Below are 57048 nucleotides of genomic sequence, written 5' to 3'. Positions count from 1 at the left end.
GCATTATCCTGCGCGCCGAGGAACGTCAGCGCCGCAAGGAGAAAAAGGAAACCAAACGTCAGTCGGCGACCCGTCGCCTGCGCCTTCCGGGCAAGCTTGCTGACTGTTCGCGTTCAATCGCGGCTGGCACCGAAATCTTCCTGGTGGAGGGTGACTCTGCAGGTGGCTCTGCCAAACAGGCCCGTGACCGCGAAACGCAGGCCGTCCTGCCGCTGCGCGGTAAGATCCTGAACGTTGCGTCGGCGACCTATGAAAAGATGATGGCCAACCAGGAAATCAAGGACATGATCGAAGCCTTTGGCTGCGGTTCGGGATCCGATTTCCGGCTGGGTGATCTGCGCTATGAACGCATCATCATCATGACCGATGCTGACGTCGATGGCGCACATATCGCATCCCTTCTGATGACCTTCTTCTATCAGGAAATGCCTGGCCTGATCGAAAACGGCCATCTGTATCTGGCGATGCCGCCACTTTACCGCCTGACCCAAGGTGGCAAGTCGATCTACGCCATGGATGACGCCGAAAAGGAAGTCATCCTCGAAACCGAGTTCAAGAACCCGAACAAGGTCGAGATTTCCCGATTTAAGGGTCTGGGTGAAATGCCGCCGCAACAGCTGCGCGAAACCACCATGGCACACAAGAAACGTACACTTCTGCGTGTTACCCTGCCCGATGCAGCCGAACCGGATGCCCGCGGACAGACCAAGGATCTTGTGACCCGCCTTATGGGCAAAAAGCCGGAGCTGCGCTTCCAGTTCATTCAGGAACACGCCCGCTTCGTCGAGGATATCGACGTCTGATCGGCATCTCGAAATACCAACAAAACCCGGCCTTTGTGCCGGTTTTTTTGTTTTCTACCCTTAAAAATCGGCGCAACCGCGTGACTTTGGCAATTTCCCGACAATATCTAGGGATAGGTTCTTTGGTCTCAGCAAGCCTGAAAGGATGAAAGTCATGTCCGCGCCCGCATCGCGACTGTCAAAATTGACACGCCCGTTTTCAATCGCTGTTGCTGCAAGTGGTCTGCTTGCGCTTGCCGGTTGCAACATCGCCGTGATCGAACGTGCCCATTATGAGGTCACCGAAGTCGACAGCTTCCGGACAGCCGGCGCGCCAAGCCGTGTGATGATGCTTGAAATCGTTGATGCCAATAACACCTTCACCGATGATTTCTGGAGTGCGGCCATGTCAAACCATGGCTACCCGCCGCGTCTGCGCTTTGTCACTGATCCGGCCGACATTGCAGATGGGGAAACCATCAAGCAGGAAAACCGTATGGTTGCCGTCGTCAATCCGGAACAATCCACCATGCGGGGCAAGCTCTGCACTGACCCAAAATCTCTTCCCATGGATGATACAAGTGATCGCGTTACGGTCCGTTTCGGCTTCTGTGTCGGGGATAAAATCATTTCGGAAACCCGCGCACACTTCAATACGGCCCAGTTTGCCGAACAGGTCGAAAACAACGCTGACACGGTCAACTATCAGCTCTTCCCGCGTCATATGCGCAACAATGACGATCGTTATTGCAGCCCGTTCTTGCCAAGCTGCTAACGCACCAAAAGCCCTGCTAGTGACCGGGCAAACTCGACGGGCTGCTCAAGTGGCACATAATGCCCCGCACCTGCAAATTCCTGGTAGGTCGCACCAGGGATGGCATCGGCCATTTCCCGCTGGCTTTCAGGGCTTATAATCCGGTCATGCGTACCGACAACAACGCTGCATGGCACGGCAATATTGCCAAGATCCGTCATGCTGTCCGGACGGGTCGCAACCGCATGATTCTGTCGTTCAAACACACCTACCCCGCATGCGTCGCCCATTGCAGTCAACAGGGAAACCAACCCGGCATTATTGCGGTTATCGGGGTGAAGCATCTCATCAAGCATGCCGTCATTGACCGCAACAAACGGCGTCTTGCCCGCGACAATGCGCGACAGCAACAAACGACGACGTCGCACCGCCTCACTGTCGGCCGTTGCCCTTGTATTGACCAGCATCAGGTGACTGACGCGTTCCGGGGCCTGACGCAGGATTTCAAAGGCGGCATAGCCACCCATCGACATAGCGACCAGCGCAAAGCGATCCGGAGTGGTTTCCAGGACCGCACGCGCCATATCCGCAACCGTATCCTGATCAAACAATTCACAGAATACCGGCATAAGTGCGGGCTTGGTCGGATCGTCAATATCGCCATATGCGGTAATCGCAGGATGCCACATACGCTGATCGGCCAGCATGCCTGACAAAAACACAACGGGCACGCCATCGCCTTCGGCGTGCCCGGTAGCCTTCTTTGAGGTCGAGCTCATTTAATCAGCGCGCTCAGTTCCTTGAACTCCGGCGTGCCTGCCACCCGAAGCCATTCAAACATCACGCTTTCGCGGGTCACGATTTTGGCGCCAGCATCGCGCATGCGCTCAAGACCGAAAATCTTGTCATGCTGGCTGCGCGATGTCACCGCATCAGAGACGACATAAACTTCCCGACCGCGTTCGATCAGGTCCATCACCGTTTGCAGCACACAGACATGGGTTTCCATGCCGGCAACCACCACCTGATCACGCCCCTGATTTTCTTCCATTTTTTCGATGAATCCGTCGGCCGGAACGGCGGAAAATGCCACCTTGGAAACGACATTGCCGCCATCAGCAGCATCACCCGGCTTTTCCAGAAGGTCGACAATCGGCTTGGCCGTATGACCAAGCCCCTTGGGATACTGTTCGGTGACGATCACCGGCACCTCAAGGCGATTGGCGCATTTGACCAGAAAACAGCAATTGGCGATGATCTGATCCGGTTCCAGACAGGCCGGATAGAGTTTTTCCTGAACGTCGATTATCAGCAAACTTGAACGGGTTGCGTCCATCAGCACTGTTTTTCTCCCCGAGTATGAGCTGTTGTGGCAGATTACGCTGTCAAATTGTTGCAAACAAGCCTCTCAAAGCCCGCCGAATGGGTTTTCCAAGGCAATTAAGCGGCGTTTTTCTTGACTTAATTAAGGGTTGGCTTTACGACGCAATCAGATTTCTAGCGATCCGCTTAACCTTAACGCATTTCTTTGCGGGAAAACGAACCATATGAATTTCGCCGATCTCGGTCTGAGCGAAGATATCCTCAAAGCCGTCGCAGACGCCGGCTACGACACCCCAACCCCGATCCAGGCCCAAGCTATTCCGTCGGTGCTGATGGCACGCGACATTCTGGGCTGTGCGCAAACGGGTACGGGCAAAACGGCCAGCTTCACCCTGCCGATGCTTGATATTCTCCATCATGGTCGGGCCCGCATGCGGATGCCGCGTTCCATCATTCTGGAGCCGACCCGCGAACTGGCCACCCAGGTTGCTGCAAACTTTGACACCTATGGCAAATATATCTCGCTGTCCAAGGCGTTGATTATTGGCGGCGAATCTGCTGCCGAGCAAGGCAAGGTCCTTGAAAAAGGTGCCGATGTCATCATCGCGACCCCGGGCCGCCTGATTGATACGTTTGAGCGCGGAAAGCTGCTACTGTCTGATTGCAAACTGCTTGTGATTGACGAAGCCGACCGCATGCTCGACATGGGCTTCATTCCCGACATCGAAAAGATCGTCAACATGCTGCCCAAGCAGCGCCAGACGCTTTTCTTCTCGGCGACCATGCCCAAGGAAATCAAACGCCTTGCCGACAAGTTCCTGTCCAATCCCAAGGAAATCACCGTATCGCCGCCTTCAACGATGGCAACAACGGTCGAACACAAGCTCCTTGTCCTGGACGACTTCGACAAGCGCGAAGCCCTGCGCCGCCTGATCCGCGCCGAAGATGTTCGCAACGCTTTTGTGTTCTGTAACCGCAAAAAAGACGTCGACATTCTCTATAAATCGCTGACCAAGCACGGCTTCAATGCCGGTCGCATGCATGGCGATCTGGCGCAAAGCGAACGTACTGAAACGCTGGCAAAGTTCAAAACCGGCGAGATCACCCTTCTGGTCTGCTCGGACGTGGCCGCACGCGGCATTGACGTCGCCGATGTTTCGCACGTCTTTAACTTTGACGTACCGTTCAACGCCGAAGATTACGTCCACCGTACCGGTCGTACCGGTCGCGCAGGCCGCGATGGCAAGGCCTTTACCCTGGCCGTGCCAGAGGATGGCAAACTTGTTGCTGCGATCAACAAGTCCATCAACATGGACATCCCGCTGACCGAACTTGAAGGCATCGAGACGCTGGAGCTGGACTTTACCGGCAAGAAGCGTCGCAACAAGAAAAGCCGCAAGCCCACCAATACGCGTGACGACAAACCCGCCCGTCCGGCAAGATCGGATAAAAAGGAAGCGGCTACTGACGCTCCGTCACCGGCCAAATCCGAGGCGCAACCGCAAAAAGACGCCGATGCCCCAAAGGCACCAGCACGCGACGCGCGTAATAACGCGGGCAACACTGATCGCAACCGCACCGAGCGTCCGGATCGGACCGAGCGTAATGATCGCAACGATCGGAATGACCGTAACAACCGCAACAATCGCCGTGATCGTGACGACCGCGATGACAAAACAGTCATCGGCTTTGGCGATCACGTTCCAAGCTTCCTTCTGACCGAAGTGCCGGCCTCAAGCCTTGGCAAAAAGCCTTCTGACGACGAAGAAGAAGCACCGAAAAAGACCACCACAGCCAAGCGCAAGCCTGCTGCTGAAAAGTCGAAATCAACGTCGGCCAGAAAGCCGCGCCGTTCGACCAAAAAGGCCAGCGACGAAGCACCGGCAGAGGATGCTGCACCAGTAGCAACCGAGGCACCGGCTGAGACCGCAAGCGACGCAAAGTCTGACGCAGCACCGGCCAAGGAAGTCAAAAAACGCGCACCGCGCCGTCCGCGTAAGAAAGCTGCCCCAAAGGCAGAAACGGCTGACAAGGCTGCGGATACCGCCCAGACATCAGCAGAACCGGCCCCGGCAGAAAGCGAGAGCTAAGCCCGCCGCGCGTTCGCAAATCAAAAAGGCCGTCAGAGTAATCTGGCGGCCTTTTGTCTATCTGGTGGGTATCTGTGCTTGGTTTAGGCGTTAAACCGCGCGGAACAATCCGGTGGATGTCGGTTTTTCCGGGCGACGTTTGCGCATCAGTTTCAGCATCGTCTCGATCGTGATCGACAGCAATGTGGCATGGGTGATCTCTTCGATCTCGTCCATCACCATCGAAAGCGCCGCACCGGCATTGGTGTTCTGCACGATGCTGTTGGACGGGCTTGTGCCGACCTCTTCAAACAACTGCACAACATCCAAAAGTGTGGTGCGCTTGGCATTGCCACAGAAACGATAACCGCCACCGGCCCCACGAACCGATTCAACCAGCCCCGCCCGACCCAGATCACGCAGGACCTTTGCCAGATGGTTGGTCGAAATATTGTAACGCTCGGCAATTTCCGATGCCGAAAGCTGGCGGTCGGTATCTTCGGCCAGTTCCAGCACGGCATAGAGGGCAAACAGCGTCGCCTTTTGCAAGGACATCATCGGCTTATTCCCCCTCTTCCATATCTGTTTCCAGCTGGATGAACGGCCCCGCCATCATGCCCTGCGCGCGGAAGAACGACATCAAATCGGTCGCATCGCGCGGGATCATGGTGCGGATTTTGGTCACCCCGGCCTTGCGGAAACAGCGGCAGATTTCGTTATAAAGGATGGTACCGATCCCGCCCATGCGCAGGTCCGGTTCGACACTAACGGTGCCAACCCAGCCACACGGCACGGAATTGAATTCCCACGACCGGACTTCACCGAAAATGCAGCCCAGAAGCGTTCCGTTTTCTTCGGCAATCAGGAAGAAACGGGAATCCTTGCGGTTGCCATAACGGGTAAACAGATCGTCCCAGTAATCCGGCTTGCGCAGTCCCGTGGTCCGGTCATCAAGATCGACAACATTGGCGAGATCTGCCTGAACCGCCGGACGAATATTGATTTTATGCTCGCCAATTGTAACCAGGTTATATCCCGGCGTGTTTTGCGCAGCGTCCACCATACGTGCCTTTCAGTATATCGGCTGCCAATGTCAGACCAGTGTCAGACAGTGCCAACCTCCCCCGGGCTCCCGGCAGGAGAATAATCACAATCGAAATAAGTAAATTGGTACGATTATACTACACTGCCCGGATGGCACACGGCAACGATAACTTCCGCTGCAGATGCTCACAACTGCAGGCATTCCAAGGAATTGAAGGTCATACTTGCATTGCTTGCCTGTTGCAAGTCTTAGGCATGCACGATGCGGCTATGATCTGTTGCACCGCATTGCGATCATATACAGGATTTCGACGTAAAAATTGCACCGTTTGGCGACGCAAAGATTGACAGAAACGCGAAGTCATGGCTTATCGCGCAGCAGAAATTATGTACGCCCGGTCGGGAATTTGGCAAAATCCACCCTTCCGAAAATACGGTTCTCCGGGCGAATTTCGGCCCGTTATCTTATCGTCCAAAGGAGTGTGGCACGCTATGGCGCGCAACGGTTTCGACGCAATTGATCGCAAAATTCTTCGTGAAATTCAGGAAGACGGTCGAATCTCCATGGTCGAACTGGCTGACAAGGTCGGCCTGTCCGTTTCCCCCTGCCTGCGGCGTCTGCGCAAGCTCGAGGAAAGTGGCGTCATCCGCAAATATGTCGCCCTGCTGGACCCGGCCCATCTTCGCCTTGGTGTGAATGTCTTTGTCACCGTATCGCTGACCCAGCATGACGAACCGTCGCTCCGCCGCTTTGAAACGGCAGTGCAGGAACACCCGGAAATCGTTGATTGCTATGCCATGGTCGGCAATCAGGACTACATGATGCGCATCGTTGTGCCCGATCCCGCCGCCTATCAGCGCTTCCTGTCCGAAGTCATGATGAAGCTGCCCGGCGTCGCCAACATGAAATCAAGCTTCACGCTCCACGAAGTCAAAAACAGCACCACCCTGCCGGTCGCCGACGCCGACTAACATTGGATCGATCCCCGCCATCACCGACGTGATAGCGAAATAACCAAATCTGCCACCGTCATCCCCGCGAAGGCGGGGACCTTGATCAGCAAGTACCGAACCTTACAAGCGCTCTACGCCACAGCCTGACGCTGCTTGGGAATGATCGTCGGGAACAGCACCGCCAGTGTCAGCCCGCGCAGCAGGAAGAACCCGTTAAACGCGGCCCACAGAAAATGGTTGCTGCCCATCACCACGGCCCACCAGGCAAACCCGGCATAAATCGCGACTGACAGCAACATCATGTTGCGCCAATGCTTGGTCTGCATCGCGCCCAGAAACACCCCGTCAAACTGAAAGCCCAATACCCCGGTAATCGGCAATACCACCGCCCACATCAGATATTCATAGGATGCGCTGCGGACTTCCGGAATGCTTGTAAGGGCATCAATGATCCAAGGCCCCGATGCGGCAAACAGGGCTGCCATCACCACGGCTGAAACAATCCCCCAAACGGTCGTCTTGCGCACCGCCCACAGGAACTGCTTGCGCTTTTCCGCGCCATAGGCCTGCCCGACAAGGGTTTCTGCCGCATGGGCAAAACCATCAAGGGCAAATGACCCGAACATCAGGAAGTTTTGCAAAACCGCATTGGCGGCAAGCGTCACCTCGCCAAACCGGGCGGAGAAAGTGGTAAACAGTGCAAAGGCCGATGTCAGCGCCATGGTGCGGATAAAGATATCGCCATTAATCTTCATCAGCCGGGCCAGTTGCGCGCGATCAAAAAGACCAATCCCGCGCCAGGTCCCACCCAATCTTTTCAGATGCGGCTGCATCAAAAACCAGCCCAACACCACACCGGAATAATCGGCAATCACCGTGGCACCCGCCACTCCGCGCACATCCCAGCCGAACCCTTGCACAAACAGGATATCAAGGATGATGTTCAGCGAATTAAGGACCACCTGAAAAATAAACACTGCCCGGCTGTCACGCATCGCCAACAACCAGCCCAGCATGCAATATTGCATCAGCGTTGCCGGCGACGCCCAGATCCGGACATGGAAATAATCGCGTGCGGCGGCCTCGACCGCCGGTGTCGGCGCAATCAGGCTCATAGCCAGTTCAATGATCGGCCATTGCAACACCATCACCGCCAAGCCGGCAACCACCGCAATCAGGGCCGCGCGGGCAAATACTGCCCGCACACCATTCGGGTCACGCCGCCCATAAGCTTGGGCCGCAAGGCCCGTGGTGGCCATGCGCAAGAAGCCAAAGCTCCAGAACACATAGGAAAAAATAAGCGCGCCAACCGCAACCGCCCCGATATAATGCGGGCTATCGAGATGTCCGACCACAGCCGTATCGACCGCGCCAAGCAACGGAACAGTCGCATTGGAAAGAATAATCGGCAGGGTCAACGCCAGAACGCGTCGATCACCCTTGCCGAACCAGCGGCGCGTGCGGTTCATTTGGACCTCGGTCTATGGATCATGCTGTGGGGCATCCGGGCGAACCGGAAGAATTCTTGTGGCACAGATTACCAGGCGGCAAAAGGCACCTTTTAATGACCGGCTGTCCAAAAAATCCACATCGTTAACTTTTTGTCCCGCCTCATGCAGCTTGTGCGCGAATTGTCTTCGCAAATCGGACTCCGTAATCGGCTGCCTGCCACAGGACGTCCAAACATCAAAAACAGGAAAATCAAATAACTATTTGTTTTTATTTACTAAAATTAACCACAGAACATCTGCATCTTTTAAATTAGAAAACTCAAAAAATCTATACTGAGGAATAAGCACCCAAGACCAAAACTGATGTTTTTGACATTTTACAGGATAATTTTCCCCAAACCTGCTTTTCCATCCACAAAGTTATCCACAGGCCATGACGGTTTGTGGGTTTCCTGCAATCACGGCCGTCCGGGAACCTTTGGTTTTGTGACAAAAAATGCTGGTGGTCAGTCGACTGCATTGCTAAGCAGGTGCAAAGGGAAATTCAGGAAAGCACGCATGAGCACCGACACATTGTTATCTGGTCCGGCCAAACCGGCTGCCTCGGGCACCACCAAAAGCGTTGTCATCTTTCTGCATGGCTATGGTGCGGATGGAAATGACCTGATCGGTTTGGCGCCGCATCTGGCACGCGCCCTGCCCGACACCACCTTTTATTCACCAAACGCGCCCTTCCCGTGCGAAATGTCGCCGTTCGGACGCCAGTGGTTCAGTCTGGCCGAATATGATCCCGAATTCCTGCGTCGCGCGCCGGAAACCATGTCTGGCGCCCTTGCTGCCATGGCCGAAGGTGCACGCAAAAGTGCTGCCTATGTCGATGACTTCATCGATCACGTCATGGAAACGCATGGCGTGTCTGCGGACAAAGTCGCACTGGTTGGCTTTTCGCAAGGAACGATGATGTCCCTGCAAACCGCCCCCCGGCGCGATCATGAAATCGCCGGCGTTGTCGGCTTTTCCGGTGCATTGCTTGGCGAACAGACTTTTGGTGCTGAAATCAAATCCCGTCCGCCGATAGTGCTTGTGCATGGCACTGCCGACCCGGTGGTACCGATCGAGGCATCGCGTCTTGCCAAGGATACGCTTGCTGCCAATGGCATTGAAGTCAGCCTTCATGAACGCCCTGGCCTGCAACATGGCATTGACGAAGAAGGCCTTCGCATTGCCATCGACTTCCTCGGCAAACGGCTTCACTGATCAGATACCTCTTCCCCACCGGATTGGCAAAAAGCACCTTTCTTAAACGTCAGGTGCTTTTTTTCTGCCTGATCGCTCCAACATAAGAGCAGCAAAGCTGCGATTTCCGACGCACGCTGTCTACACCACAACCCACAAATTCTTTTTGTGCCAGTGTGTTACGAACATTCGGCTTGCAAAAAGTTGATGCAATCAACCACGATAAAACCTATACTTTTCAACATTATATAGTTTTAAACTATACCAAAGAACATATCTGAGAATAACTTCGCGCGCCTTCGCGCCACGAATAGCAAGAAAACGGGAACCGATCATGCTTCAGAACATAAGAATTGGTCAGAAAGTCGCCAGTTTGTCGCTACTGTCCTTGATCGCCTTGCTGGCGATTGCAGCTCTTGAACTTCAAACTTTGCGCAGCGGGTTGCTTGAAGACCGCAAAGACAAAATTCAGGCAACTGTTTCAATGCTGGTAACCGCCGCCCAGTCCTATCAGGACCGCGTAAGCAGCGGCGAACTTACCCAGGAAGAAGCCACGACCGATTTTTACCGCTGGAGCACAGCGGCAAGGTTTGACGAAGGCACTGGCTATTTCTTTGCCTATGATGAAAACGGTATCAACAAGTTGCATGGCGCCAAACCGTCACTTAACGGCACGGATATGAGTCAGGTAAAAGACCCGACCGGCAACTTTATTGTGCAGGATCTTCTCGCCGCAGCTCAAAACCCCGAAGGCGGTTTCTTCTCTTACTACTGGCCAAAACCCGGCGAGCCCGAAGACAAACTGTTCGAGAAATTGTCCTATTCCGCCATGCTCCCCTGGGGCCACGCAATCGGAACCGGTATCTATATTGACGATGTTGATGCCGCGTTCTGGGAACAGGCCATCTTTTTGATGGTCATCATCGCCATCGTTGTTGCCCTGATGATTGTATTCTCACTTGCGATCGGGCGTAATATTACCGGTGGACTGAATAAACTGTCGGCCCGCATGACCGAAATCGCCAGTGGCAAACTTGAAGGCGAAATCGAAGGACAGGACCGTGGTGACGAAGTTGGTGACATGGCCCGCACCGTGGTCGCCTTCCGCCAGCAGGCACTTGAAAACCAGAAGCTGCAAACCCGCCAGCAAGAGCTTGAGGCACAGGCCGACAAGCAACGCCGTCAGGACATCACCGATATGGCCGACAGCCTTGAATCGCGTGTCAAAGGCTTGATCCGTTCGATCTCGGGCTCGATCACCGAGATGAAAAAAGCCACATCTTCGATGGAAGAAGCCAGCAACACCAACAGTTCTCTCTCTGCGGCTGTGGCATCTGCAACCACCCAGACCTCGACCAACGTTCAGACTGTCTCTGCCGCGACCGAGGAACTCACAGCCTCAAGCGATGAAATCGCTCACCAGATTTCCCAATCGGCCGAAATCGCCAATCAGGCCAACGAACAGGCCACCCGCACCAACCAGACCGTTACTGGTTTGGCCGATGCGGCGCAGAAGATTGGCGATGTTGCCAAGCTGATCGGGGACATCGCCGAACAGACCAACCTGCTGGCCCTTAACGCCACCATCGAGGCGGCACGTGCCGGGGACGCTGGCAAGGGCTTTGCCGTTGTGGCAAGCGAGGTCAAAAACCTTGCCAACCAGACCGCCAAGGCGACCGAGGAAATCAATCAGCAGATCCTCTCGGTTCAGAATGAAACCGGCGAAGCGGTTGAGGCGATCCGTCTGATTTCCGAAACCATCGCACAGGTCGCCGATAGCTCAACCGCGATTGCAGCAGCAGTCGAAGAACAGCACGCCGCCATTGGCGAGATTTCGCGCAACGTTCAGCAGGCCGCTGATGGCACCAGCGAAGTCTCCCAGCGGATCGAGACCGTCAATGAAAATGCCGGTCGCGTATCGTCTGGCACCAGCCAGTTGGCCCAGTCGGCCGAAAAACTGGTCGACGAAGCAAAATCGCTTGATGAGGCGGTTGAACACTTCCTTGCCGATCTGCGCAAACGCGCAACCGACTGATCCGCATCAACACGCAAACCATCCGAAAGGCTAGGGCAGAAATGCCCTGGCCTTTTTTGATGGCTCCAAAACTTATAAATGACATTCAGTCAATATCTTAAACCGATACTGCAAGCCCATCGGTAAGTGCTACTTCGACGTTTGACTATGCATAAACCTACACTTTAGGTTAATCTCTCTTGCATATGATCTGAAACTACACCAATATATTCGTATATTTTGATTAACAAGCCCTCGTCTGGCGGAGAAACCATATGCTTGGCAATCTAAAGATTGGTTACAAAATCGTCATCTTGTCAGTCATCGCGCTCATGGGCGTCATCGTCGTTGGCGGGCTTCAGCTCTCCACCCTGCGAGATGCACTGCTTGAAGATCGCAAGGACAAGATCCGGTCCACCACCAACTACATCACTTCAATCGCGCAGTCCTATCAGGACAAGGTTGATGCTGGCGTTCTCAGTCAGGAAGACGCAATCAGCCAATTCTACGAGTTGGCCGGTGCCGGCAAATATGACGGCAAGATCGGATATTTCTTTGTCTTTGCGACCAACGGTATAACCGAAATGCATGGCGCCAATCCAGCACTTGTCGGTAAAAGCCTGAACGATGCGCAAGATTCCCAGGGCAATTATTTCATCCGCAATCTGATCGCGTCCGGTAACAAGGCTGGCGGCGGCTTCTCGTCCTATCACTGGCCCAAACCCGGTGAAGATGAAAAACTGACCTTCGAAAAGCTGTCCTTTGCTGAACCCCTGCCATGGGGCTCAATCATCGGTACGGGCATCTATATTGATGACGTCGATGCGGCTTTCCGTGAACAGGCAACATTTGTTGTCATCATTGGCGGTGTCATTCTGTTGATCCTGACGCTGGCCGGGCTGGCCATTGGTCGTGATATTACAGGCGGACTTAAAACCCTTTCGGCCCGGATGCGGATTATCTCGTCTGGTGATCTCGAAGGCGAAATCGAAGGCCAGGGCCGCAAGGACGAAGTCGGCGACATGGCACGCACCGTGGTTTCTTTCCGCGAGCAGGCGCTTGAAAACCGCAAGCTTCAGGAAAATCAGCGTGCGCTTGATGAACAAGCCGAAGAAAATCAGCGTAAAGCTGTGATGGAAATGGCCGATTCTCTTGACGTCAAGGTCAAGGGCCTGATCAGTTCGATCTCCAGATCGATCAAGGACATGCAATCAGCCACCGATGAAATGCGCAGCGCAACCAACATGAACAGCGAATTGTCAGCCGCTGTTGCCTCGGCAACCACCCAGACATCAAGCAACGTTCAGACAGTCTCCGCCGCGACCGAGGAACTGTCCGCATCCTCCGATGAAATCGCCCAGCAGATTGCAACCTCGGCAAATATCGCAAATCAGGCCAATGAACAGGCGACCCGCACCAACCAGACCGTAACCGGCCTGTCCGAGGCCGCCCAGCGGATTGGCGACGTCGCAAGTCTGATTGGTGACATTGCCGAACAAACCAACCTGCTGGCCCTGAACGCCACCATCGAGGCCGCCCGTGCCGGTGATGCCGGCAAGGGCTTTGCCGTTGTAGCAAGCGAAGTCAAAAACCTTGCCAACCAGACCGCCAAGGCGACCGAGGAAATCAACCAGCAGATCCTGGCTGTTCAGAACGAAACCACCGAGGCGGTTGATGCCATCCGTCTGATTTCTGAAACCATCGCCCAGGTCGCTGACAGCTCAACCGCGATTGCGGCTGCGGTCGAAGAACAGCACGCCGCCATCGGCGAGATTTCACGCAGCGTTCAGCAGGCAGCTGACGGCACGCGCGAAGTATCCGAACGCATCGAGACGGTTAACAGCAACGCCGGCAAAGTATCTTCGGGTACCAACCAGCTTGCCAGTACGGCCGAAAAACTGGTCTCGGAGGCAGTCGCCCTTGATGACGCTGTTGAGGCCTTCCTCGATAACTTGCGCAAAAGCGCAACCAAATAAACGCACGCACCAAGTAATTCAGGACACGTGCAAAAAGCCGCCCCGGATCGTCTCCCGGGCGGCTTTCTTTTCGGGTGGTCAGGCTTGTGCCAGCTTACGGACGCATGGCCTCGATCTCGATTTTGATGGTCACAGCGTCACCAACCTGTGACGTGTCCTGCCATTGGCCCTGCCCGACACCAAAGTCCGTGCGGTTAATCGTCACCGTTCCTTCGGCTTCGGCTTTGTTGCCTTCGATCTCAAGATCAAACGGCAAGGTCACTTCGCGGGTGACATCACGGATCGTCAAATCAGCAACCGCTTCGTATTTGCCCGGCGCAACTTCGCTAAAGGACTTGGTGGCAAACTTCGCGGTCGGCCATTGCGCCGCATCAAACCAGTCTGGCGAGACGATCTGACTGTCGCGGTCGCCATTACTGGTATTCACCGATGCAATATCAATCAGAACCTCGACCGAGGACCCGGCAAGGTCATCGGGTGAAAAGACGATATCGGCTTCAAAGGATTCGAACTTGCCTTCAAACGCCGCACCAAGCTGGGTGCCGGTAAATTCAATTTCGCTTTCGTTGGCGTCCACCACCCATTCGTCTGCGGCAAGTGCTGCCCCGGAAAAACCGGCGATGGTCGTGGCAATTGCCAATGCAGGCAGCATTTTGCGTTTCATCTGAAACATGTCAGTTTTCCTCGAGTTTGCCGGGCAACATACGCCGCAATGTCGCGTCGCGATCCCAAAAATGATGTTTGAGTGCAGCCAGAAAGTGAATACCGACCAGTCCGGCAACCGCCCAGGACAATGCCCAATGCACCGTGCGCAAGGTTTCAAACAGTTCCTGCTTGGGCGACACAAGATTGGGCAAGGTAAACAGGCCAAAGACGCTGACAGGGAAGTTCGCAGCCGACGACATGGTCCAACCGGTCAACGGCATGGCAAACATCAACAAATACAATCCCAGATGCCCGGCCTTTGCCGCCAGACGTTCGATCTGAAGTTTGCCAAGCTCGTGCGGGCTTGGTTCACTTACGCGCCAGATAACGCGCAGGATCACCAACGCCAGTACCGTTATGCCAAGTGACTTGTGGCGCGATATCCATTCCAGCTTTTCCATCCCCAACGGCAGGAAATCCATGTACCAGCCAATCGAAAAAACGCTGATGACAAGAAGCGCCATCACCCAGTGAAAGGTCTTGGTCACCGCGCCAAAGGCGTGCTTCGTACTGCGAATTGTCATAACCAGCTTTCCTTGCTGCCTGCCCATGTCTTGCCCGGGTCTGAAATGTGATGTGCGCCGCAGCAAATTTGCCACAGCGCACACCCGAAATCCAATAAAGCCGGATTACTTCTGCTTCAGGAATTCCGAAGAAATCTGAAGCGTTACTTCGTCACCAACGCCGGGCACGAGGAAGTCCATGCCGTAATCCGTACGGGTCACAACACCGTCAGCCGAGAAACCGACAACTTCGTCACCGGTCATCGGATGGGTGCCTTCACCGCTAAGGCTAACGTCAAGAACCAGCGGCTTGGTTTCGCCAAGAAGGGTCAGGTCGCCCGTGACGGTTGCCGCATTTTCACCAACCAGCTCAACCGAGGTGCTGGTGAAGGTCGCGGTCGGGAACTCTTCAACATTGAAGAAATCGGCAGTTTTCATATGGTTATCAAGCGCCTCGACACCACTGTCGATCTGGTTGAGATCAATCGTGATGGTAGCAGATGATGCCGACGGATTTTCGCGATCAAGGGTCAGCTCGCCGGTAACACCGTTAAAACGGCCCTGATAATCGGAGAAACCAAGATGGTTCACGATGAACAGAACACTGGTGTGGGTCGGATCCAGTTTATAGGTGTCGGCCGCCTGGGCCGAGAAAGCTGCACCAGAAAGACCGGCAACGACTGCCAGCGTTACGCCAGCTTTTTTAATTGAGTTAAACATTTTGAATTCCCTCATTTTCACAAGGTGCAAAGGCTCATTGCACCGCAATAAATCGTGAGGTGAGGATGACAGGCCTACCCGGCGCTCTCAAGCCAACGAAACCGCAACACATATTTTCGGTTTTGGAAACAATGGCAAAAACATTCGCCATATTCTTGACAATATAGCCCCAATCCCGTCGAAACGGCCGACCACGACACCATTGGTTTTTCGCCAATCCTGCAAAATTGCGCAGCGGCACCACAAAAAAAGCTGACCACATTTGCGGTCAGCTTGTTGCCAATCTGGATATGATCGGATTTATGGCTGCTCCGGGGCGGCCTGGCCTTGCGGGGCGGATTCGCCGCCGTTGGCATCGCCTTCGGCCGGATCAAGACATTCTTTCAGCCACACATCATAGACCGGATGTTCAAGGGCCGACAAACCGGGACTTGATGCGAACATCCAACCGGAAAACAGGTCTTTGCGGGGTGTGTTGCCATCTTCGCGAATGTCAGCAATATCAAGGAAAGTCGCACTTTCAGGGAGCTCTTCCGGGGGTGTTCGATAACATGCGTCCACCCGGATTTCGAGTGTCCCGAAACGCGCAACCTGCCCCACTGGCACCTCAAAGGTCGAAATGCGGGCAGTAATTTTATCCAGTCCCTGCAACTGGGCAACCGGGGCCGGGCGATAATCAAGCGCCGAAGACGCCGTTCCGATCATTGCACATGTCGAACAAATCGCGGCAATCGCAAAGGATCGTTTCATTGTGGTCTTCAGTCCTGTTCGTCGCTTTTGTTATAGGGATTGTGCAGTTCGGCAACCAGATCGCGCATCACATTACGGAACTGTTCTTCGTCACAGCCCATCAGAAGCGCATCTTCAAGCGCATCCTGCATGATCTCGCGCAGTTCGCCGAAATTGTCATTGAGAACCTTGATCTTTTCCACGCATGAAAGCGGCGAGCCATCGCTGGCCTGCCAGGTGGGAAAGTGATCAACATTTCCGGTCTTTTTCATCAACCGCTCCGACATTTGGGGCAAGGCAGGTCTCTGTTTGACTTTGACCGACACCTTGCTGCGTTCTCTGCGCCGCACCTTGCTGTGCAATCCCGGCAAAATCATGGCCGCTTTTCGCCGGCCCTCTGATCAATCAATTATCGCTGTTGGTCGAAGAATAGATAACCTGACCAATAAGATCTTCAAGGTTTACCGACCCTTGGGTGAACTCAATTTCGCCACCGGCCTCGATCATGTCGATATCCCCGCCCGGCTCAAGAGAAACAAATTTGCCACCCAGCAATCCGTCAGACGCAATCTTGGCAGAACTGTCCATCGGCAATGCCAGATCGGACCGCACCGACATTTTGACGACTGCCATATATGTATCAGGATCAAGTTCCTGGGCGGTCACCGTTCCGACGGTAACACCTGAAACACGAACGTCATTGCCAACAACAAGACCATCTATGCGATTGAAGCTGGCCATGATTTCATAGCCTTCCACCGTACTGATCCCGGCGCGTGAATAGGAATAGGCCGCAAATCCGACCGCAACAGCGATCACGGCAGCACCGGCAATGGTTTCAATCAGTCTGTTGCTCATCGACCTTATCCGTTCTGTATCTCTTTGAGACGTATATTGTATTGCCCCGCCCCGAAAAACAACCACCCAAAAGACAACCGCCGCAAACGGGCCATCGGGAAACAGAATTCAGGCAAAACACATCCAAAACACAAACGGGCGCGAGTTGCCCCGCGCCCGCCTGTTAATCGGTATTCTTTCGGATCAATCAGCCTTCCGGCGACCAAGCCTGATAGTCACCGGTCGCCGGTGCACGCTTGCCACCACTATATTCATGGCCCTTCGGACGATAGGCATGCTTGGTGCCCGTCAGGTTCGGCTGGTGTTCTTTCTGCCAGTCATAACGGTCTTCGGCCTTTTCAGACAGCGGCGCATCAAGGGTGTAATGCAGCCAGGCATGCCATTCGGCCGGGACCTTGGATCCCTCGACGACACCTTTGTAAACAACCCAACGCTTGGTGCGACGACCCTTTGCCGGAGTCTTTTCGGTGTAATAGGTATTGCCGAAACGGTCTTCGCCAACGCGCTTGCCAAACAGCGCAGTATAAATACGGGTGCCGACGGTGGCCATGTTGGGTCTCTCTCCAGATCTGGTTTGTCCGCCTGCTTTACGCGATGGCGGCAAAAGGCAGTACAGCGTGTTTGGTGATACACCCTGTCAATCAAGTGACTTATATGTCGTGATGTTCGTGGAAAGTCAATGTTTCAGGCCCCCCGGCCTCAACAATCCCAAGACAATTTATATCTGTTCGTAAACCGCCTCCTCGCCCTGCGCCGCGCACGAATAAATCAGCGCCGGCCTTTGATGGAAATTTCCGTCTGAAAACAACCCACAACTGCTTGTAGGGCGACGACTCTTTGATCCATCTACATCTGGGGGCTTTGTCCACCTCCTTATCCACAATGCGCCCCATATATGTAGTAGGCCGTAACGCTTGATACCCTTGCCTTTTCACACAGATCCGAAACAAGACTTTCATATAAATATCAAACTGTTATCATTGGTTTCCATGCTACGAAAAACCATGCAGTGCCTAATTTTCAGCTTGGCACTGGAAATGGAATGAAAACGGCGTTAGCTTGATCAAACGTTGAGTGGGTTTAACGTGTTCCCACACAATATGTAGTCCGAGTCTTAGGACCGACACACAATCGCGCTGCGAAACAAATCGCAGTTTTCCGGGCCTCCCGGACCGATTCAGAGATTGTTAACGAGAATCCCACCAGCATCGAATCAACAAGACAGCAATCGACCCACTACATGTTGTGGTAAAAATTACTGTCAACCACAAAGATTAGTGGACTGTGGCGAAATTTTGCCATTATAGTCTTTCCCACGGACCGGATGGTTCCAAGGGGGGACCAAACCACCGAATACCCATACCTGCGGGCTCTGGAAATGCTGGAAAATATCGGCATCAGGGGCAGCGCAAGAGCATTGAGCAAACTATATAAAGTCAGGCGATGTTGGCGCATCACCAGATAGCGCCCTGTTACGTCTGATCAGAACCGGAGCAGACCATGCGGATTACCAGAAAATTCACTCAGGAAGGTGTCAGCCCTTACGCCGACATCGAATTTCGTAAGTTATCATCTGTCATCAAAAACCCGGATGGTTCCGTCGTTTTTGAGATGAATGACATCGACATGCCCGCCTCCTGGTCACAGGTCGCGAGTGACGTTCTGGCACAGAAATATTTCCGCAAGGCCGGTGTTCCGGTTGCCCTTAAACCGGTCAAGGAAAAGGACGTCCCGTCCTGGCTGTGGCGCAAGACCGCTGACACCGCCAAGCTTGACAAAATGCCGGCTGAAAAACGCTACATCAGCGAAACCAGCTCGACCCAGGTCTTTGACCGTCTGGCAGGCACCTGGACCTATTGGGGCTGGAAAGGCGGCTATTTTGACGCCGAATCCGATGCGCAGGCTTTCTTTGATGAAATGCGCTATCAGCTCTCCCACCAGATGGGTGCGCCGAACTCGCCGCAGTGGTTCAACACTGGTCTGCACTGGGCGTACGGCATTGATGGCCCGGCACAGGGTCACTCCTATGTTGATTTTAAAACCGGCGAACTGACCAAATCGGCCAGCTCGTATGAGCATCCGCAGCCGCATGCCTGCTTCATTCAGTCCGTTGCCGATGATCTGGTCAACGAAGGCGGCATCATGGACCTGTGGTCACGTGAAGCCCGTCTGTTCAAATTCGGTTCCGGTACCGGTTCTAACTTCTCCAACGTACGTGGTGGCGGTGAAAGCCTATCGGGCGGCGGTCGCTCTTCCGGCCTGATGAGCTTCCTGAAAATTGGTGACCGTGCTGCTGGCGCGATCAAATCGGGTGGCACCACCCGTCGTGCTGCCAAAATGGTTGTCGTTGATATCGACCACCCGGACATCGAAGAATATATTGATTGGAAAGTCGTCGAAGAGCAGAAAGTTGCTGCCCTCGTCGCCGGTTCCAAACTGGCTGAAAAGCACCTGACCGCTGTTCTTGCTGCTTGCACCAACTGGGACGGTGCTGCTGACTCCGAAGATCGCTTTGTACCGCGCGCCAACCCGCAGCTCAAAGAAGCTGTCTTGGCTGCCCGCGCTGTGATGATCCCGGATTCCTATATCAACAAGATCATCGAATTCGCCCGTCAGGGCTTCACCGAAATCAGCTTCAAGACCTATGACACCGATTGGGACTCCGAGGCATACCTGACCGTTTCGGGTCAGAACTCGAACAACTCTGTTCGTGTGTCGAACGACTTCCTTCAGGCTGTTCTTGATAACGGTGACTGGGAACTGATCCGCCGTACCGATGGCAAAGTTGCCAAAACCATCTCTGCCCGCGATTTGTGGGACAAGGTCGGTGAAGCTGCCTGGGCGTGCGCAGATCCGGGCATCCAGTACGACACCACGATTAACGAATGGCACACCTGCCCGAACTCGGGTCGCATCAATGCGTCCAACCCGTGCTCGGAATACATGTTCCTTGATGACACCGCATGTAACCTCGCATCGCTCAACCTGATGAACTTCCGTTCTGATGACGGCGGCGTCGATATCGAGGCCTATGAACATGCTGTCCGTCTGTGGACTGTTGTTCTCGAAATCTCGGTTCTGATGGCACAGTTCCCGTCTGACCGTATCGCAGAACTCTCCTATCGGTACCGTACCCTTGGTCTTGGCTATGCCAACATTGGTGGCCTTTTGATGAGCATGGGCATCCCGTATGACAGCGACGAAGGCCGTGCGATTGGCGCGTCCCTTACCGCGATCATGTGTGGTGTTTCCTATGCAACCTCGGCTGAAATGGCCAGCGAACAGGGTGCGTTCCCGGGTTATGCCGACAACGCGGCTGAAATGCTGCGTGTCATGCGCAACCATCGCCGTGCCGCTTATGGCGAACAGGAAGGCTACGAAGGCCTGTCGATCAATCCGGTTCCGCTGGTTGCGGCTGACAGCCCCTATGCCGATCTTCCGGTTGCTGCCCGTGCAGCCTGGGACAAGGCGGTCGAGCTTGGCGAAAAGCATGGCTACCGCAACGCCCAGACCACCGTTATTGCGCCGACCGGCACGATCGGTCTGGTTATGGATTGCGACACCACCGGTATCGAGCCTGACTTTGCCCTCGTGAAGTTCAAAAAGCTTGCTGGCGGCGGTTACTTCAAAATCATCAACCGCACCGTTCCGGTTGCGCTTGCAACGCTCGGCTATACCGAAAACCAGATCCGCGACATTGAAAAATACGCGGTTGGTCATGGCACCCTGGTTGGCTCGCCGTCCATCACCCATGATGACCTCAAAGCCAAGGGCTTTGACGACGACGCCATTGCCAAGGTTGAAGGTGCACTGAAGAACGCATTTGATGTCAAATTCGTCTTCAACAAATACACCTTTGGCGATGATTTCTGCGTCAACCAGCTCGGTCTGGATGCCAAGGCAATCAACAGCATGGACTTCGACATGCTAGCCGCCCTCGGTTTCGATAAAAAACAGATCGAACAGGCAAACACCTATGTTTGCGGTGCGATGACCCTTGAAGGTGCCCCGCATCTGCGTGACGAAGACCTTGCTGTCTTTGATTGTGCAAACCCGTGCGGCCGTATCGGCAAGCGTTACCTCTCGGCTGAAAGCCACATCCGCATGATGGCCGCGGCTCAGCCGTTCATCTCGGGTGCGATTTCCAAAACCATCAACATGCCAAGCAGTGCAAACATCCAGGATTGCAAAGACGCTTACATGCTGTCCTGGCGTCTCGGCCTCAAAGCCAACGCGCTGTACCGTGATGGTTCGAAACTCAGCCAGCCGCTGAACTCTGCCCTGGTCGAAGAAGACGATTACGCCGATCAGCCGACCGCTGCCAAGGCAGCCCACGCGTCAGAGCAGATCGTTGAAAAAATCATCGAACGCGTCATTCGTGGCGACCGTCGCTCCCTTCCGGGCCGCCGCAAAGGCTACACCCAGAAGGCGACCGTTGGCGGGCATAAGGTTTACCTGCGTACCGGTGAATACGAAGACGGCAAGCTTGGTGAAATCTTCATCGACATGCACAAGGAAGGCGCGGCCTTCCGCTCGCTGATGAACAACTTCGCAATCGCGGTGTCCATCGGCCTGCAGTATGGCGTGCCGCTCGAAGAATATGTCGAAGCCTTCACCTTCACCCGCTTCGAGCCGTCCGGCATGGTTTCCGGCAACGATGCGATCAAGATGGCAACTTCCATCCTTGATTACATGTTCCGCGAACTGGCGATCTCCTATCTTGGCCGTAACGACCTCGCCCACGTTCAGCCGTCCGACATCCTGCCGGATGCGGTTGGCGAAGGTGTCAGCGAAGGTGATCTTGGTGAAGAAGCCAAGAAAACCGGCGATCAGGCGATTGAAACCATCCGCAAGGTGGCATCAAGCGGCTTCGTGCGTCGCAACCTCTATGTGGTTGATGGCGGTGTTCAGACCGAAGAACGCGTCGTGGAAGTCAAATCCACCGGCACCGACGGTCATGGCCACAGCCACGAAACCACCGCAAGCGCGACCACCGCTGCACCGTCAGCACCGCAGAACAATGCGATCCTGACCACCAGCGAAGAAGTCATCGCCAAAACCGATGCCAAAATGGAACAGATCCGCGAAGCCCGCATGAAAGGCTACGAAGGTGATGGTTGCCCGGATTGCGGTAACTTCACCCTGGTGCGCAACGGCACCTGCCTGAAATGTGACTCTTGTGGCGCGACCACCGGTTGCTCCTAACACGTACAACAAAAAGCCCCTCTCAAATGAGAGGGGCTTTTTACGTTTTCGTATCATCCAACTAGCAACAGTTGCCTAATACGAAAAAAGCCGAAGCTAACAGCTCCGGCTTTACCCATGAAGTTCCAACCAAGGTACTTATGGGGACAAACTCACCGAGTTGGCTTGTTTGTACGTGAGAAATACGACCATTACTGATTCGAGATTGTTTGTCGAGCGGAACCTTGGTGCATCGGTATAAGGGGCTACCCAGCCGATTAAAAAGGTGAAAGCAATGCAACTTAAATACCACGACCTAAGTTACTGTTATGCTAATGACAATGTAGAAGTGTGTCTATCTGCTGCTGCAAATGTGCGATTGCTGGATAGCAACAACTTCTCCAAATATCGCCGCGGACAACGTTACCAATTCCACGGCGGACTTGCACGGCAATCTCCAGTGGTGTTATCGATCCCGAACTCCGGCCACTGGTATGTAGTTGTTGACATGCAAGGACTACGAGGTAGCGCGCGATACAGTGTAAGGAAACTCTGATCAGCAAACCGGCCGGGGATTTCCCGGCCGGTTTTGTTTTTGGCCCATTTATTGACGGAGTATTCCCATGTCCCTGCCCGTCCTCGACAACAACACCGCCCTCATCGTCCTTGATGTGCAAAAGGCCATTGATGATCCGCGCTGGAATTCCAAAAACAATCCCGGCTATGCCGATGTGATTGCAAAACTGCTGGCAGACTTTCGCGCAAGAAACCTGCCCGTCATTCACGTGCGCCACGAAGAAGCCAACCCGGCCTCAAGCTTCTATGTCGATGGCCCCGGCCAGCCGTTCAAGGACGAAGCCCAGCCCATCGACGGCGAAACCGTCATTGCCAAACAGCAAAACTGTGCCTTTGTCGGAACGTCGCTTGAAAAACATCTGCATGACCGCGGGATCAAACGCCTGATCTTTACCGGTGTGGTTATCCATAATTCCATGGATGTCACCATCCGCATGGCCCATTGCCTTGGTTTTGAAAACTGGCTTGTGCTTGATGCCACCACGGCGATTGATGTGACGGACGCCAGCGGCAAGACCTTCGCGGCACAGGACGTGTTTGATCTTTATGCCGCTGTACTGGCCTCGGAATATTGTTCGCTGACCCAGAGTTCTGATGTGATTTCCGCATTGTCCTGATCGAACATGCCCCGTCGGGAACAAGCTTGGGGATCGTGCGTTATCTTTTCTGTTCAATATGTTGGCGCCTGCCATGCCCCCTTGCACAGGGCGGTGCTAACCAAAACAGATAAAGACAGGAGCAAACATCATGTCCCTTGGCCGTATTCTGGGCGTTGTCGCCCTTGTAGTCGGTGTTGCCCTTTTGGTGACGGGCTATAACGCATCCGAAAGTGCTGTTGATCAGCTTTCGGAAACTTTCCTTGGCCGCTATACCGACGAAACGGTCTGGTATCTGATAGGCGGTGTTGCCAGCGCGATCGGTGGCTTGCTGTTGCTCATCATGGGTGGCAAACGATAAGATTTCCGCCACTGTCCACGGCACAGGCCCGTGGGCAGTGGCATCAATTCCCCGACTATCTTCTCTATCCTCATCAGACCGCCGCATTACGCCAGCGTATGCAGCCAGTGCTCATAGCGCTTATCAACACCATCACCAGCATGGTGCGCATGCGGCCGATGTCCGGCCCTGATATCACCTGGCGTGACACCGTATTTCGCGCGGAACGCCCGGATAAACCCGGCATCGGTTTCATAACCACATTCCAGCGCAATGTCATACAGTGACCGCCGCCGTTCTTTGGGATCGCCCAGCAGTTTCAAGGCATGGCGCAGCCGCATCTCACGCAGATAGTTTTTAACCCCGCCATGTTTTTCAAACAGCTGATACAGGCTTGATCGTGACAGGCCAAGGTCATTGGCGGCCTTATCCGCGGTCAATTCCGCCGTGAACAGATTTTGCCGAAAATATCGCCGGATCATCACACCTTTTTCGATATCACGGCGCATTGCATCGGTGGAACGGGTCCCTCCGTCTGCGGCATTCAGGCAGGCCGACAGCATCATGACGATCGTTTTCTGCAACACCGATATTTCGTGATCGGCAAGCTCGTTGATATAGCGATTAAGCGCCAGAATTTGCTGAAACAGGATGCTGACCAGCGGGTCACGCTCGGACAGAAAACGCAGATTGTGATCATCAGGATGAGTCAGGTGATCCTCGACCAGATGCCGTGGCAAAAACAGATGCATCGATTTAAAGCCATCGCTGGTCTGCGCCTCGGTCCGCTGTGAAAGATCAAGCAGCAGCAACCCACCGGGTTGAAGAACATCTCCGCCAATGCCGATCTCGGATTTTACCCCGCCATCGGTGTAAAGCTGGATGTTGTAATGATCCATGCCGTCGGCGGCGATCATTTGCGATGTGCGCGAAAAACTTTGTGAACAGCTTTGCGCCTCGATCATCAGAAGGTCGCGATGCCGCCATGAATTAAGGTTCGCCACAAAACCTGCCTTGCGGGTTTTGCGATCCATTTCGACACTGTAAATACAGTTGATGCTTTCTTTCCAGATCTCGAACTGTTTTGCTCTTGGCAGCTCGCCAAGCGAAAAACGCGACCTTTCAAGCAGCGCAGACTTGGGGTTTGTTTGATGCGTCATACCTTGACAGCCATATGTGGAAAACTCTTCCTGTTTTTACCCTGCGCCTATTTCTCCCGCTTTTCAATGGGCTTCTTATGCCAACGCATAGGGTCACCCTACTTTGCACCCCACCCAGAACTTCCCATTTTTGCGACGCGAACCCGCAGAAAATCTGGCTTCAAGGCCCCTTTCAGTGTTTCCCTGAGACAAACAAAACCGGAAAATGGCAACAGACTGTTGACGAACGGTGACTGGTCAAGGCCAGATGCGACACGCATATTCAATTCAAATGGTTGAATAGCCCGATGAGGTATTCCAATGACTGATCCATCAGCAAACACCGACAGCACTGCACAAAGCCTGGCGCCAATGTTTATTTCTCATGGCTCGCCAATGCTGGTGGCGCGTCAAAGCACCCCGGCTTTCCATTTCTTTGTCGATGAGCTTTCAAAACTGACCGATGGCGTGCGTGCCATTGTCATGATCTCGGCCCACTGGCAGACCGAACGACCGACCATCTCCACCGCGCAACGCCAGGAAACCATTCATGACTTCTATGGTTTTCCGCAGCCGCTTTATCAGTTGCATTACGATGTGGCCGGTGACCCGGAACTGGCAGCGCAAATCGCTGCACAAATCGGCAGTGAGACCGATGCCAAACGCGGCCTTGATCACGGGGCATGGATGCCAATGATCCTTGCCCGCCCGAATGCCGATATTCCGGTCTTTCAGCTTTCCATGCTGGGTCACGGTGGCCCGCGCGAACATTTCGAACTTGGCAAAAAGCTGCGCGGTTTGCGCGATCTGGGTGTTCTGGTGGTCGCAAGCGGTGCGATGACACACAATCTGCGTGCGCTTGATCGCAACGAAGGCGCGATTGACCCGTGGGCTAAGGAATTCACCAACTGGATGGTAGAAAAGATCAAGGCACGCGATATAAACGCCCTGCTTGATTACAGAAGCCTCGCCCCCCACGCCGCCATGGCCCATCCGGACGATGATCACCTGATGCCCTTCTATGTTGCGCTGGGTGCTGCATCAGATGATTTCGAACCCGATCTGCTTCATGACAGTTACGAGTTCGGCAACCTTGCCATGACCGCCCTTCGCTTCTACGATCAGGGTGAGCTCAAAACTGCGGCCTGACGGAATTCGATATTGATCCCGTCCGGCTGCCAAGCCGGACGGATGTCATGCTTTCGCAAGATCAGATCACTCTTGAAATCACCACCAGCGGTCAGGGATTGTACGAAGTCACCGAACCGATCCAGTCATGGGTGGCCGGGACCGGTCTGGCGCGCGGGCAACTGACCATCTTTGTCCGTCACACCTCGGCCAGCCTGACCATTCAGGAAAATGCCGATCCGGATGTCCGGTTTGATCTTGAAACCTTCTTTGGCCAACTGGTGCAGGAAAATCCCAGCCTCTATCGCCATACCTGCGAAGGTCCTGATGACATGCCCGCCCACATCAAGTCGGCCCTGACCGATGTGTCGCTGACCATCCCGGTATCCAATGGCCGGGCCGTGCTTGGAACGTGGCAGGGGATCTATCTGTTCGAACATCGCCGTGCGCCCCATCATCGCAAGGTCACCCTGCATCTGATCGGCGAATAGGCTTAGGCGATTATGTCGTTATGCCGCCAAGTGCGGCTCGGCCGCCCAAAGCCCTTTGACCTGTACTTCAAGCAATTCACGCAGGGTCCCGCACATATCCTCGCAGTCAAAATTCTGCGTGCTGAAATGCTCGTGAATGGTGAATAAAAACAGCGACATCAGGGTTTTCTGGATCAAAACCGGCGGCAAATCACGGTTGAGCTCGCCTGAAAGCTGCGCTTCCTCGATCAGGGCCTGAATGGCTGCAATCAATCCGCTGCTTTCCATAACGGCATGCACCGCCCCCTTTCTTGGTGAAAAGACAATCTGCTGCATGATCACCTGCCACAGGCCGGGATTAAGCCCCACCTGCGTGAAGCGATAGGACGCAACATGCATCATCTTGTCCACAAAGCACCATTCCGGGTCCATCGTATAAAGACCCTTTTCAATCGCCTCTGCCATCTGTTGCCCAACGCAGCAGATCAGAAGATCTTCCTTGGTCGGGAAGTGATTGAATATTGTTCCTTCGGCAACGCCGGCACGTTTTGCAATCTCTCGCGTGCTGACAGTGTCAAATTCCCCGGCACAGAAACAGTCACGCGCGGCATCAAGGACCTTCTGGCGCGTTTCTTCACGTCGCGCAGCTCGAATATTCATCAACGCCTCCGATTTAAATGAGCGCACTCACTGAGTGCACTCATTTAAATTACCGGATCGTGCATGTCAATTCCTGCCCAACGTCCTCATCGGCGTGCGGCGTGTATTACCGGCGCCCGACAGGTAGCAAAGATGTCTGTTTCCGGGCGATATAGTCCGGTCGCAACATGCATCGCGCCCAGCACGGTCGAAAACAGATTGTCATGCGAAAAGCGGCCCGTTTGTGCCTGCGCTCTCAGGCAATCGGTCTCGATCCGGTTGGCATCGACATAGCCGTCCGACATCCAGATCATCATCGGCACCTTGGTTTGTTCCGAGGGCGCGAGCATGTAGGGCGCACCGTGCAGATACAACCCGCCCTCGCCCAAGGACTCCCCATGGTCCGACACATAAAGCAACACCACGTTGTAATCATCCTGATAGGCTTTCAGCCGTTCGGTCAATTGGGCGACGACATAGTCGGTATAGCGGATCGTATTGTCATAGGTGTTGATCAGCTCTTCCGCGCTGCAATTTTCAATGTCACTGCGCGGGCAATCGGGGACAAACGCCCGATGCTCATCGGGATAACGCTTGTAATAGGTCGGCCCGTGACTGCCCATCAGGTGAAAGGTAATCAGTTGATCATGCGGTTCACCGGATGCGACTTCGTCGTCAAGGCCGCGCAGCATCACCTCATCAAAGCACGTCCCCAATGCGCAATCTTCGGGGAAATCATCGGGTGATATGTCGATATGGCGCACCCGGTCACACACCCCTTTGCAGCCCTCGTCATTTTCTTTCCACAGAACGTCGACACCGGCATGTGCCAGCACATCCATCAGGCTTTCACTATGGCGTGCGACGTCGCCGTCATACCCGGCATGATCCATCGGCGAAAACATGCAGGGCACCGAAACTGCGGTTGCCGTGCCGCACGATGACACATCCTGAAACGCCAGCATGCCGTCAATCTGGCTGGTAAAGGGCGATGTCGGGCGCGTGTAACCATTGGCGGCAACACTTTGGGCGCGTGCGGTTTCACCGATCACCAGAAACATCAAAGTCGGCTTGTCATCGCCGTCCTGCGCGACCCTGCGGGCATCCTGCCCGATGGTTTGAAAAGGCATGTCGGCATAAAGATATCGCCGCTTTACCAACTGGATTGTGCCGGCAATGTAGTTCGACGGCACAAGCTCCTTGCCCAGAACCTTGTGATTGCGCCCGACCGATGCATAATCCTTGAAATAAAGCGATCCGATCCCGCCCAACACCAAAAGCGGCAAGATCATCAAAACCAGCCGCTGCCCGATCCCGCGCAAAACGGTCTTCGGGAATTTAAGCGGCACAAGGATCAGTATCGCGGCTGGCAGAAGTCCGGTCACGGTAAACCACAATCCAGCCTGCAAATTGAAATACGAAAGCGCCTCACCCTGATTGGTCTCGACCACGTTTTCGATCATGCCGCGATCAAACACGATGCCGTATTTCAACATCGCATAATGCGCCAGCGCACCCGTGATTATCAGGAAAACAAAGAACGGCTTGAACAGATAGCGCCAGGAAAACGGCGTGAAAACAACAAGTGACGCACAGATCAGAACAAACGGCGCACTGATCGCAAAGCCCGCGTCATAATCGCCAAGGCCTGCCAGAATGCCGTAAAAGTGGCTTAGCACCTTCCAGTTCAGAACCAGCGTGAAATAGACCGCGAGTGTTAAAAGGCCAAATCGATAATCAATCGGTGAAAAGTGCAAAAAGGAACGAAGTCGACGCATCCGGGCATCCTTGGGGCAATGAACCATGCCCCTCGCATACCGTGCGAAGCTGACAACAAGCTGAAGTCACCCGGATTGCTTGCAGATCCGTCCGTCAGGCCGCCGCCCTTGCTTGTTTGTTGGCCCTCTTGCTGGCGCGCAGCCCCAAAAGGCTGTGAATGACAAGCGTGGTGATCACCACCGTCCCGCTGATCAGTGTCATTTCGTCGGGCACTTCATTGACAAACACCCAGACCAGAAACGATCCAAGGATCGCTTCATTAAGCATGATCAGGCTGACCTCGGCGGCCGGAATTTTCCGCGATGCATAGGCAATCAGCAGGAAGGACACCGGCAACACCCAAAAGCCCAGCATCAAAAGCCACACCCAGTCCAGACCAACTGGCGATAACGGTTCGGCACCGGGCAGAAGGATCAGGGTGACGACAAACGCGCCAAACAACATGCCCTTAAGCGCATCAACTTCGGGCTTGGCACCCAGCACATTGAAATAACCCGCCATACAGATCGCCGCCCCAAGGGCCAGCATGTCCCCCAGCGCGTTTTTCCCGCCAAACCCGGCACTGAACAGGCCAAGCAAGGCCACAAACACCACGACCGAGGCCACCCATGTCCGGATCGGCTGGGAACGCTTAAAGATAAACACGCCAATCAACCCGGCCAGAAGCGGTGTCGCGGCAATAATGATCAGGGTATTGGCGGCATCGGTATTGCGGACCGAAAACATGAAAAGCGTACAGGTCCCGCCGTAAAACAGACCGGTCAGCATCTCGAACCCGTTGGGCCGGATCGATTGCACGATGCCTTCACCCCGCTTGGCCCCGTTCCAAAGGGCCACCAGCAAAAGCGCCACGGTCAAGAAGCCCAGCCGCCAGAAAGCGGTTGTAAAATCATCGGCCGCAATCAGACGCAGCAAAAGCGCATCGGGCGACAGGATCACAACCCCCAAAAGGGCAATCCAGCCACCATGAACACTTCCGAACCGATCCCGCAACGTCATCTCACCCAACCCCTACGCGGTTTGCACCGCTTCAAAATCCCAAAAACAAGGCAGCAGGTTTTCGCCGTGCTGCCAATAGCCCATTGTTACGGGCCTTTCCCCTTATGGCAATTTGATTTTATGCGACTGTTTGAAAGGATCGCGCAAACACTTGCAGCAACGCCCCTGCGCCCGATTGCATCGATACAAAGAAACTGTTTTGTTTGCCCCGCAACCCCGATAAGTTGGGGGCAAATTTGAACATCTGCCAAGCAAAAGGATGGATCATCATGGCTGGTAAAATTGACGCTCATCTTGCCGATCTCGGCATCACCCTGCCGACTGCGACCGCACCGGTTGCGAACTATGTGCCCTATGTCATCTCGGGCAAACTGGTTCATATTTCCGGTCAGATCACCATGGAAAATGGCGAGTTGAAATTTATCGGCAAACTCGGTGCCGACTATGACGTCGAAACCGGTCAGAAGGCCGCCCGTCTTTGCGCGCTTAACCTTGTTGCGCAACTGAAAGCCGCCATCGGCGATCTTGATAAGGTCACCCGCGTTGTCAAACTGAATGCGTTTGTTAATTCCGCCCCCGACTTCACCGATCAGCCAAAAGTCGTCAATGGCGCGTCTGACACCATGGTGGAAATCTTTGGCGATGCTGGCAAACACGCCCGCTCGGCTGTTGGCGTTGCCGCCCTGCCGCTCGGTGTTGCGGTTGAAATTGATGGCATCTTCGAAATCGCCTGATCTTTAAATCAGCCGCCTGAATGCAACACCGATCAGCATCGCTGGTCGGTGTTTTCTTTTGCGCGATTACAACTGATGGAAATGGGTGCGCACCATCTCGGCAAACACGTCGCGCACTTCGTTATGTGCACCGGCCTTTTCCATCAGGCTGATCGCGAACTTTGGCAATTCCGGCAATGCATCATCGCGGCCCAGTGCTTCAAGATCATCGGGGATCGTGCCGACCAGAAACGCCGTGATCGACAAATCCGATCGCACCGTTGCCGCCGTTGCTTCGATATTGCCGCTTTCAAATACGCTGCGCCAGGCAATCCCCGCCTGATCAAGCGCATCAATCACCGCCGGTCGAAACGCACATTCACGACTGACGAGCGACACCGGCAGCGGGCGCTTTGTTTGGGCCTTGCCTGATTTCGCCCCGACCCAGACCAGCGGCGCAATTTTCAGGAAATCACCCGTCATCTGCCCGACCGGCTCCTCAACGAGCGCAATATCAATCTCGCCACTATTGACCATGCTCCGCAATTCTTGGGAGCTATGACACCGCAGCGAAAGCTCGATCCCCGGATAGTGGTCGCAAAATTTGCGAAGTGGCGTGCGCATAAACGTGCCGACAAGATCATAAGGGATACCGACGGTAAGCTTGCCGACATGCCCTGCCCCGGTCATGTCCTGCCAAATCTCGTCATTGAGCAAAAGCATCCTTTGCGCCTTGCGCAGCAATTGCTCCCCATTCTGGGTCAGGCGCAATCCCTTGCGCGCGCGTTCAAACAACCCGCACCCGAATGCGGTTTCAAGCCGCTTGATCTGCTGGCTGACCGCCCCTTGCGTCAGGTTAAGCACTTCTGCCGCACCGGTCATGCTGCCGGTTTCCGCCACGGTCACAAAGGCGCGCAACACCGCCACATCAAGGTTTCGCATGATATCCCCACCGATCCGGCCACAACATGATCAACACCAACAGCATTATCAAATGTAATGCCATCCATAATGAACATTCGCTTTTCTGATGCAAAGAATTGTTTTCTGATGTCCTCTGCCGCCTGGGCAAAGCGCCACCACAGGACGATAGAATGATCGAAACACTGCTGCCCGTTTTATCCTTTACCCTGGCCGCGGCTCTGTCGCCCGGCGGGGCAACGACGCTTGCCACCGCATCAGGTGCGCAGTTCGGCTTTCGCCGTTCGGTGCCGTTCATCATGGGTATTTCAATCGGCATGCTGACACTCGCAGCCGCGGGCGCGCTTGGGCTGGCGAATTTGCTGCGCGCCTTTCCGGCAATTGAGCTCATCACCAAACTGATCGGCACCAGCTATCTGGTGTGGCTGGCTTTCAAAATTGCCATGGCCACGCCACCACCCACCTCGACGATTGCGCGCAACATTGATCAGGACACCCCGACAGACAGCAAACCGATCCCGTTTCTTGGCGCCTTTGGCCTGCTGTGGCTGAACCCTAAAGGCTGGGCTGTCACCATCGGCGCGGCGGCATCCTTTTCTGCCATCGCACAGGACCCGACCGAACTTGCGATTATTCTGGGCAGTGCCTTTGCCTTTTCCGGTCTTTTGTCGATGGCGCTTTGGTGCGCACTGGGCTTAAGCCTGTCGCTGTTACTCACATCGGATTGGCAATGGCGCACAGTCAATGTCGCGCTTGGCGCGCTTCTGATCGCCTCGATCATTCCAATGTGGCTCTAAAATCGCCTTGACCTCAACCCCGGTTGAGGTCGGACAAGGATCGCATCACATCCATTTGGGGAAATAGAATGCGCGTCTTTGTCACCGGCGGAACCGGCCTGATCGGATCGGCCATCGTTGAAAAACTGATCCGTCATCAACATGATGTCCTGGCACTTGCCCGATCACGCACCAGCCACAAAATGCTGGCCGACCTCGGTGCAACGCCAATCCGGGGCGATATCACCAACCCGGTCGCGTGGGTCAACGACCTGCCCGATGTTGATGCCGTCATCCATACGGCCTGCGATTTTTCCGATCAAATGCCACGCATTGATGCCAATCTGCTCGATCACCTGATCCCGGCCCTCCATCGCATGCCAGGCATGGTGCGCTTCCTCTATACCGGTGGCGTTTGGAGCTACCCGCAAACCAAACCGGGACAGATCGGTGACGAAACACTGCCCTTTGCCACTTTACCGGCATTTGACTGGATGATTGCCGGGTTGAACCGCATTCTTGGCGATAAAAAACTGCACGGCATCATCATTCATCCGGGATGTGTCTATGCCACCGGCCGCCATGGGCATACCGGTCTGTTTGAACGCGCCATCACATCTGCCCAAAGCAACAAGGTGATTACCATTGTTGGCGGCGACCATATTGATCAACCGATGGTCCACACCGATGATCTGGCCGATCTTTATTACCGTGCACTGACCAATGCCAAACCCGGTTCCAGCTATATCGGGGTTGCGATCAACGGTGTTTCAAACGCTGCTGTTGCCAAGCTGATCGCCAGACATTTCGCCATTGAAAACTGCCAGTTTGAAACGATCAGCACACAAACCGCGATGGCCCGTTATGGGGATTGGGCAGACGGGCTTGCTCATCATCAACATCTCGGCAGCACCAAGGCCATGCGTGAATTGGGCTGGGCCCCGAAACACCTTGATATCGAACAGGACATCAAGGCGTGTGCCACTGCACTGACGGCCCAAAGTTAACGATATTAACTTTCCGTGCTGATGGTCTTGAGGCCAACCACCCCGCCAATGATCATCAGCAACAATACCGCCTTAACCGCGGTCATCGGTTCCTTCAGGAACAACCAGCCAATCAGGGCGACCGATGCCGTACCCAGCCCGGCCCACACCGCATAGGCCGTTCCGACCGGAATGATGCGCAGCGTCATCGACAAAAACCAGAAGCTCAAGCCATAAACGCCAAGGCTTAATACCGTAAAACGCCAATCGGTAAATCCATCCGAGAATTTAAGCGATATCGTCCCGATCACTTCAAGACTGATCGCAATAAACAGATATACCCAGGCGAGCATGATCTTATTCCTTGTTTTTGGGGTGGTGGCGGAAGGCGCTCCCAAAATGGCCCAATTTTCCTTATGGGGCAATCCCCGTGCCCGCGCTCATTCCCGCCCGCGAAAATCACCTTGCCGTAATCTGGATCAAAACGGATGGCAAAATCGTTGCGTATAGTGACCCAACAGGGCACATTGCCCGCAACGATTTGCCGGTCATGGCCGCACAGATGCGTGCCGCGATATCCGGCCAGAGAATGGGATAAACAGTCATGATCGAAACCGATATTCTGATTGCAGGCGGCGGGATCGCCGGAATGAGTGCCGCGGCGCGTTTTGCCGCCGATGGCCATCAGATCGTGATTGTCGACCCGGCCCCTTCTGACATCGGCGAAGGTACCGATTTGCGCACCACCGCCTTCCTTGAGCCGGGCATCGAGACGCTTAAAAAAGCTGGCGTCTGGGATGCAATCAAACCGACCGGGGCGGAACTTCGCGTCATGCGCATTGTCGATGCCGGTGGTGCGGAGCGCACCCCGCGCGAAACCGCCGACTTTGATGGTTCTGAAACCAAGAACGGTTTCTTTGGCTGGAACGTCTCAAACAAGGCCGCCCGTGTGGCCCTGATGGCGCGCCTGGCCGAACTGGACAATGTCGATTTCCGCTTCTCGACCACCGTGACGGCGTTTAAAGGCACGTCCCGCTTTGGCGAAGTAACGCTTTCGGATGGCCAGACCGTGCGGGCCAAAGTCGTCATTGCCGCCGATGGTCGCAATTCATCCTTGCGCGACATGGCCGGGATCAAACACAAACGCTGGGCCTATGATCAAAGTGCGCTGGTGTTTGTCGTCACCCACAACAAACCACATGACAACATCTCGACCGAAATTCACCGTACCGGTGGTCCGCTGACCCTCGTCCCCATGCCCGACCTTGATGGCAAGCCCTGCTCGTCCGTCGTCTGGATGGTCCCGGCAGCCCGCGCCGATGAACTGAATGCCATGAGTGACGAGGCCCTGTCGGCCGAAATCACCCATGACACCATGAACCTGTTTGGCCCACTGACAATCGCAAGCCCGCGCGCCGTCTGGCCGATGATCTCGCAAGTGCCGTCGCGCCTGATTGCCGCCCGCCTTGCCTTGATAGCAGAATCCGCCCATGTCGTCCCGCCAATCGGCGCGCAGGGGCTTAATATGAGCCTGCATGACATCGAAACCTTGGCCGAGCTGATGGCCAAGGCCAAACTGCATAATGAGGATATCGGCGCCACCCCGCTTCTGAAATCCTACGAACGGCGCCAGTTGCCCAAAACCGTCATGCGGGTCGGCGGCATTGATCTGCTCAACCGCGCCTCAATGTTCGAACCCAAAACACTCCGCGACCTGCGCTATGCCGGCCTCACCGCGATTAACCGCATCGGCCCGCTTCGCAAACTCGCCATCAAGGTCGGGGTGGGAAAATAAGCCCACCACCCTTTTTCAGACAATCAGCTTGCCATTCTCGTCAAAGAACGGATGTGGCCCGTCATATTGGTCGACATAGGCCAGATGGGTCAGAAGGCATTGCTGCTTTTCATCCCAGCGATGCAAATGCATCGCTGGCGGTTCCATGGTAAAGGCCGACGGTCCGTCATCGCGCAAATCCAACGCGACCTGATGGGCGATTGACGGCGCAACAATCAACGGCACGCCTGCCCATCGTGTATGGATCGGACGGTGCAGATGGCCACACATGATCGCCTGAATGCGGTCTTTATGCGCCAGCACGATCTGGGCAAATGTCTCTGCCCCGCTTAACAGTCTCTGATCATCCATATGCTTGATCCCGACCGCGACCGGCGGGTGATGCACAAACAAGACACAAGGGCGATTATCGCCATCATGCAGTGTGCGCTCCAACCAATCCAATCGGGCTGAACACAATTTGCCCTCTGGCCGGCCTTCATCAAGGCTATCAAGCGCAATCAGCCTGACCGGTCCGGCATCAATCACATAATTGATGAACTCCACCCCATCCTCGATGGGCATGGCATCCGCAAAGGCCGCGCGCAATGGCGCACGCTGATCATGGTTGCCCGGGATCATGTAAAACGGCACCTCAAGTCCGCGCAGGATGTCTTGCACCAGCGCGTATTCTTCGGCTGTTCCCAGATCACCAATATCTCCGGTAAACAAAACCATGTCAGGTCTTGGCACCATGGTGTTGACGCGTTTCACCGCCCATTCAAGGGCCGTTGCCGTATCCACCTTGCGATAGGCCAGACGCCGTCCGGCACCGATATGCAAATCGGTTAGTTGCGCAATAAGCATGCTTTTAAAGTCTCTCGTATCTTGAATTTCTTGTTCGTGTTGGGACTGGAAACCGTCAGCGTGCGGCAAACACAGTGAGACGTTCGGGCACCAACCGGCAATGCACCGTCTCGCCCGGCGTCATGTTTGTATCCGGGTCGGCATCAACCAAAACCGCATCTTCGCCGATACCCGAAACCGTCACGCGGAGCCGTTCCCCCAAATAGGAAACAGCCTCTACCCTCGCGGTAAAATGCGCATCATCGGGCGCACACAGCATAAGCCCATCTGCCCGGAAATAGATCTCCGACAGGCCATCTGTGGCGGGGTTGGCGTTCCATGCACGCGACACATCAACATCCACACGGCCCAGCAACGCCCGCCCGTTTTCGATATCGACCTTCAGGCAATTACTCGCTCCGACGAAGTCGGCCACAAACGGGGTTTTCGGCGCACGATAAATTTCCTGTGGTGTCCCGATCTGCGCGATTTCACCCTTTTGCATCACAACGATCCGGTCGCCCAGTGCCATGGCTTCTTCCTGATCATGGGTAACGTAAATCGCTGTGATGCCAAGCTTGCGCAAAAGTGCGTTGATTTCGGTCCGCAACCGCACGCGGAGCTTGGCATCAAGGGCTGTCAACGGCTCGTCGAGCAGCAAAACACGCGGGCGCGGTGCGATGGCGCGCGCAAGGGCCACACGCTGGCGCTGCCCACCGGAAAGCTGATCAACCCGGCGATTGGCCAGCATGTCGATATGCATCATTTCCAGCATCTCGCGCACGCGCTGGTCGCGTTCGGCTTTGCCAACCTTTTGCACCTTAAGGCCATAGGCCACGTTTTCGGCCACCGTCATATTGGGAAACAGCGCATAGGACTGAAACACCATGCCCACCCGACGCTGCTCAATCGACTGTCGGGTCACATCGTCGTCGCCGAAATGAATTGCACCACCCGCATCGGGGAACTCCAGCCCGGCAATCATGCGCAAAATCGTGGTTTTGCCACAGCCCGACGGGCCCAGCAGAACCAGCGTCTCGCCCGCCGTGATCGACAGATCGAACGGCATCAGCGCGCGCGTGCCATCGGCAAAAGTCTTCGCACAGTTTGTCAGCGCAATCCCAGTACCGGCGTCTTGCGCCTGCGCAGCCTGTTTTTGGGAAGTGGTCATTATTTATCCTCCGCCGTCGCGCGTGCAGGCTTGCTGCCGCGATTTGCCAGTATTTGCATGGCAATCAGCAACGGCATGATCAGTACAAAGAAAATCAGGGTATAGGCGCTGCCGATCTCAAGCCGCATGGAGGCATAAGCATCCGCAAGCCCGACCGGCAGCGTTTTGGTCAGCGGCGTGTGCAACATCCAGGTCAGGTTGAACTCCCCGACCGAAAGCGTGACCACCATCAATGCACCGGCCAGAATGCCGGGCTTGGCATTGGGCACGATGACCGTGAAAAACCGCCGCCAGAACCCGGCTCCAAGGCTTGCCGCCCCTTCTTCAAGGGTTTTCATATCCATCGCCGACATCACGGCTGCGACAGATCGCACCATGAATGGCAGGGTAAACAACACATGCCCGGTCAGGATGAAAAGCCAACTGGATCGATATCCACTGACCCCGCCATAGGTAATCAACAGTGCGAGCGCCAAGGCCAGACCCGGGATCGCCACCGGCAGTGTCAGCAATTCTTCAAACAACCGGGTGGCCCGGCCGGGCTTGCGCACCAGAACATATGCTAACGGCACACCGGCAATCAGCGTCACGAACAGGCAGGCAATCGCCAGCCACAATGACAAGAAGATGCTTGATGCATAAAGGTCCCAGACCTCGAATATCCAGCGCAGCGTCAGGCCCGAAGACAATCCCTGAAACACATTAACGGTTACCCCGGCAAGGGCCGACATCACGATCGGCACGACGATAAAAAGACACAGCAAAATGGTCAGGCCAAGCTGCGCGTAAAAGATACCTGTGCGTCGCATATCATGCCCCTCCACGCACCGGCAGGCTTTTGCCCTCGCCGGTAAAGCTGCGCACCGCAGCCAGACACGCCCAGGTGATCAGGCCCAAAACAATGCTAAGGGCAGCCGCCACCGGGATATTGGCGTTCCGTGTAAACTCGGTATAGATCACCATCGGCAACACATCGATATCGGTCGCCAGCGTAAAGGCCGTGCCAAACGCGCCCATCGCCGTTGCAAAGCAAATGGCCCCTGATGAAATCAGGCCGGGCATGAGGCCGGGTAAAATCACGTCGCAAATCACACGAAACCGCGATGCACCAAGCGACCGCGCCGCTTCTTCAAGCTGCAGGTCAAGCTTCTCGGCAGATGCCATAACCGCCAAGATCACGCGCGGGATCGAAAAATACAGATAGCCGATAAAAAGCCCGGCAATGTCATAGGCAAAGACAAGTTTGGACCCAAAGGCCGCATCCGTAAGCCCGCCAATCACACCTTGGCGTCCGGCCAGCATGATCACCATGAAGCCAACCACCGTGCCCGGAAAGGACAGCGGCAAGGTCAATGTCCCGATCAAAATACTGCGCCCGGCAAATCTGTTGCGCACCAAAAACAGCCCGACAATCGCACACAGGATCAACGCCATCACCGTAACGCCTGCCGACATCGCAAGCGTCTGGATCAGACTTTCCAGATAGCGCGCATTGGTCAGGATCAGAAGATACGTCCCCCAGCCCTCCGGCCCGTTGCCGACTTCGACCGCAACACGCGCAAGCGGGATCAAAAAGAACGCCGCAACAATCACAAGCCCCGGGATCAGCAAGACCGTCAGGATCGCCGGGCTTGCGGCCGCTGCGCGCGGGGTTAAAAAGGATGAAAGCAAGGAAGGGCGCGAACGCCCCTCCTTCAAATCAATGTCCATCGACACCTTAACGTACCTCGGCCAGATAACGGTCAGAGAATCCGGTCTGTACGGTTGCCATCTTGGCGTAATCAACCGGCTGGGAACGGGCATAGTCGGCTTCCGGCAGGAACTTGGATGCCGCTTCTGGCGACATTGCACTCGGGATCACCGGACGCAGGAAGGCATTTGCCCAATGGGACTGGCCTTTGTCCGACATCACGTAATCCAGAACCTTTTTGCCGTTCTCGCCATGCGGGTTGTTGGCAACCAGGCTCATGACATACGGCACCGTAACCGTGCCCTCGGACGGGATGACGAATTCAACATTCGCGCTGTCTTTGTATTTCGCGCGATAGGCGTTGAAATCATAATCAAGCAGGATCGGAATTTCCCCCGACAGAACACGTGCGTAGGCGGTCTGTTTCGGCACAATCGGATCGTTTTCCTTCAGCTTCTTGAAGAACTCGATACCCGGCGTGAAGTCATCAAGTGACCCACCCATGGCACGGTTGATCGCAACCGCACCGGCATATCCGACAAAGGCGCTTGATGGGTCAAGATAACCAACCATGCCTTTGTATTCCGGCTTCAAAAGGTCGTTCCAGCTCTGCGGGACCGGCGCGCCGTCAAGGGCGTCAACATTGACAAACAGGCCAATCGTGCCGGAATGGATCGCAAACCATGCGCCGTTCGGGTCTTTCAGACCATCCGGGATGGCATCGAAATTGGTCGGCTTGTAGTTCTGAACAACACCGGCTTCATTGGCCTTGATGCCAAACGACACACCGTAATAGGCAACATCGGCGACCGGGTTTTCTTTTTCCGCCAAAAGCTGCGACAGGGTCTGGCCCGAGTTTTTGTTATCCTGCGGGACATCAATGCCCAGATCTTTCGAAATATTCTTGAGCTGTCCGCCCCAGTCAGCCCATTCCGGCGGGCAGTTATAGCAAATCGCTGCTTCATCAGCGAAGGCAGGCTGTGCCGCCGTGGCAGCAACCGCAAGGCTCACACCCATGACAAGTTGTTTGAAACGCACTTTTGATCTCCCTATAATCGGGGTGATGACTGATGCCGGGCGGGTCCGATCGACTCACCCGTGCTAAGTTGATGGGGCAAAAGCAAACTTTGCGGTTCTGTCTGCCCCCGTATCAGGCCCAGCAGGAATGCAAGCGCCTGCTGGCCCATCTTCTGGGTGGGTTGAACGGCCGAACACAGTTTCGGTGTGATCAGCCCACCCACCGCAATTCCGTCAATGCCCCCGACTGACACATCCCCCGGGACCGAAAGCCCATAGGTGCGGCATGCGCTGATTGCGGCAATCGCCAGCATGTCAGTCGAACAGACAAGACCCGTGACCGCGTCCGGCCCGGTCAGAAAACTCTCAAGGATGCCCTCAAGATCGGTCTCGCCAAACCCGACCTGACACAGGCGCGGGGCCGCCATCGCCACCTCGTCCTTTTGGTGTGCGTCGTTAATGGCCTGACAGAACCCGTCATAACGCTGGCGCGAACGGTCCGAACTTTCAAAATGGCCGGCCACCATCGCAAGCTTGCGATGCCCCTGCGCAATCATCGCCTGCGTGATGTCATAGGCCGACTTGGCGTTATCAACACTGATGGACGCCACGTCGGTTCGGCTTGGCTGGTTAAACAGCAACACGAACGGGATGTTTTCACTGATCAAAAGATCGATCACGCGATTATCATCGGCATTCGCCAGTGTCAGGATCAACCCGTCCACCCGGTTATTGAGCAATGTCGAAACCGCGCCCAATTCGCGTTCCGGATCATATTCCGATGACGTCAAAAGAACGGTCAGGCCATCCTCATGGGCGGCCTGCTCGATCCCCTGGACCGACGTTGCAAAAACCGGGTTGGCCATGGTTGGCACCAAAACCCCGACAGACCGCGTCTGCGCCATCTTAAGGCGTCGGCCATTCATGTTTGGCCGATATTTCAGATACGCCATGGCCGCACGCACACGTTCAACCGTTTCAGTCGGAACCTCATCAGGGCAATTGATCACCCGTGATACGGTTGCGATTGAAACGCCGGCCTTGGCGGCGACTGTGCGCATGGTGGGTTTGGGTGTCATCTGCAACAAAACTCCTTCGACGGGCCAAACCATACCCAACGAAGAAGTCACTTCGATAACACTTGTGTTTCCGTTTTATGAACATTTGAAACGTTTACAATGGCGGAAAACTGCCATTTATGACGTTTCGATCTCAAAACATAAAACGGTAATCCCGCGCCATGATCGCAAATCTTCAACCCGGTTTTCCGGGGTTGCATTGCTGGTCAGACGTTTTATGGGGGCTGTTTGTGCGCTTAGCTTTGATGCAAACGAAGTTCGGCCATGAAGCCGTCCGCATGATCCGGGCGCGGGGAATAAAGCTTGAGCTCTGCCTTCGTATTGCGCGCAATCGCCTCGACAATCGCCAGACCAAGACCTGATCCGTCGGCCTTGTTGCTCGATCGTTTGAACCGGGTGGTCAGTTGGCTGAGTTCTGCGGGGCTAACAGGCGCGCCGCCGTTTGACACCTGAACGATGTGATCCTCGATCACGCGGATATCGACGGGTTCTTCATCACCACCATATTTCAGGGCATTTTCAATCAGGTTGCGCATGCAAATCGCAAAGGCATCAAGGTCAATATTGGCCGATAATGTCGCCAGATTTTCCGTATCAAAGCGGATATGCGCGCCTTCCATCCCGGCCCGTCGAATGTCTTCGATCACCAGATTAAGCGTCGGGCCAAGGTCCTGATTTTGCCCCGTCGGGCTAAAGCCACCGCTTGATTCCGCGCGTGCCAGCTGCAAAAGCTTTTCGGACAGCCGCGACAGGCGTTTAAGCGCCTCTTCCGTCTGAACCGCGCGCTTGCGGGCCGCGTGCCCCGCGGGCAGTTCTGCCAGCAGCCTTTGCGTTTGCGCCAGCGCCACGGCAATCGGGGTGCGCAATTCATGCGCACTATTGGCGGTAAAGCTGCGCTCGACACTGAGTGCCGCCTCAAGCTTCCCCATCAGCCGGTTGACCGCCGTTACAATGGTGCTGATTTCTTCAGGGGCTTCGTCCTGCTCAAGCGGTTGCAGATTGCCTTCGCCGCGTTCCTCGATTTCGTCACGCACGCGTTTGATCGGTTTCAACCCGCCGCGCAGCACGACAATCAATTGAATGATCACCACCGGGATCAAAAGCGCAATCGGCAGGAACTGGGCGAGAACACTTTCCATCAACGCCTCGCGCCGATGTTCAAGCGGCTCTGCCACCTGGATCACCCGCTGTCCGCCCAGCAGAACCGCACTGTAAATGCGGAAATCTTCCTCGTTATAAAATCCCTCGACCAGGGGGGCTTCAAACGGTTCTTCCTCAGCGTTGAACGACCGCAGCAAAAGCCGCCCGCCACCATCACGCACGTGATACATCAGGTAATCTTCGCCAAGTTCCTCGTCCCCGTCGCCATCGCCATGATCATCGGTCAGGATCTCCCCCATGGCCGGGCTTGGCAGGACTTCTTTCGGGCTGCCACCCTTATGATCCTTAAGGTACTCATCAATCAGCGGAGCATAGCGATAGGCCGTGGTGACAAGGCTGTTATCAAACGCTTCCTGCATTTCATGATACATCGTCATCGCCGCAAGGACCGAGCCCGCCAGCCAGAACACCCCAACCGTAAGCGTCAATCGCCGGGTCAGGATCGCTTGTAAACTTCTGTTGGGATTTTTGCCCATGGCGTTGCTTATCCCTCAACCCGATAGCCGACACCGCGCACGGTCTTGATGACATCGCGGCCAAGCTTGCGGCGCAACCGGCTGACATAAACCTCGACCGTGTTGCTTTCGATCTCGGCCCCGAATTCATAAAGCGCTTCTTCAAGCTGGCGTTTCGAAAGTGTCTGTCCCGGCCGTTTGACCATCTGATCAAACAGAGCCCATTCGCGCGATGTCAGGTCAATCTGCGCCCCGTCGCGCAAAACAGACCGCCCGGCAAGATCCACCTCGACCCCGCCATCAAGTTCCACAAACGGATTGGGGTTGCCGCTATAGCGCCGCGATACGGCGGCCAGGCGTGCAGATAACTCATTGAGGTCGAACGGCTTGACTAGATAATCATCCGCCCCGGCATTCAAGCCCTCGATCCGATCCGAAATCTGATCCTGTGCGGTCAGGATAATGCATGGCGTGGCCGATCCCTTGCGACGCAAATCGCGCAGCAAATCAAGCCCCTTGCCATCTGGCAGGTTGAGGTCCAGCAGCAACACATCATAGTTGGTCCCGCGTAGCATGATCTCGGCATCGACCACACTTGCGCTGTGATCAACCGCCTCACCGCTTGCCAGCAAATGATCGCGCACCGCGTCTGCCAGCATCAATTCATCTTCGACCAGAAGAATACGCACCCCAACCTCATCGCAAAGCTTTGCACAATCGGCCTTGGTTAAGGACGTTTCCTGACAGTGTGCTGAACGGTGAAAAATGTCTGGTTCAGGTTGCTGTCAGGGAAGAACGCCATACTCCGCACCGATCATGACATATCCCCTATCTTATGAAGGAACCGAGCCGTGAAAAACACTGTTTTGAAGAAAGTCGCCTTTGGCACCTTTGCCGCCACCCTGCTGGCAACTGCCGCCCTTGGCCTGACTGCGCACACCGCACAGGCCAGTGACGATTATTGCAACGTGCCTAAATCCGAATGGCAGAGCATGGATGCGCTTAAGGAGAAACTGACCGCCGAAGGCTGGGACGTCCGCAAAATCAAGGAAGATGAAGGCTGCTACGAAGTCTACGCCGTCAAGGCCGATGGCAAGAAAGTCGAAGCCTATTTCAACCCGGCGACCTTTGAGCTCGTCAAGGAAGACGACTGATTTTAATCGCGCCTCCCTCGGGTGAGTGCGGCTTTGACCGATAGTTTGTCCCCCGCCTCCGTGCCTGCCTGCACGGATGCCCTCGGTCAAAGCCGCCTCTCTGAAACACCTAAAAAACGCATTCAACAGTCAGGAGCACGCATCATGTCTGTCAAAGTATGGGACCCGTTTGTCCGCCTGTTTCACTGGGGCCTGGCGGCAAGTTTCGTCATCGCCTGGATCACGGCCGATGAATGGGACAGCCTGCATCAATGGGCGGGCTATGCCGCGGGTGCCCTGATTGCGCTGCGCCTGATCTGGGGCCTGATCGGCACAAGATATGCCCGCTTCACCCAATTCATCAAAAGCCCCCGGGCAACACTTCAATATCTTGGCGATATCCTGCGCGGAACCGAACCCCGTTATCTCGGCCATAATCCGGCCGGGGCGGCGATGATCGTGGCCCTGATGCTCGCCATGGCGGGTTGTGCGCTGACGGGCTGGATGTACACCACCACCATGTTCTGGGGCTCTGAATGGGTTGAGGAAACCCACGAGGCGCTGGCAAACGGCCTGTTGTTCCTAGTGCTGCTGCATGTTGGCGGCGTGTTGCTGGCCAGCCTGCGCCATCACGAAAATCTGGTCCGCGCCATGATCACGGGCCGCAAGCGCCACCCGGCAACGGATGACGTCGCCTGACCCGGAAGCACCAAACTTAACGCTTACCCTGTGACATCCTGAATTAAGGTTTGTCCCAACTCAAGGCAACCGCGTCCACCCCTGGCCGGTTGCCTCTTTTTTTGCCCCGTCATTCCCGCGCTGGCGGGAATCTGGACACAGTAGGCCTCAGCAAAAAGTTTACCGCCCAATCGGCTTGGCCGGATTCCCAACAACCGTACTGCCCGTCGCAACATCGCGCGTCACCACGGCCCCGGCGCCGATGATCGCGTCATCCCCAACCGTGATCCCCGGCAGAATAATCGCCCCGCCACCGATCCAGACATTGTCGCCAATCGTGACTGGCCGGGCGATTTCAAGATGCTGTTTGCGCAGTTCCGGATCGCGATGATGATCGGCACAGTAAATCTGCACATTGGGGCCCAGCATCGAATGCCGCCCGATCTTTACCGGTGCGGTATCCAAAATCACGCAGCCGACATTTAAAAACACGTCTTTGGCCAAGTGGATATTCACCCCATAGGCACAATGAAACCGCGCCTCGATCCGCACATCATCCGCACATGATGCAAATAACGCGCGCAGTTTCGGCCCGATATTGCCGCGCTCTGCGGGATAGAGCACGCTATGTTCATGGCAGGCCTCAAGGGCGCGATGGCGCATCACGGTGAGTTCCGGATCAAGGCAGGAATACCAGTCACCGGCCTGCATTTTTTCAAGTTCGCTTTGGGCCATGATGCTCAGGGACGTTGTTCAAGGACGTTGTTCAGGACGGTCATCACGTTACGCCCGATTGCGGGCAACTGCAATCTGCACCGCACAGCACACCTCCGCCACCCACCACCATGGCCCACAAAGCACATCGAAACTTACTTGCCCGTCACATGCGCCAGTTCCGCGCCATGGGTTGCCAGCGCATCACACGCCTTGGCCCAAGCCGGGTCGCTGTCATCAAATGCGCTGCGCAGATAGGCCGCACTCATCCGCTGGGTCACGGCAAGGCGATCGGGATCCTCATCGTCGGCTTCCTTGGCATCGTAGCCTGCAATACCACCCAGCCCGTGCTTGCCGCCTTTAAGCGTCAGCAAATAATCACCACCCGGGCTGCAATGGAACGGGTCGGTGTGCCATGCCGCCCCGCGCGTGGTCAGGTGCGGGTTATCGTCTTTATCCCCCGCCACCACAAGGGTGCGTGTCGTCATATGGGAAAAATCGGGGTTAAGCGCGGTATAGTTCGCACGCGCATGATCGCTAAGGCTCTCCCCGCCATTGCCGGGTGCCGCCAGCAACACACCAACCTTGATCCGCGGCTCCCGAAGGTTGACATCCTGTGCATCCGGATCGGCGGCATCGGTCAACCGCGCGCCGAGCAACATCCCCACCGTCTGTCCGCCAAGCGAATGCCCCACCGCCGCAATCCGGTCATGATCAAGTCGCCCCTCAAGGATCGAGTGGACGGCTTCGATGTCGGCCAGATGATCAATGATATGCTTGAAGTCCTCGACCCGCGACCGCCAGAAAAACGGTGCACCCGGTGCGTCCGGCCCAAACCCGGCAACTTTCGAATTGCCGTGGGTCGGCTGGATCACGGCAAAGCCCTGCTCTGCATAAAACTGCGCCAGCGGGCCATAGCCGTTCATCGACGGAATATAAAGCGACGGCCCATGCCCGTGCGACAGCAGGATGATCGGAAAATGATCGCCCACCGCTGGCAGGGTAATCCGCATTTCAATCGGCTGCGGCCGATCAGCAACCGGCAAAATTACCGGACAGATCGAAAGGGTCGGCACCGCATCCCGAACCGGAATATGACGGGCACTGGTGATCAGATTGTTCATGAAAGGCATCCTTGTTTTGCTTGGCGAAACCATCGATTTCGCCTATAAACCAACAAACGGAACGATGTTCCTGTTGCTGATTTAAATACGGAACACTGTTCCGTTTATCAAGCATGAATTTCAACACCCGGACTCCGTCCGCATGCGATCACGCTGGCTTATTGTGGAAAAACAAAGCGATGCAGGAAGAAACCACCGGCACAAAAAAACGCATCCGTTCTGACGCCGCCCGCAATGAAGACGCGGTGCTGGAGGCCGCCAAGACGGTTTTTGCCACTTCGGGCGTCGATGCGCCGGTGCGTGAAATTGCCAAAACCGCCGGGGTTGGGGTCGGCACGCTCTATCGCCGTTTTCCCAAACGAAGCGATCTGGTCGTTGCCGTGTTCAAGCGCGAAGTTGATGCCTGTGCGGCCGATGCCAAAACGCTCGCAAAGGACCACCCGCCGGGTGAGGCCCTGTCGCGCTGGCTCAGGCGCTATTGCCGGTTTATCGTCACGAAAAAGGGATTGGCGTCGGCCCTTCATTCCGGCGATCCGGCCTTCGATGCCCTGCCCGATTACTTCCGCAGCAACTTCGAACCGGCGCTTGAAAACCTGCTGGCTGCGGCGGCCAAGGCGGGCCAAGCCCGATCAGACATTGATGCCTATGATCTGCTGCGCGCGATTGGCAACCTCGCCAGTGCCGGAAGCACCTCGGGCGGCAAGGCGGGCAGCAAAGCGGGTGACGATCCCGAACATCATGAAGGCATGCAGCATACCTATCGCATGCTGGATCTGATGATTGATGGCCTGCGCTACGGCAAATCGGGCTGACTGGCCGACGACAACGCCCTAAACATAATCCGGCGCAAACTGTTCAAGATCAAGCGTCGGGGTTTTGCCGATATCACCGCGATGTTTTTCAAGGAACACGCCCGCTGCCTCGCGCCCCTTGTCGCGCAGCATGGTCATGAAATCCCATTCCGCATTCATCTTCGATGTGTGATCAAGCTCCAGCATCACATCACTGGCAATCAGATGCACGCGCATGGTGCCCCAACTGCTGGCTTCGCATTGATGGGGCGGCATGTCCTTGCGGATCACCGACATCATGCGCAGCTCCTTGACGAGGCTGCTGTTAAACGAAATCTCGTTCAAACGGCTTGAAATCTCGTGCGAGGTTTTCGGGATCCCCGGCCGTTTGACCGGATTGATCTGTACGAGCACCGTGTCATTGGCCGAACATTCCCGCACCAAGGGGCCAAGGCTGGGATTACCGGAATACCCCCCGTCCCAATAGGGCACGCCATCAATCTCGACCGTCTTGTAGATATTGGGCAAACAGGCCGATGCCAGCAAAACATCAAGGCTGATATCTGGGTTGCGAAACACCCGTGCCTGCCCGGTTTCGACATTGGTCGCGGTGATGAAAAGCTTGGTCGGGCTTTTGTTTAACAAATCAAAATCGACGACATCTTCCAAAAGCCCCGCCAGCGGATTATCCCCCGCCGGATTAAGGTCATAGGGCGAAAACGGCTTCGCACTCATATCCAGCCACTGATACATCGGCGAATTGCCAAGCGACCAGTTGCCGAACAAAACATCCATCGGGGAACGTTGCAACGGACTGAACCGCGCGGCTTCGGAAACCGCTGACCAGAACCGCTCAAGATCCTCGCGCGCCCCGTCATGACCGCCCTTGCAAAAGCCCGACGTCACCACGGCCGCATTCATCGCCCCGGCCGACGTGCCCGAAATCGCCTCAAGCTCAATCTCTTCATCCTCAAGCAAGCGGTCCAGAACGCCCCAGGTAAACGCCCCGTGCGATCCCCCGCCCTGCAGGGCAAGGTTGATCTGTTTGCGGTTACAACTGACTTCTCTGTCAATCGATTTATCAAGGGACTCCGTCATGTTTACTCCAGCGAGTGATGCATCCGGTTGTACTCATTCACATGATATGCCGCGAAAGATCGTGATTTCCAGAGAATAACGATGTTTTCCGAAAGGCGCTTCTATGCACGAGTATTATACATCTGAAACAAATATTTAGCGTCTACTGCAAAAATCCTGTCAGCTTTTCCCTTATTACAACCGCAACCTCAAAATAAAACTTTTAGTTGATAAATATTTCCTATTAATAAACCTTAAGAGACGCCCCACATCAACCAATGAGGGAAAAATTATGTTTAAAATACTATCAATTGATGGGGGCGGTATCCGCGGAGTTATCCCGGGCACTATCTTGCAACACATCGAAACCGAGATAGGAAAGCCAATCTCGGAAATTTTTGACCTGATTTTCGGAACGTCAACAGGTGGCATTTTGGCGGCAGGGCTGACAGTGCCCGGCGCAAACAATAAACCGAAGTTCTCTGCCGCAGAAATGGTTACGTTGTATACCGAACATGGTGCCGACATCTTCCACCAATCGCCTTGGGACAAAGTTAGCTCTGGAGGCGGCGTATGGGACGAGCTCTACTCGCATAAGAATCTCGAACAACTGTTGAAACAACGTCTTGGCGAGACTGAGTTAAAAGATACGTTATGCCCAATCGCTCTGACGAGCTATGATATCGAACTCAGACAGCCGTACTTTTTCAAAACGTCGCGTGCTCAAAAATCCTCAGGTCGAAACCACTTACTTCGAGATGCCGCTAGAGCTACGTCGGCAGCGCCTACTTATTTTGAGCCAGCCGAGATCATGAGCCTTTCACGCCCGCAAGTAAGACGCGCCCTTATTGACGGCGGTGTTTTCGTCAACAACCCCACGATTTGCGCATATGCCGAAGCAAAAACACTATCTTACCGTGACGAAGATCTGCTCGTCGTGTCTCTCGGTACCGGAGTAGGAAATTGGAAAATTCCCTACGACGATGCGAAGGACTGGGGAAAAGTTGGTTGGGTTAGACCACTGATAAGCGTGATGATGGATGGTGCATCAGACGCTGTGGACTTCCAAATGAACCAGCTTCTGCCAGGGAACGGCAGCGGTAAAAAACAGAGATACTTCCGTCTTGATACCGATTTGAAGCTGGCAAGCGAAGAGATGGACGACCCTAAACCGGGCAACATCCAAAACCTCAAAGATGAAGCTAACCGGATCATCGAAGAAAACACAGCCCAGCTAGAAACTCTTTTCAAGCTACTAGACAAAAAGTGATGAGACCAAGACCGTAACAGGCAGAGGGCGCTTGAAACGTTAAACAACGTCCTCTTCCGTCTGTTTCGACTTGTCCGGCGCCTTGCCCCCGGTGCCTTTAAGGTCAGCAACCTTGCCCAGAAGATCAAACCAGAACGGCGCACCTAAACTCATCGCTGCAATCGTGATCAGCCAGCCAATGATGGATTTAAACCATTCCGCACCCGTGAAAAACGCCGCAATGTTTGCCGAAAAGCTCGGCTCTTTCCAGCCAATCGGAAACGATTTCAAACTGTCGAGATTGGTACCTTCAAGTTCCGTTACACCTTCCTTGCCCGCGGCAACCGTCGCCTGCGCGGCAATCTCGGTCCGCAGCGCCTCATTGGTCCAAAGCGCCTCGGCAACATGAATGGTGCTGGCATTGGTCAAGATCACGACCACGGCGGAAATACCAAAGATGATCGCTTTGACCTTGCGCTTGTACCAACCCGAAATGCGGGTCATCCCCTCATCAAACCAGCTGGTCAATTTTTCCTGCAACTCGTTGGCGACATTCTCGCCTTCGGTTACCAACGCCGTCAAAATGGCCGCAAGGTCACCGTCGTCCTTCTTGTCCGCAACATCGCCTCCCGCCCCTTGCGGCAGCTTGGCGATCAGGTCGCGGACTTCATCGGCTTTCAAGGAGACAAAGGACTTGTCGCCCTCGTTCTTCGCCAGAACCTCAAGCAACACAGTGCTCAATGTTTCGGGCGCGATATAGGAAGGCCGCTTCTTGTTATCCCGCGACAGGTTCTTGATCAGGGGATGGGCATAAACCGCCTTGGCGTATTTGTCCCCGACCAGCCGCTTGATACCCTCTTCAAGGTTGGTTGATCTCAAGCCAAAGAAACTCGCAACCCACTCCTGTGCTGCGGATGCCACCAAACTCAATGTCACGTAGAAAAAGATCAGCCCCAACGCGACATCAATCACCGGATGTTCAAACATCACAACGTCCCCCCCAAACCTTCCCAAAGGCTGGGTGATGTTATATCAGATTTATATCAGTGATTGAATGAATATAGAATAAAACAACCCAAAAATCAATTTTAGATTGATAAACACAACACTATATTAGACAATTACGCCATCCTTAGGCCAACCTAGACTTAACATTTAAAAAGAGACTTGGATGATGTCCAATTTGTTTCTTCGCTTCTCAACAAGCATTGCGTACCTAGGACTTGTCACAAAAGGGATAACATTACTGCTGTTATCCTTGGTCTATTTATCCTCATTCCTATCAATGAACAGTGTTGCCGACAGTGCACCCACTTCTCAATTTTTTACATCTTTAGGAATCACTGTAATCCCAATATTTTTGGGTCTAGTGTGGTCAATTCACAAGTGGTTTACTGATGGATTAATAAAGAAAAACGGGCTGCGAATCTCGTACAACAAAAATAACGAGGACGGTAGTAGTTCCCATTATGCTCTCACACAGACTATAATAGGGTTGTCCGGTGAAATTCAGAGCCCTACTACGTGGAAGCTCATGGAAGTCCGCTTGCTGGAAGGCTTCTTGGTTGTAACCGCTCTCTGGTTGTTGATCTCGCTGTTCGTATTTGAAAATCACCCAGTTCATAGAGTGCTTGATGCAGCAGGAATAGCCTGCGACCTGCTTCCTTTCTGCGGTTGATTAAACAGACGTCTGGGTCATCAACATATTCTCAATACCACGTCAAACTGGCCGGAAGGTCCTGTTTTGGGGCGAGTGCGATCACCTGATCAAGGAACAGCCGCGCAATCGGCGACAGGCTTTTGCTTTTGCGGGTAATCACGCCAATATGGCGATGGCGTTCCGGGGTGGTCAGTGGCACAAACACCAGCTTCTCCGGTGCCGCCATATCTGATACCTTTGCTGCCAGTTCCGGCAGAACCGTAATCCCCACCCCTTCGGCCACCATGGCGGCCAGCGTGATGGTATTGGATGTTTCAACAATCGGGCGCGGCAGGATCGGTCCGGTTGCGCCCAGGGCGATATCGCTGCCTTCCTCTGCACTACTGGCGTTCGGATCAAGTGAGCGCAGCACCTTTTCCTCGGCCCGCATCGCCTTTTGCGCCCGGGCCAGAACCGTTTTCGCCGCCGGAATTCCCGCCGCCACCGCATAGCGCACAGCAGGGCTCAGGACCGGCATGGTGTCAGATGACAGATCGCTGGTGACACCGGGCTGCGCCATCATTGCGCCCGTTCCAGACTCAGGACCCAACCCGACAAGCTTCTCGCCGGTCAAATCCGACCAGCGCAAAACAGATTTTTGCGCAAAGGCATGATCGGCCCGGCACAGCACACCGAACCGGTCGGAAAACAGCGGGCGAAAAGCAATATCAGGAAGCGCCTGCCACTCCCCTGCAATGCCGAAATCGGCGGCATTATTTGCCACTGCCTCATGCACTTCACCGGCATTGCGTTCATCTAGACGAATGCGCGCATCGGGATGGGCCGCCACAAATTCGGAAATCACCGCGGGCAAAATACGCGTCAGAACCGATGGGGCTGCTGCAATCGTAATCTTGCCCCCTACACCCTTGGACAACGCATCAAGGTCACCAAGCGCCTCTTCAAAATCGGCCAGCAACCGCCTGGCAATCGGCAGGAACCGCTCGCCGGTCTGGGTCAGCGCCACCTGACGCGTCGTACGATCAAAAAGGGCGGCCCCGGTCACATCCTCAAACTGGCGAATGGTCGCGGTAACCGCAGGCACACCAAGGCCCAAAACCCCGGCCGCAGCGGTAAAATTCCCCTGATCGGCAACTGCGACAAACACGCGCATATGACGGATATTAAGCGATGACAGCATGGTCTTGATCGTCCGTTTCGGTTAACTCCCCTGCCCGATCAAGAGCATAGCGCCCGAACCGGATTTGGGAAAACGGTTATTGGGATGACGCCGCAGCAGTCTTATCCAACGTCGGCGGCACGGTTTTGATTGCGGTCACGGTTGGATGGACCTCAATCAGGCATTCGCGGAACACGCGCGCCATGCGTGACATCACCGATTGCGGGAAGTTGGCGACACACATGGCGATCTTGAAGCTGAGCAGATCGGGACGAAGGGCGCGCATTTCACCGCGCTCCACCCATTGCCGCGCGAAATGGGTTGGCAGGAAGCTGACGAACTTGCCGCTTCGGATCAGATAAGCCAGCCCTTCCATGTCATAGGCCGTCGCACTGGGCGGATGCTTGAACAGCGACTGGAACGCCAGCGCCACCGAATAACCGCGCCGGGCGTATTTCTGTTCGGCCAGTTGTTCGATCGGCATTTTTTCATGGGCCTTTTCAAACAGCGGATGCTCCTTGCCGCAATACATCGTCTGTTCTTCGTGAAAAAGCTGCTGCATCTGCACGGCTGCGTTCATCGGCTGGTTGGGCATGACGGCGATTTCCATCTGCCGACTAAGCAACGCGTTTTCAATCTGGTTGGGCGACACCACGACAAAGGTCGGATGTACGCCGGGTGCGCGTTCATGAAACAGCGCAATCGCGCGATCGAGTTTGCAATTGGGGTTTTCGACCATGGCATCGACCACCCCAATGCGAAGTTCCCCCACCATATTGCCGCGGATGGCCCCGACCTCGGCCCGGAAAGAGTCGGCCGCGGCAAACAGTTTGATCACCTCGCTATAGATCTTTTGCCCATGTTCGGTCAGCGAAAAGCCCGATCGCCCGCGCCGACAAAGCTTGACCCCCAACCGGGTTTCAAGGGCGGACATCTGGGTGCTGATGGTCGATCTTGAAATGCCAAGCTCGTCCTGTGCGGCGGTGAAGCCGTTGCTTTCGACGATGGTTCTGAAAATCCGCAACTGGCGGAAATCGACATCACTGAGCGGCGGAAGTGTTACTGACATCGGCGCTTGACCTTCGTGAAAGCATTACGTTGAAAAAATCAGACGTTTAGTTTGAAAGTTTCATATTATTGAACACGTCGCCGCGTGGCAATCTTCGTCCAAGCTTTTGAGATAATTGCCGTGTCCGCGCTCACCCCACCCGACCGCAACGGCATGCCACCACCATCGCCACCATCGCCACCGCGCTAGGACCTGCCTTCATGCCCAACACTGCTGACAAACCTGATACTGCGTCCGCTATTTCCTTTGTACCGCCTTCGGCGATGACCCTGCCGCGTTATGCCGGGGTGGCAAGCTTCATGCGCGCGCCGCATTTGTCGCTGGATACCCCGGCCTTAAACGAGGTCGATATCGCCATGGTCGGCGTGCCATGGGATGGCGGCACCACCAACCGTCCGGGTGCGCGGCACGGCCCGCGCCAGTTGCGCGACCTGTCCACCATGATCCGCCCCAAACATCCAGTCACCAGCCAGAACCCGTTTGAAGACCGCAATATCGCCGATCTGGGTGACGCGCCGGTCAACCCGGCCGACATCATGGATACGCTCGAAAGTGTCACCGGCTTCATCGCCAAGCTGAAATCAAAGGGCATCACGCCACTCAGTGCCGGTGGCGATCATTTGCTGTCCTATCCGATCCTGAAGGCGTTGGCATCTGATGGGCCGCTTGGCATGGTTCATTTCGATGCCCATACCGATCTTTTTGACAGCTATTTCAACGGTTTCAAATACACCCACGGCACACCGTTCCGCCGCGCGATCGAGGACGGCTACCTTGATCCCAGGCGCGTGGTTCAGATCGGCATTCGCGGCACGATGTATGACGGCGAAGATGTTGAATGGGGCCTGAAACAGGGTGTTCGCATCATCCGCATGGAAGAAGTCATTGATCGCGGCATCGACGATATCATGGCCGAGGCCCGCGACATTGTTGGCATGGATAAGACCTATGTCAGCTTTGACATTGATTCTGTCGACCCGGCCTTTGCACCGGGCACCGGCACGCCGGAAATCGGCGGTTTCACCAGCCGCGAGGCGCAAAAAATGATCCGGCTGTTGGCCGGTCTAAACCTTGTGGGTGCAGACCTTGTCGAGGTCTCGCCCCCCTTCGATCCTTCGGGAGGAACAGCCTGGCTTGGCATTTCGCTCATGTATGAATTGCTGTGCGTGCTGGCCGGGTCAAACGCCACCAGAAACCCGAACCGAAAATCGGGCTAAGGCCAAATCAAAGAAACCAAAGTCTAAATCAGAGAGCATCTCACACCGGAGACACCATCCATGAAACGCATTCTTTCGAAAATCTGCCTGTCGGGTGCGGCACTCGCAACCGCCTTCTCGCTGTCCACCGCCGCCTCGGCCGAGGAACTGACCATCGCGCATTCGACCTGGGTCGGCTATGGCCCGCTTTATATCGCCCAGGACGAGGGCTTCTTTGAAGAAGAAGGCCTTGATGTCAAACTTGTCGTGATGGAAGACGTCAAAACCCGAATGCCGGCCTTGGCGGCCGGCCGGATTGATGTTGCCGTCACCACGATTGACACCGTGCTTGGTTTTTACACCGACGACCATCCGCTGACCTATCTGTTTGCACTTGATGATTCACGTGGCGGCGACGGCATTGTTGCCAATGCCGACATCAAAACCATCGAAGACCTCAAGGGCAAAAACGTCGCCTATACCGAGGGGTCTGTTTCGCAGTTCTTCCTGAGTGTGCTTCTCAAGGAAGCTGGCATGAGCCTTTCTGACGTCAATTCCATGAACATGTCGGCCGGTGATGCCGGTGCGGCCTTTGTCGCCAAGCGCGTTGACGCCGCTGTAACGTGGGAGCCGTGGCTGACGCGTGGCAAGGACACCGAACATGGCCACCTTCTGATCGATAGCTCCAAGGCACCGGGCCTGATCACCGATATCGCGGTCACGACCGAGGAAACCCTGGAAGCCCGTCGCCCGGAAATGGAAGCGCTTTATCGTGCATGGGCCAAGGCAATCGCCTGGCAGAAGGCCAACGAAGAAGCCGCCGACGTGATCATGGCAAAGGGTGTTGGCGGCTGGCTTGAAGATCCGGCGGTCTTTGCTGAAACCCGCGCGGGCATTGCGTTTTATGATGATGCAATGAACAAGACCTTCATGGATCCGGCCAACGAAGACGGCATTGTCGGCACCATTGCCAATGCCATGACCCTTGGCAAGGAAAGCGGCCTGATCACGCTCGAAGCTGATCCCAAAAGCCTGCTGGCTGCTGACATCGTGAAATAACAAACGTCACCACGTTCAAGACTTAAAAAGAGCAAGCATCATGTGGACCAGATCCCTCTTCTCGCCCAAGACCGATATCGACAAGGGAACCTATGTCACCCTGTCGTTGATTTCGGTTGCTGTTATCCTGGCCCTGTGGTGCTTGCTCACCTATGGCGGGATCACGCCCCGGGACTTCCTTGCCGCCCCGCATGAGGTGGTTCAAGCCGGCATCAAACGCATGGCCAATATGTCTTTGTTTGAACATATGTGGGCAAGCCTTGTTGTCATCCTGTCGGGCTTTATCCTGGCCTCGATCTTTGCCGTGCCGATCGGTATTCTGATGGGCAGCTTCCGGGCGGTGCAGGCGCTGATTGAACCGATCACCGGTTTCATGCGCTATATCCCGGTTTCGGCCCTGATCCCGCTTTTGATCCTGTGGATCGGCATCGGGATCGAACAGAAAATCATGGTGATTTTCCTCGGCACCTTTTTCCAGCAGCTTATTCTGATTTCCGATGTTTCAGCCCGGATTTCCAAGGATCTGATTGATTGTGCCTATACGCTGGGTGCGGATCGCACGCGGGTTGTGACGCGCGTTCTGGTGCCGGCCTGCATGCCCGGTGTGATGGATAACCTCCGCGTCACCATGGGCTGGGCCTGGACCTATCTTGTGGTGGCCGAACTGGTCGCGGCCGATACCGGCCTTGGCTATATGATCCTCAATGCCATGCGCGGGCTGTTTACCGATGTGATTTTGCTCGGTGTCTTTACCATCGGCATCTTGGGCCTGATCACCGATTTCTTCTTTAAATGGGCACGCCGGCGTTTGCTGCCCTGGTCTGCCGATTTTTAAGGGGCGATACAGTCATGAGCATGCTTTCCCTTCGTGACATCACGGTACGGTTCGAACCCAAGGGCAAACCACCGGTTCTGGCCCTTGATGACGTCTCGCTTGATGTTTCCAACGATACCTTTTCCGTCATTGTCGGCCCGTCGGGCTGCGGCAAATCCACGTTGCTGCGTCTTGTCGCCGGGCTTGAAACCCCGACATCCGGGCGGCTTGAACTCGATGGGCAGCCGATCAACGGCCCGTCAGCCGATCGCGGCATGGTGTTTCAAAGCTACACCCTGTTTCCCTGGCTCACGGTTCGTGAAAACGTCATGTTCGGCCCGAAGCTCAAGGGCCTTTCAAAATCCGAATGCGAAGACATCGCCGATGATCTGATCAAGGCGGTCCATCTTGACGGGTTTGAGAAATCCTATCCCAAGGAACTCTCGGGTGGCATGCGCCAACGCGTGGCGCTGGCCCGGGCCCTTGCCAATGATCCGCGCATTCTGTTGATGGATGAACCGTTTGGCGCGCTTGATAGCCAGACCCGTCAGATGATGCAGGAACTCCTGCTTGATGTCTGGCAAAGCCGCCGCAAAACGGTGCTTTTCATCACCCACGACATTGACGAGGCAATCTTCCTTGGCGATGAAGTCCATGTGATGTCCGCCCGTCCCGGCCTGATCAAGCAGTCGCTTGATATCAGCATTCCACGCCCGCGCCATATCGATGCGCTCACCAGCCCGGAATTCATGGATTACAAACGCACCA

The 57048-nt window shown here is 55.1% G+C and carries 57 protein-coding genes (2 of these 57 only partly in view); 25 read left to right on the top strand and 32 right to left on the bottom strand.

The window, feature by feature from the left end; all coding sequences use genetic code 11:
• Together parE and WBY09_RS08915 are read left to right on the top strand one after the other, a co-directional pair.
• Positions 1-803: the final stretch of a DNA topoisomerase IV subunit B gene (gene parE, locus WBY09_RS08920; RefSeq protein WP_063087262.1), read on the top strand. Its footprint begins 1180 nt before the window's first position; only the last 803 of its 1983 coding nucleotides appear in the window; its start codon lies off the left edge, out of view; its stop codon occupies positions 801-803.
• Positions 804-957: 154 nt separating this feature from the next.
• On the top strand, positions 958-1557 hold the full coding sequence (locus tag WBY09_RS08915) for a hypothetical protein (RefSeq protein ID WP_197145143.1): 600 nt from the start codon (positions 958-960) through the stop codon (positions 1555-1557).
• Here the strand turns inward: WBY09_RS08915 and WBY09_RS08910 are convergent.
• On the bottom strand, positions 1554-2315 hold the full coding sequence (locus WBY09_RS08910) for an alpha/beta fold hydrolase (protein WP_197145144.1): 762 nt from the start codon (positions 2313-2315) through the stop codon (positions 1554-1556). The two genes, WBY09_RS08915 and WBY09_RS08910, sit on opposite strands and share 4 nt — an antisense overlap.
• Positions 2312-2872, bottom strand: coding sequence for a hydrolase (locus tag WBY09_RS08905; RefSeq protein ID WP_197147694.1), 561 nt, complete (start codon positions 2870-2872; stop codon positions 2312-2314). Before WBY09_RS08905 ends, WBY09_RS08910 begins: the two co-directional genes overlap by 4 nt.
• 211 nt (positions 2873-3083) lie before the next feature.
• On the opposite strand from WBY09_RS08905, the gene WBY09_RS08900 reads away from it, so the two are divergent.
• Entirely contained in the window at positions 3084-4949 is a 1866-nt protein-coding gene (locus WBY09_RS08900; protein WP_197145145.1) for a DEAD/DEAH box helicase, read from the top strand.
• 90 nt (positions 4950-5039) lie between these two features.
• Here the strand turns inward: WBY09_RS08900 and WBY09_RS08895 are convergent, their stop codons facing one another.
• Both WBY09_RS08895 and WBY09_RS08890 read right to left on the bottom strand, forming a co-directional pair.
• On the bottom strand, positions 5040-5486 hold the full coding sequence (locus tag WBY09_RS08895) for an Rrf2 family transcriptional regulator (protein ID WP_008891472.1): 447 nt from the start codon (positions 5484-5486) through the stop codon (positions 5040-5042).
• A 4-nt stretch (positions 5487-5490) separates the two neighbouring features.
• Positions 5491-5991, bottom strand: a complete 501-nt coding sequence (locus WBY09_RS08890; protein WP_063087257.1) for a GNAT family N-acetyltransferase — start codon at positions 5989-5991, stop codon at positions 5491-5493.
• A gap of 473 nt (positions 5992-6464) precedes the next feature.
• Between WBY09_RS08890 and WBY09_RS08885 the strand changes: the two genes are divergently transcribed.
• Complete coding sequence (locus tag WBY09_RS08885; RefSeq protein ID WP_008891470.1) at positions 6465-6944, top strand: Lrp/AsnC family transcriptional regulator; 480 nt, start codon at positions 6465-6467, stop codon at positions 6942-6944.
• A 113-nt stretch (positions 6945-7057) separates the two neighbouring features.
• Here the strand turns inward: WBY09_RS08885 and WBY09_RS08880 are convergent, their stop codons facing one another.
• On the bottom strand, positions 7058-8395 hold the full coding sequence (locus tag WBY09_RS08880) for an MATE family efflux transporter (protein ID WP_336232554.1): 1338 nt from the start codon (positions 8393-8395) through the stop codon (positions 7058-7060).
• 540 nt (positions 8396-8935) lie between these two features.
• On the opposite strand from WBY09_RS08880, the gene WBY09_RS08875 reads away from it, so the two are divergent.
• The 3 genes from WBY09_RS08875 to WBY09_RS08865 all read left to right on the top strand — a co-directional run bounded on the left by WBY09_RS08875 (position 8936) and on the right by WBY09_RS08865 (position 13603).
• Positions 8936-9634, top strand: a complete 699-nt coding sequence (locus WBY09_RS08875; RefSeq protein ID WP_336232553.1) for an alpha/beta hydrolase — start codon at positions 8936-8938, stop codon at positions 9632-9634.
• 313 nt (positions 9635-9947) lie between these two features.
• Positions 9948-11648: a methyl-accepting chemotaxis protein gene (locus tag WBY09_RS08870; RefSeq protein WP_336232552.1), complete on the top strand. Its 1701-nt coding sequence runs from the start codon at positions 9948-9950 to the stop codon at positions 11646-11648.
• Positions 11649-11902: 254 nt separating this feature from the next.
• The gene (locus WBY09_RS08865) at positions 11903-13603 is read left to right on the top strand and encodes a methyl-accepting chemotaxis protein (RefSeq protein WP_336232551.1); all 1701 of its coding nucleotides are present in this window, start codon (positions 11903-11905) and stop codon (positions 13601-13603) included.
• 94 nt (positions 13604-13697) lie between these two features.
• On the opposite strand, the gene WBY09_RS08860 is transcribed toward WBY09_RS08865, so the two are convergent.
• From WBY09_RS08860 to WBY09_RS08830, 7 genes are all read right to left on the bottom strand, one after another.
• Positions 13698-14276 carry a YceI family protein gene (locus WBY09_RS08860; protein ID WP_336232550.1) on the bottom strand — a complete coding sequence of 193 codons (579 nt, stop codon included), beginning with the start codon at positions 14274-14276 and terminating at the stop codon, positions 13698-13700.
• 1 nt (position 14277) lies between these two features.
• On the bottom strand, positions 14278-14832 hold the full coding sequence (locus WBY09_RS08855; RefSeq protein WP_336232549.1) for a cytochrome b: 555 nt from the start codon (positions 14830-14832) through the stop codon (positions 14278-14280).
• Between the two features lie 105 nt (positions 14833-14937).
• Positions 14938-15531: a YceI family protein gene (locus WBY09_RS08850; protein WP_336232548.1), complete on the bottom strand. Its 594-nt coding sequence runs from the start codon at positions 15529-15531 to the stop codon at positions 14938-14940.
• A 300-nt stretch (positions 15532-15831) separates the two neighbouring features.
• The gene (locus WBY09_RS08845) at positions 15832-16281 is read right to left on the bottom strand and encodes a DUF2155 domain-containing protein (RefSeq protein WP_120224964.1); all 450 of its coding nucleotides are present in this window, start codon (positions 16279-16281) and stop codon (positions 15832-15834) included.
• Between the two features lie 8 nt (positions 16282-16289).
• Positions 16290-16532 carry a hypothetical protein gene (locus WBY09_RS08840; RefSeq protein ID WP_008891461.1) on the bottom strand — a complete coding sequence of 81 codons (243 nt, stop codon included), beginning with the start codon at positions 16530-16532 and terminating at the stop codon, positions 16290-16292.
• 133 nt (positions 16533-16665) lie between these two features.
• Positions 16666-17118: an outer membrane lipid asymmetry maintenance protein MlaD gene (gene mlaD / locus WBY09_RS08835; protein WP_008891460.1), complete on the bottom strand. Its 453-nt coding sequence runs from the start codon at positions 17116-17118 to the stop codon at positions 16666-16668.
• Between the two features lie 187 nt (positions 17119-17305).
• Positions 17306-17668 carry an NADH:ubiquinone oxidoreductase subunit NDUFA12 gene (locus WBY09_RS08830; protein WP_008891459.1) on the bottom strand — a complete coding sequence of 121 codons (363 nt, stop codon included), beginning with the start codon at positions 17666-17668 and terminating at the stop codon, positions 17306-17308.
• A 950-nt stretch (positions 17669-18618) separates the two neighbouring features.
• Here WBY09_RS08830 and WBY09_RS08825 point away from each other — a divergent pair.
• The 4 genes from WBY09_RS08825 to WBY09_RS08810 all read left to right on the top strand — a co-directional run bounded on the left by WBY09_RS08825 (position 18619) and on the right by WBY09_RS08810 (position 23835).
• Entirely contained in the window at positions 18619-22323 is a 3705-nt protein-coding gene (locus WBY09_RS08825) for a vitamin B12-dependent ribonucleotide reductase (protein WP_336232547.1), read from the top strand.
• 274 nt (positions 22324-22597) lie between these two features.
• Entirely contained in the window at positions 22598-22858 is a 261-nt protein-coding gene (locus tag WBY09_RS08820; protein WP_336232546.1) for a DUF1883 domain-containing protein, read from the top strand.
• Between the two features lie 67 nt (positions 22859-22925).
• Positions 22926-23495 carry an isochorismatase family protein gene (locus tag WBY09_RS08815; RefSeq protein WP_336232545.1) on the top strand — a complete coding sequence of 190 codons (570 nt, stop codon included), beginning with the start codon at positions 22926-22928 and terminating at the stop codon, positions 23493-23495.
• A gap of 130 nt (positions 23496-23625) precedes the next feature.
• Entirely contained in the window at positions 23626-23835 is a 210-nt protein-coding gene (locus WBY09_RS08810) for a DUF3185 family protein (protein WP_336232544.1), read from the top strand.
• 86 nt (positions 23836-23921) lie between these two features.
• Here WBY09_RS08810 and WBY09_RS08805 read toward each other — a convergent pair whose 3' ends face one another.
• A complete protein-coding gene (locus tag WBY09_RS08805; RefSeq protein WP_336232543.1) occupies positions 23922-24974 on the bottom strand; it encodes a helix-turn-helix domain-containing protein in 1053 nt (350 codons plus the stop codon).
• 300 nt (positions 24975-25274) lie between these two features.
• On the opposite strand from WBY09_RS08805, the gene WBY09_RS08800 reads away from it, so the two are divergent.
• Both WBY09_RS08800 and WBY09_RS08795 read left to right on the top strand, forming a co-directional pair.
• On the top strand, positions 25275-26102 hold the full coding sequence (locus WBY09_RS08800) for a DODA-type extradiol aromatic ring-opening family dioxygenase (RefSeq protein ID WP_336232542.1): 828 nt from the start codon (positions 25275-25277) through the stop codon (positions 26100-26102).
• A gap of 47 nt (positions 26103-26149) precedes the next feature.
• Entirely contained in the window at positions 26150-26572 is a 423-nt protein-coding gene (locus tag WBY09_RS08795; protein ID WP_063087246.1) for a secondary thiamine-phosphate synthase enzyme YjbQ, read from the top strand.
• Between the two features lie 18 nt (positions 26573-26590).
• Here the strand turns inward: WBY09_RS08795 and WBY09_RS08790 are convergent, their stop codons facing one another.
• The 3 genes from WBY09_RS08790 to WBY09_RS08780 form a co-directional block, all read right to left on the bottom strand.
• A complete protein-coding gene (locus tag WBY09_RS08790; protein ID WP_336232541.1) occupies positions 26591-27211 on the bottom strand; it encodes a TetR/AcrR family transcriptional regulator in 621 nt (206 codons plus the stop codon).
• An 86-nt stretch (positions 27212-27297) separates the two neighbouring features.
• Positions 27298-28968, bottom strand: coding sequence for a phosphoethanolamine transferase (locus tag WBY09_RS08785; protein ID WP_336232540.1), 1671 nt, complete (start codon positions 28966-28968; stop codon positions 27298-27300).
• A 94-nt stretch (positions 28969-29062) separates the two neighbouring features.
• Positions 29063-29968 carry a DMT family transporter gene (locus WBY09_RS08780; protein ID WP_197145159.1) on the bottom strand — a complete coding sequence of 302 codons (906 nt, stop codon included), beginning with the start codon at positions 29966-29968 and terminating at the stop codon, positions 29063-29065.
• Positions 29969-30237: 269 nt separating this feature from the next.
• Here WBY09_RS08780 and WBY09_RS08775 point away from each other — a divergent pair, with 269 nt between their 5' ends.
• Positions 30238-30702: a RidA family protein gene (locus tag WBY09_RS08775; protein WP_008891448.1), complete on the top strand. Its 465-nt coding sequence runs from the start codon at positions 30238-30240 to the stop codon at positions 30700-30702.
• Between the two features lie 66 nt (positions 30703-30768).
• Here the strand turns inward: WBY09_RS08775 and WBY09_RS08770 are convergent, their stop codons facing one another.
• Complete coding sequence (locus WBY09_RS08770; protein ID WP_197145160.1) at positions 30769-31623, bottom strand: LysR family transcriptional regulator; 855 nt, start codon at positions 31621-31623, stop codon at positions 30769-30771.
• Between the two features lie 152 nt (positions 31624-31775).
• Here WBY09_RS08770 and WBY09_RS08765 point away from each other — a divergent pair, with 152 nt between their 5' ends.
• Both WBY09_RS08765 and WBY09_RS08760 read left to right on the top strand, forming a co-directional pair.
• Positions 31776-32399, top strand: a complete 624-nt coding sequence (locus tag WBY09_RS08765) for a LysE family translocator (protein WP_336232539.1) — start codon at positions 31776-31778, stop codon at positions 32397-32399.
• A 68-nt stretch (positions 32400-32467) separates the two neighbouring features.
• Positions 32468-33385 (top strand): NAD-dependent epimerase/dehydratase family protein, encoded by a 918-nt coding sequence (locus tag WBY09_RS08760; protein WP_197145162.1) that lies wholly within the window; start codon positions 32468-32470, stop codon positions 33383-33385.
• 5 nt (positions 33386-33390) lie between these two features.
• On the opposite strand, the gene WBY09_RS08755 is transcribed toward WBY09_RS08760, so the two are convergent.
• Entirely contained in the window at positions 33391-33717 is a 327-nt protein-coding gene (locus tag WBY09_RS08755) for a DMT family transporter (RefSeq protein ID WP_062957772.1), read from the bottom strand.
• A 251-nt stretch (positions 33718-33968) separates the two neighbouring features.
• Here WBY09_RS08755 and WBY09_RS08750 point away from each other — a divergent pair, with 251 nt between their 5' ends.
• On the top strand, positions 33969-35159 hold the full coding sequence (locus WBY09_RS08750; protein ID WP_336232538.1) for an FAD-dependent oxidoreductase: 1191 nt from the start codon (positions 33969-33971) through the stop codon (positions 35157-35159).
• A gap of 15 nt (positions 35160-35174) precedes the next feature.
• Here WBY09_RS08750 and WBY09_RS08745 read toward each other — a convergent pair whose 3' ends face one another.
• The 8 genes from WBY09_RS08745 to WBY09_RS08710 form a co-directional block, all read right to left on the bottom strand.
• The gene (locus tag WBY09_RS08745) at positions 35175-36005 is read right to left on the bottom strand and encodes a phosphodiesterase (protein ID WP_336232537.1); all 831 of its coding nucleotides are present in this window, start codon (positions 36003-36005) and stop codon (positions 35175-35177) included.
• A 55-nt stretch (positions 36006-36060) separates the two neighbouring features.
• Entirely contained in the window at positions 36061-37155 is a 1095-nt protein-coding gene (locus tag WBY09_RS08740; protein ID WP_336232536.1) for an ABC transporter ATP-binding protein, read from the bottom strand.
• On the bottom strand, positions 37155-37964 hold the full coding sequence (locus WBY09_RS08735) for an ABC transporter permease (RefSeq protein WP_336232535.1): 810 nt from the start codon (positions 37962-37964) through the stop codon (positions 37155-37157). The genes WBY09_RS08740 and WBY09_RS08735 overlap by 1 nt, the downstream gene beginning before the upstream one ends.
• A gap of 1 nt (position 37965) precedes the next feature.
• Complete coding sequence (locus tag WBY09_RS08730) at positions 37966-38865, bottom strand: ABC transporter permease (protein WP_336233057.1); 900 nt, start codon at positions 38863-38865, stop codon at positions 37966-37968.
• Between the two features lie 7 nt (positions 38866-38872).
• The gene (locus WBY09_RS08725; protein ID WP_336232534.1) at positions 38873-39883 is read right to left on the bottom strand and encodes an ABC transporter substrate-binding protein; all 1011 of its coding nucleotides are present in this window, start codon (positions 39881-39883) and stop codon (positions 38873-38875) included.
• Positions 39884-39894: 11 nt separating this feature from the next.
• A complete protein-coding gene (locus tag WBY09_RS08720) occupies positions 39895-40941 on the bottom strand; it encodes a LacI family DNA-binding transcriptional regulator (protein WP_336232533.1) in 1047 nt (348 codons plus the stop codon).
• A gap of 236 nt (positions 40942-41177) precedes the next feature.
• On the bottom strand, positions 41178-42578 hold the full coding sequence (locus WBY09_RS08715; protein WP_336232532.1) for an ATP-binding protein: 1401 nt from the start codon (positions 42576-42578) through the stop codon (positions 41178-41180).
• Positions 42579-42586: 8 nt separating this feature from the next.
• Positions 42587-43246 carry a response regulator transcription factor gene (locus tag WBY09_RS08710; protein WP_336232531.1) on the bottom strand — a complete coding sequence of 220 codons (660 nt, stop codon included), beginning with the start codon at positions 43244-43246 and terminating at the stop codon, positions 42587-42589.
• Between the two features lie 162 nt (positions 43247-43408).
• Between WBY09_RS08710 and WBY09_RS08705 the strand changes: the two genes are divergently transcribed.
• Both WBY09_RS08705 and WBY09_RS08700 read left to right on the top strand, forming a co-directional pair.
• Entirely contained in the window at positions 43409-43711 is a 303-nt protein-coding gene (locus tag WBY09_RS08705; protein WP_336232530.1) for a PepSY domain-containing protein, read from the top strand.
• A gap of 144 nt (positions 43712-43855) precedes the next feature.
• Positions 43856-44389, top strand: a complete 534-nt coding sequence (locus WBY09_RS08700) for a cytochrome b/b6 domain-containing protein (protein ID WP_336232529.1) — start codon at positions 43856-43858, stop codon at positions 44387-44389.
• A 159-nt stretch (positions 44390-44548) separates the two neighbouring features.
• On the opposite strand, the gene WBY09_RS08695 is transcribed toward WBY09_RS08700, so the two are convergent.
• Together WBY09_RS08695 and WBY09_RS08690 are read right to left on the bottom strand one after the other, a co-directional pair.
• Complete coding sequence (locus WBY09_RS08695; protein ID WP_336232528.1) at positions 44549-45103, bottom strand: sugar O-acetyltransferase; 555 nt, start codon at positions 45101-45103, stop codon at positions 44549-44551.
• A 134-nt stretch (positions 45104-45237) separates the two neighbouring features.
• A complete protein-coding gene (locus tag WBY09_RS08690) occupies positions 45238-46206 on the bottom strand; it encodes an alpha/beta hydrolase family protein (protein ID WP_336232527.1) in 969 nt (322 codons plus the stop codon).
• Between the two features lie 179 nt (positions 46207-46385).
• Here WBY09_RS08690 and WBY09_RS08685 point away from each other — a divergent pair, with 179 nt between their 5' ends.
• A complete protein-coding gene (locus WBY09_RS08685) occupies positions 46386-47018 on the top strand; it encodes a TetR/AcrR family transcriptional regulator (RefSeq protein WP_336232526.1) in 633 nt (210 codons plus the stop codon).
• A gap of 18 nt (positions 47019-47036) precedes the next feature.
• Here WBY09_RS08685 and WBY09_RS08680 read toward each other — a convergent pair whose 3' ends face one another.
• Positions 47037-48095: a patatin-like phospholipase family protein gene (locus tag WBY09_RS08680; protein WP_336232525.1), complete on the bottom strand. Its 1059-nt coding sequence runs from the start codon at positions 48093-48095 to the stop codon at positions 47037-47039.
• Between the two features lie 271 nt (positions 48096-48366).
• Between WBY09_RS08680 and WBY09_RS08675 the strand changes: the two genes are divergently transcribed.
• Entirely contained in the window at positions 48367-49344 is a 978-nt protein-coding gene (locus tag WBY09_RS08675) for a patatin-like phospholipase family protein (protein WP_336232524.1), read from the top strand.
• 39 nt (positions 49345-49383) lie between these two features.
• Here the strand turns inward: WBY09_RS08675 and WBY09_RS08670 are convergent, their stop codons facing one another.
• The 3 genes from WBY09_RS08670 to WBY09_RS08660 all read right to left on the bottom strand — a co-directional run bounded on the left by WBY09_RS08670 (position 49384) and on the right by WBY09_RS08660 (position 53211).
• Positions 49384-50310 carry a hypothetical protein gene (locus tag WBY09_RS08670; RefSeq protein ID WP_336232523.1) on the bottom strand — a complete coding sequence of 309 codons (927 nt, stop codon included), beginning with the start codon at positions 50308-50310 and terminating at the stop codon, positions 49384-49386.
• 722 nt (positions 50311-51032) lie between these two features.
• Positions 51033-52163 (bottom strand): LysR family transcriptional regulator, encoded by a 1131-nt coding sequence (locus tag WBY09_RS08665; protein WP_336232522.1) that lies wholly within the window; start codon positions 52161-52163, stop codon positions 51033-51035.
• 76 nt (positions 52164-52239) lie between these two features.
• The gene (locus WBY09_RS08660; protein ID WP_336232521.1) at positions 52240-53211 is read right to left on the bottom strand and encodes a LysR family transcriptional regulator; all 972 of its coding nucleotides are present in this window, start codon (positions 53209-53211) and stop codon (positions 52240-52242) included.
• 200 nt (positions 53212-53411) lie between these two features.
• Here WBY09_RS08660 and speB point away from each other — a divergent pair, with 200 nt between their 5' ends.
• The 4 genes in view from speB to WBY09_RS08640 are tightly spaced (at most 60 nt apart) and all read left to right on the top strand, a layout consistent with a single transcriptional unit that may run on beyond the window.
• Positions 53412-54428 carry an agmatinase gene (gene speB / locus WBY09_RS08655; protein ID WP_336232520.1) on the top strand — a complete coding sequence of 339 codons (1017 nt, stop codon included), beginning with the start codon at positions 53412-53414 and terminating at the stop codon, positions 54426-54428.
• Positions 54429-54488: 60 nt separating this feature from the next.
• A complete protein-coding gene (locus WBY09_RS08650; RefSeq protein WP_008891428.1) occupies positions 54489-55466 on the top strand; it encodes an ABC transporter substrate-binding protein in 978 nt (325 codons plus the stop codon).
• Between the two features lie 40 nt (positions 55467-55506).
• Positions 55507-56301 carry an ABC transporter permease gene (locus WBY09_RS08645; protein ID WP_336232519.1) on the top strand — a complete coding sequence of 265 codons (795 nt, stop codon included), beginning with the start codon at positions 55507-55509 and terminating at the stop codon, positions 56299-56301.
• Positions 56302-56315: 14 nt separating this feature from the next.
• Positions 56316-57048, top strand: partial view of an ABC transporter ATP-binding protein gene (locus WBY09_RS08640; RefSeq protein ID WP_336232518.1) — the 5' portion only. 68 nt of this gene lie beyond the right edge of the window; 733 of the gene's 801 nt are visible here — the first part of the coding sequence; its start codon is at positions 56316-56318; its stop codon lies beyond the right edge, outside the window.

Origin of the sequence: Thalassospira sp. CH_XMU1458 (genome assembly GCF_037027205.1) — a bacterium.
Taxonomy (GTDB): Bacteria; Pseudomonadota; Alphaproteobacteria; order Rhodospirillales; family Thalassospiraceae; genus Thalassospira; species Thalassospira tepidiphila.
Note: the sequence above shows the minus strand (reverse complement) of the source record. Positions and strands in the feature narration are given on the sequence as shown.

Excerpts from the sequence above, each read along its gene's own strand:
- WBY09_RS08895 (WP_008891472.1), bottom strand. The coding sequence starts at position 5,486 with ATGATGTCCTTGCAAAAGGCGACGCTGTTTGCCCTCTATGCCGTGCTG.
- WBY09_RS08790 (WP_336232541.1), bottom strand. The coding sequence starts at position 27,211 with ATGAATATTCGAGCTGCGCGACGTGAAGAAACGCGCCAGAAGGTCCTT.
- WBY09_RS08900 (WP_197145145.1), top strand. The coding sequence starts at position 3,084 with ATGAATTTCGCCGATCTCGGTCTGAGCGAAGATATCCTCAAAGCCGTC.
- WBY09_RS08785 (WP_336232540.1), bottom strand. The coding sequence starts at position 28,968 with ATGCGTCGACTTCGTTCCTTTTTGCACTTTTCACCGATTGATTATCGA.
- WBY09_RS08800 (WP_336232542.1), top strand. The coding sequence starts at position 25,275 with ATGACTGATCCATCAGCAAACACCGACAGCACTGCACAAAGCCTGGCG.
- WBY09_RS08665 (WP_336232522.1), bottom strand. The coding sequence starts at position 52,163 with ATGCTGTCATCGCTTAATATCCGTCATATGCGCGTGTTTGTCGCAGTT.
- WBY09_RS08870 (WP_336232552.1), top strand. The coding sequence starts at position 9,948 with ATGCTTCAGAACATAAGAATTGGTCAGAAAGTCGCCAGTTTGTCGCTA.
- WBY09_RS08650 (WP_008891428.1), top strand. The coding sequence starts at position 54,489 with ATGAAACGCATTCTTTCGAAAATCTGCCTGTCGGGTGCGGCACTCGCA.
- mlaD (WP_008891460.1), bottom strand. The coding sequence starts at position 17,118 with ATGAGCAACAGACTGATTGAAACCATTGCCGGTGCTGCCGTGATCGCT.
- speB (WP_336232520.1), top strand. The coding sequence starts at position 53,412 with ATGCCCAACACTGCTGACAAACCTGATACTGCGTCCGCTATTTCCTTT.
- WBY09_RS08860 (WP_336232550.1), bottom strand. The coding sequence starts at position 14,276 with ATGTTTCAGATGAAACGCAAAATGCTGCCTGCATTGGCAATTGCCACG.
- WBY09_RS08910 (WP_197145144.1), bottom strand. The coding sequence starts at position 2,315 with ATGAGCTCGACCTCAAAGAAGGCTACCGGGCACGCCGAAGGCGATGGC.
- WBY09_RS08730 (WP_336233057.1), bottom strand. The coding sequence starts at position 38,865 with ATGGACATTGATTTGAAGGAGGGGCGTTCGCGCCCTTCCTTGCTTTCA.
- WBY09_RS08795 (WP_063087246.1), top strand. The coding sequence starts at position 26,150 with ATGCTTTCGCAAGATCAGATCACTCTTGAAATCACCACCAGCGGTCAG.
- WBY09_RS08740 (WP_336232536.1), bottom strand. The coding sequence starts at position 37,155 with ATGACCACTTCCCAAAAACAGGCTGCGCAGGCGCAAGACGCCGGTACT.
- WBY09_RS08755 (WP_062957772.1), bottom strand. The coding sequence starts at position 33,717 with ATGCTCGCCTGGGTATATCTGTTTATTGCGATCAGTCTTGAAGTGATC.
- WBY09_RS08805 (WP_336232543.1), bottom strand. The coding sequence starts at position 24,974 with ATGACGCATCAAACAAACCCCAAGTCTGCGCTGCTTGAAAGGTCGCGT.
- WBY09_RS08855 (WP_336232549.1), bottom strand. The coding sequence starts at position 14,832 with ATGACAATTCGCAGTACGAAGCACGCCTTTGGCGCGGTGACCAAGACC.
- WBY09_RS08810 (WP_336232544.1), top strand. The coding sequence starts at position 23,626 with ATGTCCCTTGGCCGTATTCTGGGCGTTGTCGCCCTTGTAGTCGGTGTT.
- WBY09_RS08815 (WP_336232545.1), top strand. The coding sequence starts at position 22,926 with ATGTCCCTGCCCGTCCTCGACAACAACACCGCCCTCATCGTCCTTGAT.
- WBY09_RS08660 (WP_336232521.1), bottom strand. The coding sequence starts at position 53,211 with ATGTCAGTAACACTTCCGCCGCTCAGTGATGTCGATTTCCGCCAGTTG.
- WBY09_RS08765 (WP_336232539.1), top strand. The coding sequence starts at position 31,776 with ATGATCGAAACACTGCTGCCCGTTTTATCCTTTACCCTGGCCGCGGCT.
- WBY09_RS08745 (WP_336232537.1), bottom strand. The coding sequence starts at position 36,005 with ATGCTTATTGCGCAACTAACCGATTTGCATATCGGTGCCGGACGGCGT.
- WBY09_RS08715 (WP_336232532.1), bottom strand. The coding sequence starts at position 42,578 with ATGGGCAAAAATCCCAACAGAAGTTTACAAGCGATCCTGACCCGGCGA.
- WBY09_RS08775 (WP_008891448.1), top strand. The coding sequence starts at position 30,238 with ATGGCTGGTAAAATTGACGCTCATCTTGCCGATCTCGGCATCACCCTG.
- WBY09_RS08825 (WP_336232547.1), top strand. The coding sequence starts at position 18,619 with ATGCGGATTACCAGAAAATTCACTCAGGAAGGTGTCAGCCCTTACGCC.
- WBY09_RS08840 (WP_008891461.1), bottom strand. The coding sequence starts at position 16,532 with ATGAAAAAGACCGGAAATGTTGATCACTTTCCCACCTGGCAGGCCAGC.
- WBY09_RS08875 (WP_336232553.1), top strand. The coding sequence starts at position 8,936 with ATGAGCACCGACACATTGTTATCTGGTCCGGCCAAACCGGCTGCCTCG.
- WBY09_RS08685 (WP_336232526.1), top strand. The coding sequence starts at position 46,386 with ATGCAGGAAGAAACCACCGGCACAAAAAAACGCATCCGTTCTGACGCC.
- WBY09_RS08850 (WP_336232548.1), bottom strand. The coding sequence starts at position 15,531 with ATGTTTAACTCAATTAAAAAAGCTGGCGTAACGCTGGCAGTCGTTGCC.
- WBY09_RS08690 (WP_336232527.1), bottom strand. The coding sequence starts at position 46,206 with ATGAACAATCTGATCACCAGTGCCCGTCATATTCCGGTTCGGGATGCG.
- WBY09_RS08780 (WP_197145159.1), bottom strand. The coding sequence starts at position 29,968 with ATGACGTTGCGGGATCGGTTCGGAAGTGTTCATGGTGGCTGGATTGCC.
- WBY09_RS08760 (WP_197145162.1), top strand. The coding sequence starts at position 32,468 with ATGCGCGTCTTTGTCACCGGCGGAACCGGCCTGATCGGATCGGCCATC.
- WBY09_RS08670 (WP_336232523.1), bottom strand. The coding sequence starts at position 50,310 with ATGTTTGAACATCCGGTGATTGATGTCGCGTTGGGGCTGATCTTTTTC.
- WBY09_RS08905 (WP_197147694.1), bottom strand. The coding sequence starts at position 2,872 with ATGGACGCAACCCGTTCAAGTTTGCTGATAATCGACGTTCAGGAAAAA.
- WBY09_RS08770 (WP_197145160.1), bottom strand. The coding sequence starts at position 31,623 with ATGCGAAACCTTGATGTGGCGGTGTTGCGCGCCTTTGTGACCGTGGCG.
- WBY09_RS08915 (WP_197145143.1), top strand. The coding sequence starts at position 958 with ATGTCCGCGCCCGCATCGCGACTGTCAAAATTGACACGCCCGTTTTCA.
- WBY09_RS08845 (WP_120224964.1), bottom strand. The coding sequence starts at position 16,281 with ATGAAACGATCCTTTGCGATTGCCGCGATTTGTTCGACATGTGCAATG.
- WBY09_RS08750 (WP_336232538.1), top strand. The coding sequence starts at position 33,969 with ATGATCGAAACCGATATTCTGATTGCAGGCGGCGGGATCGCCGGAATG.
- WBY09_RS08675 (WP_336232524.1), top strand. The coding sequence starts at position 48,367 with ATGTTTAAAATACTATCAATTGATGGGGGCGGTATCCGCGGAGTTATC.
- WBY09_RS08830 (WP_008891459.1), bottom strand. The coding sequence starts at position 17,668 with ATGGCCACCGTCGGCACCCGTATTTATACTGCGCTGTTTGGCAAGCGC.
- WBY09_RS08680 (WP_336232525.1), bottom strand. The coding sequence starts at position 48,095 with ATGACGGAGTCCCTTGATAAATCGATTGACAGAGAAGTCAGTTGTAAC.
- WBY09_RS08695 (WP_336232528.1), bottom strand. The coding sequence starts at position 45,103 with ATGGCCCAAAGCGAACTTGAAAAAATGCAGGCCGGTGACTGGTATTCC.
- WBY09_RS08885 (WP_008891470.1), top strand. The coding sequence starts at position 6,465 with ATGGCGCGCAACGGTTTCGACGCAATTGATCGCAAAATTCTTCGTGAA.
- WBY09_RS08880 (WP_336232554.1), bottom strand. The coding sequence starts at position 8,395 with ATGAACCGCACGCGCCGCTGGTTCGGCAAGGGTGATCGACGCGTTCTG.
- WBY09_RS08645 (WP_336232519.1), top strand. The coding sequence starts at position 55,507 with ATGTGGACCAGATCCCTCTTCTCGCCCAAGACCGATATCGACAAGGGA.
- WBY09_RS08820 (WP_336232546.1), top strand. The coding sequence starts at position 22,598 with ATGCAACTTAAATACCACGACCTAAGTTACTGTTATGCTAATGACAAT.
- WBY09_RS08890 (WP_063087257.1), bottom strand. The coding sequence starts at position 5,991 with ATGGTGGACGCTGCGCAAAACACGCCGGGATATAACCTGGTTACAATT.
- WBY09_RS08735 (WP_336232535.1), bottom strand. The coding sequence starts at position 37,964 with ATGCGACGCACAGGTATCTTTTACGCGCAGCTTGGCCTGACCATTTTG.
- WBY09_RS08720 (WP_336232533.1), bottom strand. The coding sequence starts at position 40,941 with ATGACACCCAAACCCACCATGCGCACAGTCGCCGCCAAGGCCGGCGTT.
- WBY09_RS08865 (WP_336232551.1), top strand. The coding sequence starts at position 11,903 with ATGCTTGGCAATCTAAAGATTGGTTACAAAATCGTCATCTTGTCAGTC.
- WBY09_RS08700 (WP_336232529.1), top strand. The coding sequence starts at position 43,856 with ATGTCTGTCAAAGTATGGGACCCGTTTGTCCGCCTGTTTCACTGGGGC.